Source organism: Aurantimonas sp. DM33-3 (assembly GCF_014334315.1).
Classification (GTDB): Bacteria; Pseudomonadota; Alphaproteobacteria; order Rhizobiales; family Rhizobiaceae; genus Aurantimonas; species Aurantimonas coralicida.
Map to the genome: position 1 here is coordinate 1 of NZ_JACSGS010000020.1, position 56238 is coordinate 56238.

The following is a 56238-nucleotide window of genomic DNA, read 5'->3' on the forward strand; positions in this document are numbered from 1 at the left end:
CCGACAGGTCCTCGTTGATTCTTACGGCCATCGCTCTTTCCCTCCCTTCGCCAGACAGGGAATCACGAACGCCCAGGACAGGAAAATCACAGCTGAGTCAGATCAAGCGCAGGCGGGTATCAGTCGAGAAACACCCGCGAGCGCGCCGCGGCCCCCATCGCATCCACCACCGAGATATCGACGAAGCCTGGCTCCAAGGGCTGCCAGCGCGCCTGCCGCTGCAACGCGTCGCGGGCCACGGGGCGGCCGTCCACATACCAGGTAAAGGGCGGCTGGCCGTTGCGCACCTTCAGGAACAGCTCGCTCCCGGCACCCGAAACGAGGCCCAGTTCGACCTTCGCCGCATTCGGCGGAAACACGATCTCCGGCTTCAGCCCGCTCTGGGCGAGATCCGCGGCCCGGCCGACCCGGCGCATTGGCGGCGGCAGGCCGCCCCCGGCCGAGGCGAGGATGCCCGGCGGCGGACCGGCGAGCCGCGTCACCGGCCCGATCCGCGCAAACACGTCGCGCATCACCGGCACGGCCGAATCCTGGCCGACGAGGCCGGCCACCGGCGCCCCGTCCGGCCGTCCCAGCCACACGCCCACCACGTGCCGCCCGTCATAGCCGATGGTCCAGGCGTCGCGGTAGCCATAGGAGGTGCCGGTCTTGAAGGCGATGTCACCGGGCGAGCCCTTGGTGGTGGTCGAGGCGCCGGCGAGGATCGAGGTTACGTACCACGCCGCCTGCGGCGACAGGATGCGCTTGCCCATCGCCGGCTCGGCGCTCCGCTCCACATGCAGCGGCATGGCGACGCCGCCATTGGCGAGCCCGCCATAGATCCGCACCAGATCCTCCAGCGTCAGCCCCAGCCCGCCGAGCCCGATGGCCAGCCCCGGCAGCGACCGGTCGCCGAGCTCCGGCGCGGCGCCCGCCCGCCGCATGCGATAGACCAGCCGCGACGACCCGACCGCTCCGAGCAGTTCCACCGCCGGCAGGTTGCGCGACAGTTGCAGCGCCCGCCGCGCGGTGATCACGCCCTCGAACTCCCGGTCGAAATTCTGCGGCGTATAGCCGGCGAAGCCGCCGGGTGAATCGTCGACGAGGCTTTCGGGATGGGCGATGCCACGCTCGAAGGCGAGGCCGTAGATCAGCGGCTTCAGGGTCGAGCCCGGCGAGCGCACCGCCCGCGTTAGATCGACGAAGCCCTGCCGCTCGCGGTCGAAGAGGTCGGGCGAGCCGACCTGCGCCAGCACCTCTCCGGTCGCCGCATCCGCCACCAGGAGGGCAAGGCTCACCGGCTTCTTCAGCCCCTGCGCCTTCTGGCGCACATAATCCTCCAGCCGCGCCTGCAGGGCCTTGTCGATGGTCAGGTCGATCCGCGCCGCCTCCGGCTTTGCCTGGTGCAGCCGGACCGAAGCATGGGCGGCGAGCATCGGCAGCGCCCGCCGGCCGGTCGGCATCGCCTCGCGCATGGCGCGCGCCGCCTCGCGGTCGCTGATCAGCCCCAGTGTCGCCATCCGCGCGATCACCCGGTCCCGCGCCGCCCGGGCGCGGTCCGGATAGCGGTCCGGCCGATAGCGCTCGGGAGATTGCGGCAACGCCACCAGCAGCGCGGCTTCCGCCGCCGTCAGCCGCTTCGGCTCCTTGCCGAAGAAGCTCAGCGCGGCCGCCCGCACGCCTTCCAGATTGCCGCCATAGGGTGCGAGCTGCAGATAGAGCGACAGGATCTCGGCCTTGGTCCGGCTGCGCTCCAGCGCAAGCGCGACGAGGATCTGCTCGGCCTTCGCCGCGAGACTGCCCGTCGGCAGGCGGCCCAGGAGCCGCGCCACCTGCATGGTCAGCGTCGAACCGCCCGACACGATCCGCCGCTCGGCCAGCGACTGCCACGCAGCCCGCACGAAGGCGACCGGATCGACGCCGCCATGTTCGGCGAAGCGTTTGTCCTCCCAGGCGACCAGCATCTCCAGATAGCGCGGATCGACGTCGCCCGCCCCGGCGGCCAGCCGCCAGCGCCCGTCACCATTGGCAAAGGCGCGCAGCAGCGCCCCGTCGCGGTCGCGCACCTCCACCCCGGTCGCCGGGGTCTCGATGGCGGCGATGCGCGCCGTCACCGCACGCTCGAAGGCCGAATAGCCGGCGCCCAGCACAGCGATGGCCAGCAGAAGGCCGAGCAGCCCCAGTTGCGCCAGACGGCGCCGCGCCGACATGGGATCAGTTCCCCGTCGCGAAGGCCCGGCGGATCGCGCCCGCCCTCACCGCAGCGGACCGATGACCGAGGCGCTTGTCTCGTCGGTGCGCCCGCGCCGGCTCGGATCGTACATGTTCTGCACCAGCGCCGCCGGATGGACGAACTCGCCCGGCGACACAGCCCGCACGATATAGGCGAAGCGCCTTGTGGCCGTGTCGCCGTCGCCCTGGTCGATGGCCGCCAGGAAGCGCTCGGCCCGGAACTCCGTATGCGCCGCCTCGCCTGTCAGCTGCAGCCAGTCCAGCGCCGCCACGTCGCCGCCGCGCAGGATCGCCGGATTGTCGATCTCGAAGCCCGCCGGCAGCGGGTCGTCGACCATCAGCCGTGCCGGTCCCGAATCGAGCGGCGTGACCTCCAGCACCGTGACCAGCCGCTCGCCCTGCCCGATGGCCGACGGATCGGCCGGATCGCCGTCCAGCGTGTAATAGCGCCGGTCGATGGCATAGCCGTCCGATTGCGCCGCCGGCGCGAACTCCGGCACGCCGCGCAGGGTGATCTCGGCCCGCACCGGCTGTGCCGCGCGGTTGGCGATGTCCAGCCCGCCGCTGATGTCGGCCGCCGTGAAGGCCGCCGCATACGGCCCGTCCACGTCGCGCCCGGCCACCGTCAGCTTGGGCGGGCTGCGGTCGAGCAGCGCATGCGCCGCCAGCAGCGACCAGGAATCCTCCTGCGTGCTGGTAAAGCGCTGGGTCCGCCGCGCATCGTTCACCTGCCGCACCAGCCCGTCGAAGGAGACCCCGTCGATCGCCGTCTCCAGTCCCAGCGTCAGGATCGCCGCATCGTCGCGCAGCGGCGTGCCGTAATCGCCGCGCTGCGAATTGAGCAGCGGCGAGCCGATGGCGTCATCGACCGCGGCGCGGAACACCCGCTCGGCCCGCACCCGGTCGCCATAGAGCGCCAGCGCCGCGCCGATCTGGGCCTTGGCGAGCGGCGTCTTGAAGTTCACCAGCTCGTTGTCGGCGTAATAGCGCAGGTCGCCGATGGCCGCCCGGCCGTTGCGGGCCAGCACATAGCTCGCATAGGCCACCGGCCCGAAGTCGGGTGCGTCCGGCAGATAGGCGAGGCTGTTGCGCAGATTGTCGATGGCAAGATCGAAGCCTTCCTCGGGCACCTTGTAGCCGGCCTCGCGGGCCCGGGTCAGGAAGTCCGTCACATAGGCGTCGAGCCAGAGGTCGCCGTAATCGGGCCGCCACAGGCCGAAACTTCCGCTCGACGACTGGTTGGCCAGCACGCCCGAAATGGCGCCGTCGACCCGCGTCTTCACGTCCTCGACGCGGTCGAGGCCGGCTGCGAGGATGGTCGGCTCCAGATAGACCAGCGGCATCGCCCGGCTGGTGATCTGCTCGGTGCAGCCATAGGGATAGACGTCGAGCGCCCGCACCACGCCGGCCACGTCGAACTCGGCCGCCCCGGTGACGCTCAGCGTCGCGGTGGCCGTGCCCGGCAGGAAGTCGGCGAACAGGCTGCGGTCGAAATCGAACCGCCCGCCATTCGCCGCCAGGGTCACGGCGCTCTTGTCGACGGTCTCCGGCGCGATCGAGCGCACCGGCAGCGTGACCCGCTTCGACAGGATGTCGCCATTCGGCAGCGTCAGCGCCACCTCCAGCGTGCCGTCGCCGACCGCCGCGCCGGTCACCGGCATCAGGAAGGTCTCGCGGCGGCCCGCCACCAGATCGAAGCGCCGCGGCGCGGTGTCGTCGAAGGCGACGATCCCCTCCGCGCCCGACACCGCCAGGCTGGCCGCGCCGGTCGGCCCCTCGACATGGGTCACGTCGATGGCGATACGCGAGCGGTCGCCCGGCGCCAGGAAGCGCGGCTGGTTGACCGCAATCACCACCGGGTCGCGCACGATCATGGAAGCATTGGCCTCGCCCACCCCGGTCTTCGACCAGGCCAGCGCCATCAGTTTCAGCGTGCCGTTGAAGTCGGGAATATCCAGCGGCACTGCCGCGGTCCCGTCCTCGCCGACCGTCACCACGCCGGAGAACAGCGCGACCAGCGCCTCCATCGGCGGCGGGCTGTCATAGCTCGCGCCGGCGTCGCCGCCCGAGCGCACGCTGCCCGGCGCGCCCTGCATCCGGTCGATCAGCTTGGAATAGAGGTCGCGGATGTCGACGCCGAGGCGCCGCTTGCCGAAATAATGCCCGCTCAGCGACGGCGGCTGGAAGCCGGTGATGTTGAGGATGCCCTCGTCCACCGCCGCCAGCGTCAGATAGGCGGTCTCGCCCGCCGCGACGCCGTCGACCGAAATTTCCACCGTCATCCGTTGCCGCGGCTCGGTCTTTTCCGGCGCCGCGATGGCGACCTGCAGCGCCCGTTCGCCCGGATCGACCTCGGCATGGGCCAGCCCGATCGCCCGGCCCGGCATCCGCTTCTGGTCGAGGTCCATCGGCCGGTAGACGATCGCCGCGATATAGGCGCCCGGCCCCCAGTCGCGGGTGACCGGCAGTTCGACCGTGCCGCCATCGGCAGCGATCTCGGCGGTCTGCCGGGTGATCACGCGCTCGTCCATCACCAGCACTTCGGCGGTTCCGGCAAAGCGCGGCTCGATCCGCACGACGGCCGTATCGCCGATTCGATAGCGCGGCTTGTCCAGCGACACCCGGGCCATGTCCGGCGTGTCGAGCGCGGCCGCCGCGACGTACCAGCCCGCCTCGAAGCCGGCGCTCGCCGGCACCGCGGCACCGGACGGATCGCTCAGCACCAGTTCGTATTCGCCCCATTCCACCGGCAGCGACAGGGCCGCTGGGCCGTCGGCCCCGATATCGACCGTGCCGCTGGCGACGCGCTCGGTGCTGCGGATCGGCTCGTAATTCCAGTTGCCGCCCGTCGCGTACCACTGGAAGCGGGTGTTCACCTTGTTGAGGACCCAGTCGATGCCAGCCTGCGCCATGCGCGCACCGTCGGCATCGATGGCGATCAGGTCGAAGCCGGCCTCCGCCCCCTCGCCCACCGTTCCGTCGAAGCGCGGCTTGATGCCGAGACGCGGCTTGGCGCCGGCCAGCGGCAGCTCCAGCCTGCGCTCCACCGGCCGTCCGCCGGTGTCGATCACCCGCACCTGCAGGGCCGCGGTCACCGGCTTGGTCGTCGCCGGCGCGGTGAACGGGTCGAGCCCGATCGTCGCATCGCCCGCCTCGTCGGTCTGCCCGCCGTTGAAGGGCTGGCGCAGCGCCGTCGTCTCGTCGCCGGCCAGCCCGAAGCGGTAGCCCGGATAGGCACCGAGACGGTCGGTCGCCGTCAGCACCGCCTCGCCGCCGACCTCCAGCCCGCCGGCCGGGGCACCGAAGAGGTAGCGCGCCGCCACCGCGATCACCGGCGGCGCGTCGGGGTCGAGTGCCTCGGCCTGCGTCGTCAGCTCGAAATCGATCTTCTCCGGCTCGAAATCCTCGACGATCACCGTGGTCTCGGCCAGGGCCGGCTGCTTGGGATTGGTATGGAGGGCCACCTTCCAGACGCCGCGCATGGCGCCCGCCGGCAGGTCGAGGCCGAAGGCGAAACCGCCGGCACCCGCATCGGCCACCTGTCGCCGCCGATGCTCGACGCCGTCGGGCCGGGTGACGATCTGGGTCATGGTCAGGCCCTCGACCGCCGCGCCGGTGGCGTCGCGCATCGTGCCGGTGAAGAACGCCGTCTCGCCGGTGCGGTAGATGCCGCGCTCGGAGGTCAGGAACACGTCCAGCGGCCCGGCCGGCACCCGACCGTCCACGCCGCGATCGGTCAGGTCGAAAGGTGTCTGGGTCAGATCGAGCAAGACGAAGTCCTCAGCCGCCCGCGCCGCCGTCAGAAGCGCCGGACGGTCGCCGCCGGTGCCGCGCAGCAGGCCCGCCGGCAGCCGCGCATGGCCGGCCGCGTCGGTCGTCGCCGTGCCGAGAACCTGGTTGTTGGCCGCCACGAGGTCGAGCGTGATCCCGGCCATCGGGTCGGCGCTACCCAGTGAGCGCGCAAAGACGTGGAAGCCGTCCTCGGCGGAAAGGCTGGTCAGCCCGATATCGCTGACGACGAACCACTGGGTGGCGAAGCTGTCCTGGTATCGCAGGCCGTTCTTCGCCTTGGCGGTCAGCACATAGACCCCGGGCTCGATCTCCGGCACGATCTCAGACACCGGGATCGCCGTCGTCACTTCGCTGTTGGTCTCGCGCACCACGCCGACCGTGCCGGTCCACACGTCCTCGCCGGTCTCGGTCGCCACCTCGGTGATCTGCCATTCGGACAATTGCTGCAACAGCCGCCCGTCGGCGATCGCCCGCGACAGGGCCCGGTCGCCGATCCGCTGCAGCCGCGCCTCGATCTCGTCGGTGTTGATCGTCGTCACCGGGATCGTTGCCTCGCCGCCGGCCGGCAGCACATAGGCATTGGTGGCAAACCGCACCGAGGGGTCGCGGTCGCGCACATAGACGCTCACCTCCGCCGAGCGCGCCAGGGTCTCGCCATCGACAGAGCGGATGCCGGGACGCGCGACGATGCGGTAGCGCTCGCCGTGCTTGACGCCATCGATGCAGATCTGCGATCCGCTCGCCGTCACCGGCAGGGTCTCGCCGCCCTCAACCTGCACGAAGTCGCCGGCATTCTCCGAACTGGTCAGCTGGCTCGACAGCGCGTCCGAGAAGTTCAGGCAGATACGCGGGCTGGCCGCGTTGTTGTCGACGCTGTTGTCAACGATGCGGAAACCGTGCGCGGCTACGACCGCGTCGAGACCGGCACGAACATCCGCCATCTCCGCCAGATCAAGGCTTTCGCGATAGGCCTTGATCGCCTGCTTCCAGTTCTGGGCCGCCTCGTAGGCGCGGGCCAGGGTCGCCAGCGCCGCGGCGCGTTCGTCGTCATGGCCGGCGGTCAGATAGGCGTTGATCGCACCCGCCTCGCGCAGCCGGTTGTTGGCGGGCTGATCGCCATATTGCTCGGGCGTGTAGGCAAGCGCCGCATCGGCGATGCCCTGCCAGGCGAAATGCGCCAGCGGCGCGCGCTTCAGCGCTTCCCGCCATGCCCGGATTGCCTGCGGATGGGTCAGCGCCGTTCGCGCGAGGCCGGCAATCTCCAGCGCACTCGCATCGCCGAACCGGATGCTGCGGTCCTCATTGGCGATCTCCAGCCGCAACTGCCTGGCATCGTCCAGCATCGCGGCCGGCAGAAACGCCAGATCCGCCATGCGCGCCTCGACGCTGTCGGCGTCGATCCCGGCCTCGGCCACCACCTTGCCGGAAATCGCCCCCGCCACCGTGCGCAATTCGCCCACGGCCTCCTTCAGGAAGCACCAGCGGCTGTTGGTATTGAGGGTGAAGGCCTGGCAGCGGTCGTCGGCGAGACAGGTCGCGGTGCACTGGTCGAGATCGACATCCTTGAGGATGTCGTAGTCGCGGCCGAAATAATCGGCGCCCTCGGTGGTGATCACCCGGCGCCCGTCTTGCGCAAGGGAAGGCACTGCAGCCTGCCCCGAAAACAGCAATGCGACCGCGAAAACGAAGAAGAGCCTGCCGAAACCGCGCATCGAATGCTTCTCCCCGGCGGACTTCCGCCGGGTTCATCCTATGCCGAAGCTTTAACTCGCACCAGTGGATTCCGGAGAGGCGTCCGATGGCGACGCCCCGCCGGAATCAGGCCCGTTTCAGCCCGCCAGCCCCTGCAGAAGGGCCCGCGCCTTGCCGATCTCGTCCATGTTGATCGTATGGCCGGGCTCCGGATAGAGCACCGCGGTCACCGCCGCGCCGCGGGCTTCGTAATGCGCGACGGTCTCACGCACCCGCACGGCCGGAATGAACGGATCGCGCTCGCTGCAGCCGATGAACACCGGCAGGCCGTCGAGCCGGCCCGTCTCCTCACGCCCTTCCACCGACGGCCCGATCAGGCCGCCGCTGAAGCCCAGCACGGCCGCGACGCGGCCCGGATGGCGCGCGGCGAATTCCAGCGACAGGCAGGCGCCCTGCGAGAAGCCGGCAATCACCACCTTGTCCGCCCCGATCCCTGCCGCGTCGAGATCGGCGAGGATCGCCGCGATCCGGTCCAGCGCGGCGCTCAGATCCGGCTCGTTGGCGTCGAGCGGCTCCATGAAGGGGCGCGGATACCAGGCCCCGCCGCGGGCCTGCGGCGCCAGATAGGCGATGTCGCCGAGGCCGATCGCCCCGGCAATGCCCAGGATGTCCGCCGCCGTCGCACCGCGCCCGTGCAGGCAGACGACGATCCGGCGGGCGTTTTCCAGCGGCGCCCCGGCATGGCCGAGATGATGGCGCGCCAGAAGCGCGTTCGAATCCTCGGGGGTCATGTCCTGTCCTTTCCCTGGCGGGCGAGCGGCTTCAGGCCGGCTTCGATCTGCGCGCGCTTGGCTTCCAGGAAGGGCGGCAGCGACAGGCTCTCGCCCAGGCTCTCCATCGGCTCGTCGACGGCAAAGCCCGGCCCGTCCGTGGCGATCTCGAAGAGCACCCCGTTCGGCTCGCGGAAATACAGCGAGCGGAAATAGTACCGCTCCACCTCGCCGCTCGACGGCACGCGGAAGCCGCGCACCCGCTCGGTCCAGGCGTGCAGTTCCTCCACGTCGGCCGCGCGGAACGCCACGTGATGCACGCCGCCCGCACCCTGCCCGGCCGCCGGCAGCGACGGGTCCACCGCCACGTGCAGTTCGGCCGCTGGCCCGCCCTCGCCCATCTCGAACACATGCACGCTCGCACCGTCCGCCTCATAGGTGCGAACTTCGCGCATGTTCATCACCTCGGTCAGCACCGGCGCGGTGCGGGCGAGATCGGGCACCGCCATGGTGATCGGGCCAAGGCCGCGGATCTGATGCGCGGCCGGCACGCTGCTCGCGTCCCAGGGATTGGCCTCTCCGGCGCCCCCGTCGTCGATCAGCCGCAGCCGCTGGCCCTCCGGGTCCTCGAAATCGAGCGAGGCGCGGCCATCCAGTTCCACGATCTCGCCGGTCGCAACACCGGCCTCGGTCAGCCGCGCATGCCAGTAGTCGAGGCTGGCGCGGCCGGCGACCCGCAGGCCGGTCCGCGAGACCGCATGGTTGCCGCGGGTCTCGGGCTGGGCCGGCCAGTCGAAGAAGGTGATGTCTGTGCCCGGCGTCGCCTTTCCGTCGGCGTAGAACAGATGATAGGCGCTGGTGTCGTCCTGGTTGACCGTCTTCTTGACCAGCCGCAGGCCCAGGACTTCCGTGTAGAAGCGGAGATTGCCGGGCGCATCGGCCGTGATGGCGGTCAGATGATGAATGCCTTTGAGGGCAAGGGTCATGGTATCGCTCCGTTGCACGAGGTCGCTTGGGGCAAGATAAGCGGCCTTGGCCTCGCAATTGGAAGGGCGCCGTTCGTGACGAATCGTTTCTCTTTGTTGAACGGCCGTCGTTCGGATGCGAACAGTGCCCCGTCGTCCACCCGGTCCTCCCGCACCGTTTTCCCTGTTCCCGGAGGCTCACCATGCCCATGACCGACCTGGATCCCATCCTCGACGCCATCGCCGCGCGCCGGGGCACCGATTCCCGGCGCCTCATCGTTGCGCTGGCCGGGGCGCCCGGCTCCGGCAAGAGCACCATGGTCGAGCATCTGCGCGACCGGTTGAACGATGCGTCGCCGACGGCCGGGACCGGCACCGCCGCGCCGGGGATCGCCGACATCCTGCCGATGGACGGCTTCCACTATGACGACCTGGTGCTGGACGCGCGCGGCCATCGCCCCCGCAAGGGCGCACCGCACACTTTCGACGTCGACGGGCTGATCGTCACCCTCGACCGGCTGAAGGCCGATGACGGCCGCGCCGTCGCCGTGCCGGTCTTCGACCGCGCCATCGAGATCGCCCGCGCGGGTGCCCGCATCATCGCGCCCTCGGCCCGCATCATCCTCGTCGAGGGCAATTACCTCCTCCTCGACGATCCGGCTTGGGCGCCGCTGCGCCAGCGCTTCGACCTGACGGTGATGCTCGCCGTCCCCGAACCGGTCCTGCGCCGCCGGCTGAAGGATCGCTGGCTCGGCCACGGCCTGACCACCGACGCCCTCGTCACCAAGCTCGACGGCAACGATCTGCCCAACATGCGGCTGGTGCTGGAGCGCAGCGTGCCGGCGGACCTGACGGTGGTGAATGACGGCTGACGCTACGCGGGCGACCGGCGCCCTGCCCGCCGCGGCTCAGCCGCCGGTGAGGCGCAGCGCCACATAGACCCAGCCCGCCAGGGCCGCGGCCGATATCGCAAGATAGAAGGCCCGGCAGATCCGCGGCTCGAACCAGTCCCAGTCGCGCCCGGCGCCATAAGTCGCCGCCCCGTCGACCAGCGCGAACAGGCCGAGCGCCACCAGCGCCGGAGCCCAGGCCTGGGTGATCATCGCGTCGAACACCGCAATGCGCGTCATCACGTGAAGCGCCGTCGCATCGATCCGCTCGATGGCGCCCATATAGGCCACCCACAGGGAGCGGCGGGCGCCCGCCAGCCAGCGGGCCAGCTTGTCCGGATCGGGATGGCGATAATCCTCGATCGCCCCCGTCACGAGAATGAAGGCGATCTCGAAGCCGGCCGCGCCCAACCCACAGATCGCCGCCACCTCCAGTCGCAGCGGCAGCCAGCCGGAAGAAGCGATCGCGGCCAGGACGCCGAGTTCCGCAAGGCCCGAGGCCAGCCCCCAGAGCCCGGCCCCGGCGACGCCTGCCTTCATCAGGCGCCGCGCGAACCGTACCCGCGCCAGGAGCAGCTTCCCCGCGACGGCGAGTGCCCAGGCCGCGCCCCCGATGGCGTAATAGGCCAGATCGCCGGGCCGCACGGCTGCCAGCCAGACGACGGGCCCCAGCGTCAGCACCGCGAGCACGGCCAGCGACAGCCGGTGATGCAGATGCGGCGAGGCGACGATGTCTGGCTGCTGCGGACCGCTCATGGCTCCCCTTGCGTCAGATATCGCGCCATGCGGCTTCCATCTTAGGTTGAATTGCTGTAGATTGCCATCATGAGTTGATTTCACCCAGTACAATCCCTGCCGGTTCAGGCTCGCGTCCCGCGAGCGCGGCCCCGCAGGGACCGTTCCATCGATGCCGAATACGGGAGACCGTCATGCGGGTTGTTCTCTGTGCGCCCCCGATCATGGATCGGTTCGAGGACACGCTGGAATCCATCGCGATGGACGCCCATCGCGAATGTCCGCCCTACGGCATGTATCTCCTGCGCGCCGCCCTCCTTCAGGCCGGCCATCACGTCGATTTCGCCGATCTGATCGCGCTGGGCACCAGTTCGGTCCGGGGCTTTTCGGCCGAGATCGACCGCGCCGATCTTATCGGCATCGGCGCCACCTCCATGTCCTGGCCCACCGCCATCGAGGTGCTGAAGCAGATCCGCCGTCGCCGGCCCGACGTCCCGGTCGTCGTCGGCGGCATCCACCCGACCATGTTCGACCAGTATGTGCTGTCGGCCTTCCCGGTGCAGTTCGTCGTGCGCGGCGAAGGCGAAGCCGCCATCGTCGCCCTGGCCGACGCGCTGGAGGGCCCCCGCGATTTCCACGAGGTTCCGAACCTGTCCTGGAAGACCGATGACGGCGTCGTCGTGCGCAACAGCATCGAGAAGCTGATCCGCAAGGACGAGCTCACCGATTTTCCGGTGCCCGATTACGGCGACCTGCCCGACCGGGTCTATCAGGCCCTGTCGATCGAATCCTCGCGCGGCTGCGTCTTCGACTGCTCGTTCTGCTCGACCTCCTACCGGCGCACCTGGCGCGGCATCCAGCCCGAGGAGTTCGTCGACCGGCTGGAGATGATCCTGCCGCATGTGCCGCGTACCAGCGCCGGCCACATCCACATCATCGACGACGAGTTCTCGATGAACGTCAAGCGCGCCACCCGCATCGCCCAGATCATCAGCCAGCGCGGGCTCGACGCCGGCCTCGTCTACGATTCCCGCGCCAACGATATCTGCGACGAGGCCTATGTCGAGGCGATGGCGCCCCACACGGTGCAGTTCCTGGTCGGCGCCGAATGCGGCTATGACGAGGGTCTGGCGCTGATCGGCAAGGGCACCACCTGCGCCAAGCTGGAAGAGGCCGCCCGTATCCTGCGCAAATTCGGCATTGCCGACCGGGCGGATTTCTCCTTCGTCCTCGGCCTGCCCTGGGAGGGCCCCGCCGAGGTGGAGCGCACCATCGCCTTCGCCACCCATCTCCACGCCACCTACGGGGTGCGCGTCCTCTTGCAATGGTACTGCCAGATCCCCGGCTCGCGCCTGTGGGACGAGGCGGCGCGCAACGGCCTCGTCACCGAGGCCATGTATGACGAGTTCGGCTTCTTCTCGAACTACTATCTGTTCCAGTCGGGCGTGAAGATCCCCACCGCCGACATCTATGCGATCTCGGACAAGGTCGCCGCGGTGCGCACCGTGTCGCAGGCCGTCTACAAGGGCCGCAACATGATCGAATATGCCTTTCCCGAGCCGGTCGCGAAGTATTTTCCGCGGATCCTCGAGACCTTCCAGCAGAATGGGCTGGCGAGCCTGCGCCAAGTCGCCGGCCCCGGATCGCAGGCGGCACGCCGCGAGATCCCGGTCGAGACCCCGAAAGCGGCCCCGCCGGGCGAACGGATCGGCGTTCCCCTGCGACATTTCCACGGCGTCCACGACAAGGGAGCAGTGACATGACCGACCTGCAGAAGGGCGAAGACACCTATGTGAAGGCCCTGCAACAGATCTTCACCGACCCGGAGGTCCGCAAGGCCCTGGAGGCCGAGCCCGAAGCCACGATGGAAAGGCTCGGCTTCGATCTCGACGACGAGGCGCGGGCGACCCTGCGCGCCAACGACCAGCCCGAACTCGCCGTGGCCGCCGTACCGGCGGTCCTGGTGAGGGTCGCCACCAACGGCACCCGGCCGGCCGTCCGCGTCGCGGTCTCCAGCTCGACCTTCGCCGCCACCCGTGGCCGCGCCGCCGAGCTCGATGCCGAGCGCGACCGCAGCCGGTAGGCCGGCCCAGCCATCGCTGCGCCGGCCCCACCCGCCTGCCGCCACGGGCGCCGGCACCTCCCGGACGCGTCGGCGCAGCGACGTAACACGAGCGCGGCCGGAATCGACTGCCGGCCGCAACCGTCCTCAACGCGCGGCGATCACCGGGACGATGGCTGCGCCGATCTCGGCGACCGCGGCATTGCGCGTGCTGAAATCCGCCGGCGAGTCGGAAAGATAGATCGCCACGAACACCGGCGCGCGCCCCGGCGGGGTGATCATCGCCACGAGATTGCGCGTATGGGTCTGTCCGCCGCCGGACTTGTCGACGACCTCCCAGTCCTTGGGCGTACTGGCGCGGATCAGCTTGCCGGTCACGCCGCCAAGGCGCATCCACTCGCGCAGTTGCTCGCGCGACGCCGGGCGCAATCCGTCCCCGACCAGCATGTTCTCCCAACTCGTCGCCATGGCTTTGGGGCTGGTCGTGTCGCGCGGATCGCCAGGGGCGAAGATGTTGAGATCGGGCTCGGTCCGGTCGAGCCGGGTCACGCCGTCGCCGATGCCGCGCAGGAAGGCGGTCACGGCCTGCGGACCGCCGATCCGGTCGAGAAGCAGGTTGGCAGCGGTGTTGTCGCTCATGTCCGCCGTCGCCAGGCAGAGTTCGCCGATCGTCATCGTGCCGCCCTGGCGCGTTTCGGTCACCGGCGCGTAGCTGAGAATGTCCGCGGCCCGGATCTCCACGGGTTCGTCGAGCGCCAGTGCGCCCTGTTCGGCCTGCTCCAGCACCGCCCCGCACAGAACCGACTTGAAGGTGCTGGCCATCAGGAACCGCTCGTCTTCGCGGTGCCCCCACTGCCAGTCACTGCCGCTGTCGCGGATGAAGACGCCGATGCGGGCGTCCAGCCGCTCCTCCAGCCCCCGCACCGTCTCCGCCAGGCGCGCCGTGGCGTCCTCGGCCTGCGCCTGAGGCCCTGCCCACAGCGCGGCCACGACCACGACAGCCGACAAGACCGATCGGCGCGACACCATCCGGCAAAAGCTCTTCATCTCAATCCCCCACGCGATAGCCGGTTGCCTATGCAACCGTTGGAAGGGGGTGATCAACTGCTGGTTCATGTCGAAATGGAGGCGAAACGCGGCGCTCGTGAGCGCCATCCACAGCCCGGCGAATGACCCTAGAACTCGATCCCGAGCTGCGCCTTCACGCCCGAGCGGAACGGGTGCTTGATCATCTCCATCTCGGTGACGAGATCGGCGAAGTCAATCAGCTCGTCCTTGGCGTTGCGGCCGGTGATGACGACATGCTTCATCTCCGGCTTGCCCTTCAGGAATTCGATCACCTCGGCGAGATCGAGATAGTCGTAGCGCAGGACGATGTTCAGCTCGTCGAGCAGCACCAGCTTGTGTTCGTCGTCCATGATCAGCGCCTTGGCCCGCTCCCAGGCGGCCTTGGCCGCGGAGATGTCGCGCTGCCGGTCCTGGGTCTCCCAGGTGAAGCCGTCGCCCATGGCGGTCATCGTCACCTGGTCGGGAAACTTCTCCAGCACCTTGCGCTCGCCGGTCTCCCACTTGCCCTTCACGAACTGCACGACGGCGACCTTCATGCCATTGCCCAACGCCCGGAAGACCAGGCCGAAGCCGGCGGTCGACTTGCCCTTGCCCTTACCCGTATGGACGATGACGAGACCCTTCTCGATCGTCTTGGTGGCGATGATCTTGTCGCGCGCCGCCTTCTTCTTCTTCATCTTCTCGGCGTGCCGGGCGTCGAGCTCGGCGTCCGACATGCCGTCGGTGATCTTGGGTTTGTCGTTCATGTCAGGCCTCCCCTGCGGTCTGTGTCTGGTCGCCGAAGATCTTGGCGTAGAAGATGCGTTCCTCGCCCTCCGGATAGTCCGGCAGCCGGCCGAAGGGGCGATAGCCCATGGCCTCGTAGAAGCCGGGCGACTGGAACGAATAGGTGTCGACCCAGACGCCGCGCAGCGTCTCGTCCCGCGCGATCGCCTCGGCCCGTTCGACCAGCCGCCGGCCCAGCCCCGCGCCGCGATGGCGCTCGGGCACCGCCAGCACCTCGATATGCAGCCAGTTCCAGTAGATCTGGGCGATCAGCCCGCCGTCGATGCCCGCGGCGTCGCTCAGCGCCAGCGTCAGGAAGCGCGGCGACATTGCGAAGTCGGTGCGCGTCGCCAGTTCCGCCAGCGGCGCCACGATGCGGCTGCGCGTCTCGTCGTCGGCCATCTCCACTTGGCGGATGTCCATGCGCGCGCCTCCTGCGGTCCGTCATCCGACACCCAGCTCCGCTCGTGCAGAGTTCGAGCGCGGTATCCATAGGCCCCGGTCGATCGCCTCGGCAAGCTTGTCGCACATCTCGCGATAGGCGTTCGCATTGTTGTCGAGCATGAAGTCCCGCACCGGCTCGTCCACCACGAAGGCCCGGTACACCGCCTCGAAATGATGGTCGCGCACCGCGCCCGTGGTCGCCGAGAAGGCGAAGAGATAGTCCACCGTCGCGGCGATCTCGAAGGCGCCCTTGTAGCCGTGGCGCATGACGCCGGCGATCCATTTCGGATTGACCACCCTGGCCCGCACCACCCGGCCGATCTCCTCGTCCAGCGTGCGCACCACCGGTCGCTCGGGCCGCGAATGGTCGTTGTGATAGACCACCGGCCGGTCGCCCGAGACCTGCTCGACCGCCGCCGTCATGCCGCCCTCGAACTGGTAGTAATCGTCGGAATCCAGAAGGTCGTGCTCGCGATTGTCCTGGTTCTGGACAACCGCCTCGATCCCCGACAGCCGCTGTTCGAAGCCGGCCCGGTCCGCCTCGCCCGCGGCATCCGCCCCGTAGGCATAAGAGCCCCAGACGATATAGCTCTCGGCCAGATCCGCCCGGTCGTCCCAGCCCTTCTCGTCGATCAGCGCCTGCAGCCCCGCCCCGTAGGCGCCGGGCTTGGAGCCGAAGATGCGAAAGCCCGACCGCCGCGAAGCCTCGGCCTCGTCGACGCCGTCGGCCACCAGCGCCTGCCGCTCGGCCCGCATCCGCGCCGCGATCGGATTGTCCGCCGCCTCCTCGTCCAGTGCCCCGACCGCCCGGATCGCCCGGTCGAACAGCGCGATCTGATCGGGAAAGGCGTCGCGGAAGAAGCCCGAGATACGCAGGGTCACGTCGACCCGCGGCCGGCCGAGCTCGGCCAGCGTCACGATGGCGTAGCCGGTGACCCGCCGCGAGGCCCGGTCCCAGACCGGCCGGGCGCCGATCAGCGCCAGCGCCTGGGCAATGTCGTCGCCGCCGGTGCGCATGTTGGAGGTGCCCCAGGCCGTCAGCCCGATCGAGCGCGGCCAGTCCCCCTCGTCCTGCAGATGCCGCGTCACCAGAAGCTCCGCCGAGCGACGGCCGAGATCGTAGGCTGCCTCGGTCGGCACGGCGCGGGTGTCGACGGAAAAGAAATTGCGGCCGGTCGGCAGAACGTCGGGCCGGCCCCGGGTCGGTGCGCCCGACGGTCCCGGCGCGACGAAGCGGCCGGCAAGCCCCGCCAGAAGCCCGGCGATCTCGGCCGGGCCCGACCCCGTCACCGCCGGCGCCAGCCGCGTCTCGACCTCTGTCAGCACCGCCCGCGTCGCCGTCCAGCCCGGCTCGGCCACCGTCTCGCCAGTGACGAGCCGCGCCGCCAGCCATTCGATCCGCTCCACCGTGTCGCCGGCCGTACGCCAGGCATCGGTCGACAGCTGCTGGAGCACGTCGGGCCGCGCCCCGGTCCAGCGTGCCGCCATGTCGCAATCCAGCGGATCGAAGCCCTCCGCCTCCGCGCCGTCGTTCGCCAGCAGATCGGTCGCGATCGCCCGGTGCAGCGACGCATCGCCCGGCGCACTGCCGCGCGGGAGCCGGGCCAGCGCCACGGTCAGATCGGTCAGCAGCCGGCCTTCCGGCGCAACGCCGAAGACATGCAGCCCGTCGCGGATCTGCATCTCCTTCAGGTCGCACAGATAGGCGTCGAGCTTTTCCAGCGCCGTGTCCTCGGCCTCGCCTTCCGCGATGCCGGCATCCTGGTCGAGGCCGATGTCGCGGACGAGATCGAGGATCTGCCCCTTCAGCAGTTCCAGCCGCCGCGGGTCGCTGCCGGCCGCCTCGTAATATTCGTCGACCAGCGCCTCCAGGTCGCGCAGCGGCCCGTAGCTTTCGGCCCGCGTCAGCGGCGGCGTCAGATGATCGATGATCACCGCGCTCGTGCGCCGCTTGGCCTGCGTCCCCTCGCCCGGATCGTTGACGATGAACGGGTAGAGATGCGGCAGCGCGCCGAACACCGCCTCGGGGAAACAGGCCTCGGACAACGCCAGCGCCTTGCCCGGCAGCCATTCCAGATTGCCGTGCTTGCCCATGTGGATCACCGCGTCGGCATCGTATTGCGTCCGCAGGAAGGCGTAGAGCGCCAGGTAATTGTGCGGCGGCACGAGGTCCGGCGAGTGGTGGGTTTCCTTCGGGTTGATATTGTAGCCGCGCGCCGGCTGGATCCCGACCAGCGTCTCGCCGAACCGCGCCAGCGGCAGGGCAAACGCGTCCAGATCGGCCAGGAAGAACGGATCGGCCTCCGGCGCCCCCCAGCGCTCCGCCACCGCCGCCCGCACTGCCTCCGGCAGATCGTCGAAGAACGCGCGATAGGCTTCGAGCGCCAGCGTCTCGCGGATCTCCCGCGCCGCCGTCCCGGCATTGGTCGGACCCGCCATCAGGTGGTCGATCAGCCCGTTGCCCGTCGCCGGCACATCGGCGACGTCATAGCCCGCCGCCGCCATGGCGTTGAGGACGGTGATGGTCCCGGCCGGCGTATCCAGGCCGACGCCGTTGCCGAGCCGCCCGTCCCGATTGGGGTAGTTCGCCAGGAGGATCGCCACCCGCCGCGCTTTCGCAGGCTTTGTCCGCAGCCGGCACCAGCGCGCCGCCAGTTCGGCGACGAAATCCACCCGGTCCGGCAGCGAACGATGCGCCACGATGTCGGTCTGGGTCAGCGCATCCCAGTCGCCCGCCGACTTGAAGGCGATGGCCCGTCCGAGCACGCGCCCGTCCACTTCCGGCAAAGCGACATTCATCGCCAGATCGCGCGCCGAGAGTCCCTGCGACGACGTCTCCCAGGCCTCGCGCGCCCCGCTCGCCAGCACCGCCTGCAGGACGACGGCCCCGCCTTCCTCCAGCACCGTCGGCACCCGCTCGCCGCCGGGCGAGGAGACGGCGAAGCCGGTCAGATTGACGACGACATCCGGGGCCCGCTCGGCGAACAGCGCCCGCAGGGTCTCGATCGATACCGGGTCCTTGAGGCTGGAGACATAGACCGGCAGGACGTCGAGCCCCTGCCGCGCCATCGCCCTCGCCAGCGCCTCGACGGGCTCGGTCTGGCCGCTCTGCATCAGCGCCCGGTAGAAGACGATCGCCGCCAGCGGCCGCACAGGAGCGGCAGCTGGCCGCGACGCCTCGGCCGCGACGCCCGCCAGTTCCAGCCGGCCCGCCTTCAGGAGCGGCTGCGCCTCCGGCGGCCAGTCTCCCTCCGAAAGAATCGCGCCCAGCGCCTGCAGGAAATTCTCGGCATTCGCCGGCCCGCCCTCGACGAGATAGCGCCACAGCCGGTCGCGCTGCCCCTCTCCAAGCGTGTTGTAGCGGTCGAGCCCGGGGTCCGGCTTGTCGTCGCCCGGCACCACCACCAGATGGCCGCCGGTCGCCTGGGCATTGGCCAGCAGCGCGTCCAGCCCGTAGGGCCAATAGGCGGCGCCGCCGAGAATGCGCACCACCACCAGCTTCGCGTGGCACAGCGTCCGGGCGACATAGGCGTCGACCGACATCGGATGCTTCAGCCGCAGGAAATTCGCCAGCCGCAGCGACGGGGCAGCCGCCCCCAGCCGTCCGGCGGCGCCGGCCAGGCCGGCGATCTCCGTGTCGGCGGCCGACAGCACGATGATGTCGGCCGGCGTCTGGCCGAGATCGACCGCCTCGCCGCCATCGTCGATCGTGCCTTTCTGGGCAAGAAGCAGATGCACGACGCTGCGCCCTACTCCGCCGCCGCCTGCGCCGCTCCGTCGGTCAGGGCACGGATCGTCGCCCGGATCGTCCCGCAGGTCGCCGCGTCCAGCCCGTCATGCAGGCCGATGACGACGAGCCGCGTGGCGCGGGTCTCGCCCGGCTTCCAGGGCCGGTCGAAATAGGTCTCGATGCGCTGGCCGACGGCCTGCACGACCAGCCGCATCGGCTTGCCCGGCACGTCGGCAAAGCCCTTCAGCCGCAGGATGTCGTGACCGGCGATGACCGCCGACAGCCCGTCCGCGAAGGCCTTCGGATCGGCGACCTGCCCGGCCTCCACGACGAAGCTCTCGAACTCGTCATGGTCGTGATCGTGCCCCTCGCCTTCATGGTGGAGCTCGTGATGCGACTTACGATCGGCGATCAGGTCCTCCGTCCCGGCCGACAGACCCAGGAGCACGTCGGTCGGCAGCACGCCGCCCTCAGCCGTGACGATCTTCACCGCCTCTGCGCACTGCCCGCCGATCTCGCCGCGCACCCGCTCCAGCGTCGCGGCGTCGACGAGGTCGGCCTTGTTCAGGACGATCAGGTCGGCCGCCCGGATCTGGTCCTCGAACAGCTCTTCCAGCGGATTGTCGTGGTCGAGGCTCTCGTCGGCGGCCCGCGCCGCGGCGACCTTGGCCTCGTCGTCGGCAAAGCGTCCGGCGGCGACCGCGGCGGTGTCGATGACCGTCACCACGCCGTCCACCGTCACCCGCGTCTTGACCTCGGGCCAGTTGAAGGCCGCGACCAGCGGCTGCGGCAGTGCCAGCCCCGAGGTCTCGATGACGATGTGATCCGGCAGCCGGTCGCGGGCGAGCAGCTTGGTCATGGTCGGGATGAAGTCGTCGGCGACGGTGCAGCAGATGCAGCCATTGGTCAGTTCGACCACGTCGTCCTCGGTGCAGGTCTCGATGCCGCAACCGGTCAGGATGTCGCCATCGACGCCCAGGTCGCCGAACTCATTGATGATCAGGGCAATCTTCCGGCCGCCGGCATTCTGCAGCATGTTGCGGATTAGCGTCGTCTTGCCCGCGCCGAGGAAGCCGGTGACGACGGTGGCTGGTATCTTCTGCAAGGCTTCAACCTTTCAGGGTGAGCGGCAGGCCGGCGGCGACGAAGATCGCCTCGTCGCACGCGGCCGCGATCAGTTGATGGAGACGCCCGGCGTGGTCGCGGAAGCGCCGCGCCATGGCATTTTCAGGGACGATCGACAGGCCGACCTCGTTGGAGACGAAGACGATCAGCCCCGACGGCCGGCCTTTCAGGCAGGCCACGAGCCGGTCGGCCTCCGCGTCGACGTCGCGTTCCGCGAGCATCAAATTCGACACCCAGAGCGTCAGGCAGTCGACCAGCAGCGCCCGGTCCGGCGCCGCTTCGCTTTCAATGGTCGCGACGAGATCGAGCGGCGCCTCGACGGTGCGCCACGGCGCCGGCCGACGCGCTTTGTGCGCGTCGATCCGGGCGGTCATTTCGGCGTCGAAGGCCTGCCCCGTCGCGATGTAGACGGGGGCGCGGCCGCTCTCGCCGACGCGGCGCTCGGCGAAGGCGCTCTTGCCCGAGCGCGCGCCGCCGAGAACGAGGACGAGGCGGTCGGTCGCGCCGGCCTCAGCCGGCAAGACCGGCGACCGCCAGCAGCTGCTCGCCGAGGATCATCGCCCCGGCACCGGCGACGACGCCGCCCGACACCCGCAGGCCGAAATTCTCGCGCGCGGCCAGGCCGCTGCCGAGAAGCCGCACGGCGATGAAGCCGGCCGAGACCGCGACGACATACTGGATGGCCGCAAAGCCGATCAGATAGGCGACGACGGCGCCCGATTCCGAACCGACCACCGCTTCGCCATAGGCATAGCCGTGGAACAGGCCTGCGACGGCAAAGAGCGAACCGATCGCCAGCATGCCGTAGGAGCGGCCGGACAAAGCGAGGATGCCGATGCCGGCGACCGACAGGGCGACGACGAACTCGGCGGCCGGCAGGTCGAAGGCCATCAGATGCAGCAGTGTGCCGGCGACGGTGGCGCCGATGAACAGCAGCGGCGCAGCGAAGCGATGCGCGGTCAGCGCGGCGAGCAGGCCGACACCGATGATGAAGGCCAGGTGGTCGAGGCCGATGACCGGATGGGCAAGACCCGACAACAGGCCCTCGCCCATGCCCTGCGGCGCCATGCCACCAGCCGGGTGGTGGGCGAAGGCCGCGGTCGGAATCAGGGACAGCAGCGCCGTGACGGCGAAACGATTGCGGAAAGGCATGAAGACAACTCCCGTGTCCTGTTGGAACGGACGCGGATAGTCCCAAAAAACCGGCGTTTCCCCGAAACTCCGCGGCACAATGGCCGCCGGATCGAAACACAGGTCCTGAAGGAACATCCCGTCCCGTAGACGTCGCACGTGGATGGCAGGTCTCCTGGCTCGCGGGTCGTCGGTCTTCGCCTGGCCTTCCCGGAGACATCTCCAGTGGCTTTTCGCCGGTCTCGCCTGGCCTGACGGCCCGACGCATCCCGGTGGTGAAGACCTCGCCGCTCTACAGTCGCGGGGTCGGCTGCGATATGGACCCCCTGTTTGGGTCGGCCCGTCGCATTCCCTCTTCGCCCCTGCCGCGTGGCAGCGGGGGAACCATCCTTCGACGGACCCGGCGCATGCGTCGAATCCGATCGTTTCGCAGACTAGCGATCGGCCGGCGCGACGCAAGCCAATTCGCCGCACGGCCGGGCGCTGCGTGCCCTGCGCGGCACGAATGCAAAAGGCCCGGCCGCAGTCTCCTGCAGCCGGGCCTCGATGCATGTCAGGCGCTCGGTTCAGCGCGCCGCCGACTGCTCGCAGGCTTCCACATGCTTGGCCAGCGCCTCGTTGGAGAGGATCGCGCTGATCGTGCGGATGTCGCGGTTCTGGAACTTCGGCGTCTTCTGCAGCTCCTTGAGCCGCTCGAGCATGGTCACTCGGCTCATGGTGTTCTCCTTCTTGCCGGTTCCGCGACGGGGATCCCGCCGCGGGTTGGGGCGGGCGCCGTCAGGCGGCCCGCACGCTCGCGGTCACGGGAATCTCGATGTCGACCTCGAGGGTCGAGACCTGTTCGCCGCGATCCATCTTCACGATCACCTTCTCGCGGTCGACATGGACATGCCGTGCGATCACCGCGAGAATCTCCTCGCGCAGGAGGCCGACGAGATCGGAATGGCCGACCGTCGCGCGCTCGTGGGCGAGCAGGACCTGCAGGCGCTCGCGCGCCATCGGCGCCGAGCTCTGCTTGCTGAAGAAACTGAAAAGGCTCATGCCGCTCTCCGTCCGAAGATCTTGCCGAACAGGCCGCGCTTCTCCCCCGGGATCACCATGGGAACGGTCTCGCCGGCCAGGCGGCGCGCGGCGTCGGTGTAGGCCAGCGCCGGTGCGCTGCGGGCGTCGCCCAGCGTGACCGGCGTGCCGAGGTTGGACGCGCGCAGCACGTCCATCGATTCGGGAATGATGCCGAGGAGCGGGATCGACAGGATCTCCAGGACGTCCTCGACCTTCAGCATGTCGCCGCGCTCGGCCCGGTTCGGGTCGTAGCGGGTCAGAAGCAGGTGCTTCTCCATGCGCTCGCCGCGCTCGGCCTTGGCGGTCTTGGCGTCCAGCAGGCCGATGATCCGGTCCGAATCGCGCACCGAGGAGACTTCCGGGTTGGTCACGACGACCGCGACGTCCGCATGGCGCATCGCCAGGGTCGCGCCGCGCTCGATGCCGGCGGGGCTGTCGCAGATGATCCAGTCGAAGGTCTCGCGCAGCTCGTTCATGACGATCTCGACGCCTTCCGACGTGAGATTGTCCTTGTCGCGGGTCTGCGAGGCCGGCAGCAGGAACAAAGTCTCCAGCCGCTTGTCGCGGATCAGCGCCTGCGGCAGCTTGGCGTCGCCCTGCACCACGTTGATCAGGTCGTAGACCACCCGGCGCTCGGCGCCCATGACCAGGTCGAGATTGCGCAGGCCGACGTCGAAATCGACCACGACGGTCTTCTCGCCCCGCTGCGCCAGCGCGGCGCCCAGCGCTGCCGTGGAGGTCGTCTTGCCGACGCCTCCCTTGCCCGAGGTCACCACGATTACTTTTGCCATCTCGTTCTCCTGTATGCTGGTCGGCCGCCGGCTAGACCAGAATTTCCGTCTTGAGCGTGTCGCCGTCGAGCCAGACCTGCACGGCCTGTCCGCGATGCGCCGGGTTCATGTCGTCGGCCATCTTGTAGAGGCCGTCGATCGCCAGAAGCTCGGCCTCGAGCTTGCGGCAGAAGATGCGGGCCGAGGCGTTGCCGACCGAGCCGGCCATCGCCCGGCCCCTGAGGGTGCCGTAGACGTGGATCGAGCCGCCGGCGACGATCTCCGAACCGGACGCGACCGAGCCGAGAATGGTCACGTCGCCTTCCGGGAAGATCACCGACTGGCCCGAGCGCACCGGCTCGTGGATGATGATCGACGGCATCGCCCGGACCGGCTGCGGCTCGGGCCGCGGGGCCGGCGCTTCGGCCTTGGTGGCAGTGCTGGCCGGCGCGCTCGCGGGAGCCGGCGCGGCCGGCGCCTCGAAATCGTCGGCCGGACGTCCACCCTTCATCGCCGGCGGCATGCCGAAGCCGAGGAGCGACGCGCGGGCGCCCTCGATACCCATGATCCGGACGCTGCGCTCGCCGAGTTCGCCGATCAGTTCCTTCAGCTGCGCCTGGTCGATGTCCAGGCCCTCGACGTCGAGAACGATGGGACGGCCGAGGAAGAAGCCGGTCGAACGGGCGGCCAGATCGTCGAGGCGAGCCAGCCAGCTGTCGAACGGCAGCTCGGGGGACAGCACCAGCGCGAGGAAGGAGCGGCCCTTGAGGCGGATCGGACGGGTGTCTGTTAGCGCTTTGGTCATCTGCGTTAATTTTCGGTTGCTGGGCGATCTAATCGGACGTCGGTTAACCGGAGATTAAGCCTCAAAGCCTGCGCCGGGCTGACGCGAAAGCGGCGATTTGCCCTGTCCGGATACGGCCTTGGCGAGGCTATGACGTCCTTGTGGCCTTGCGATGGCAGCCGCTTTCGGCCATGACGCCGGGGCAGGGTCGGCCCTCGAGACCGGGGGAGCTGCGGCCGCAGACACGGGGACTTGCCATGATCACCGGACGGATGTTCGCCACGCTCGCAGGGGCCCTCGGCCTGTTCGCCGGGCTCGCCACGCCGGGCCTCGCCCAGGAGCCGATCACCCTCGGCGAGATGAACAGCTACACCACCCTGCCCGCCTTCACCGGTCCCTACCGCAAGGGCTGGGAACTGGCGCTGGAAGAGATCAACGCCGCCGGCGGCATCGACGGCCGGCCGGTCGCGGTCGTCAGCCGCGACGACAATGGCAAACCCGCCGACGCCATCCGCATCGCCGAGGAATTCGTCGCCTCCGACGACGTGGCGGTGGTGTGGGGCGGCTTCTTCTCCAATGTCGGCCTCGCCCTGACCGACTTCGCCAAGCAGCGCCAGGTGCCGTATCTGGCCACCGAGCCGCTGGCCGACGCCATCGTCTGGTCGCAGGGCAACCGCTACACCTTCCGCCTGCGCCCCTCCACGGCCATGCAGGCCGCGATGCTGGCCGAAGAGGCCGCCAAGCTCGACGCCACCCGCTGGGCGACCATCGCCCCGAACTACGCCTATGGCACCGATGCGGTCACCGCCTTCAAGGCCGAGCTGAAGAAGCGCAAGCCCGACGTCGAGTTCGTCGGCGAGCAATGGCCGCCCCAGGGCAAGCTCGACGCCGGCCCCACCGTGCGCGCCCTCGAAGCCATGAAGCCCGACGCGATCTTCAACGTCACCTTCGGCGCCGACCTCGCCAAGTTCGTGCGCGAGGGCGACATTCGCGGCCTGTTCGACGGCCGCGAGGTCGCCTCGCTGCTGTCCGGCGAGCCGGAATATCTCGAGCCGCTGGGCGCCGAGGCTCCCGAAGGCTGGATCGTCACCGGCTACCCCTGGTACGACATCGACACGCCGGAGCATGACGCCTTCCGCACCGCCTACGAGGCAAAATACGGCGAGCATCCCTACGCCGGGTCGCTCGTCGGCTACAACGGGATGAAGGCCCTCGCCGCCGCCCTCACGAAGGCCAGCGGCGCCACCGACGCCGACTCGCTGATCGCCGCCTTCGAGGGCCTCGAGGTTCCCGACGCCCCGTCCGGCCGCTTCACCTTCCGCGAGGCCGACCACCAGTCCACCATGGGCGCCTGGGTCGGTCGCACGGCGGTGCGCGATGGTCAGGGCGTCATGGTCGACTGGCGCTATGCCGACGGTGCCGACTATCTGCCGTCGCCCGAGGACGCCCGCAAGCTTCGCCCCGCCCAATAGGCTGGCCGCACAGGCGGCGCACTGACGCAGGCGCGTGGTGACTCCTCCGGTCGCCGCGCGCCGGCGCCCATCCCCAACGAGGAGACGGTGTTGACGACGCTCGGCTTCGTATTCGCCCAGCTCCTGGCCGGCCTTGCCGACGCGTCGTCGCTGTTCCTGGTGGCGGCCGGCCTGTCGCTGATCTTCGGCGTCACCCGCATCGTCAATTTCGCCCACGGCTCGCTGTTCATGCTGGGCGCCTATGTCGCCTATTCGGCCGTCACCTGGCTGCCGACCGGCCATCTCGGCTTCTGGGGCGGGATGCTCGCAGCAGCCGTCGCAGTGGCGCTGATCGGCGGGCTGATCGAGATCGTCATCCTGCGCCGGCTCTACGCCTCGGCCGAGCTCTACCAGCTCGTCGCCACCTTCGGCGTTCTCCTCGTCATCCAGGACGTCGCGCTGGCGATCTGGGGGCCGGAAGACCTGCTTGCGCCCCGCGCCCCCGGTCTTGGCGGCGCCCTGCGGATCTTCGGCGAGCCGGTGCCGCAATACGACCTCCTCCTCATCGCCGCCGGCCCGGTCGTCCTCGTCGCCGTCTGGCTGGTCCTCAACCGCACCCGCTGGGGCACCTTGGTGCGCGCCGCGACGGAGGACCGCGAGATGACCGGCGCCCTCGGTGTCGACCAGGCGCGCCTGTTCACCACGGTCTTCATGCTCGGCGCCTTCCTTGCCGGCCTTGCCGGCGCCCTCCAGACCCCGCGCGAAGCCGTCAGCCTCGCCCTCGATCTCGACGTGGTGGTCGAGGCCTTCGTCATCGTCGTCGTCGGCGGGCTCGGCTCCATCGGCGGCGCCTATGCGGCGGCCGTCCTGATCGGCGTCCTCAATGCCTTCACCCTCCTGTGGTTTCCGACCCTCGCCACTGTCCTGCCCTTCCTGGTGATGGCCGCGATCCTGGTGGTGCGGCCCTACGGCCTGTTCGGCCAGGCCGCCCTCGTCGCGCCGGCCCCGGCCGAACGCGGCGCCACCCTGCGGCTGCCCGGCCGCACAGTGACGATCCTCGTCGTCCTCGCCGTTGCGGGTCTCGCGCTGCTGCCGCTGGTCGAATCCGGCTTTGCCCTGATCCTGCTCACCGATTTCTTCGTCGCCGCCCTCTTTGCCGCCAGCCTGCAGTTCATCATGGGCCTCGGCGGCATGATCTCCTTCGGCCACGCCGCCTTCTTCGGCCTCGGCGCCTATGGTGCGGCGCTGGCCGCCACGGCCCTCGGCCTGCCGATGTTCGCCGCCATGGCGCTGGGCGTGGCCACCGGCGGCCTCGGCGCGCTGGTCATCGGCTGGTTCTGCGTGCGCCTCTCCGGCGTCTATCTCGCCATGCTGACCCTTGCCGGCGCCCAGATCCTCTGGGCCGTCGCCCTGCAATGGCAGGATGTCACCGGCGGCGACGACGGCATTCTCGGCGTCTGGCCCGACCGCTTCGCCGCCTCCCGCACGGTCTATTACCTGATCGCCCTTGGCCTGTGCGCCGGCGGCCTCTGGCTGATCCGCCGCATCGCCCATGCGCCCTTCGGCTATCTCCTGCGCGCCACCCGCGACTCGCCCCTGCGCGCCGAGGCCATCGGCCTCGACGTGCGCGGCCGCCAGCTCGCAGCCTTCGTCATCGCCGGCCTCTTCGCAGCCCTCGCGGGCACGGTCTTCGTCTTTGCCAAGGGCAGCGTCTTTCCCACCATCCTGGCGGTCGGCCAGTCCGTCGACGCCCTGCTGATGGTGCTGATCGGCGGCGTGCAGGCCCTGTCGGGTCCGATCGCCGGCGCCGCGATCTTCGTCGGTATCGAGGACTGGGTCGGCCGGCTGCCCTATTGGCGGTCGATCTTCGGCGTCATCATCCTCGCCGTCTGCATTCTGGCGCCCCAGGGCATCGCCGGTGGCCTGCGGTCGCTGGCCGGCCGCGTCCGCCGCCGTACCCCGGGTGCTTCCGGAGCGCCGGCATGAATGCGCTGGAAATCCGCGGCCTGAGCAAGGCCTTCGGCGGCGTCGTCGCGGTCGACGACGTCGGCTTTCACGTCGCGTCGGGCGAGATGCTGGCCCTGATCGGCGCCAATGGCGCCGGCAAATCCACCACCTTCAACATGCTCAACGGCCAGTTGCGCCCCGATCGCGGCTCGGTGCGGCTGTTCGGGTCCGAGATCGCCGGCCTGCCGGCCCGCCGCATCGCCCGGCGCGGCGTCGGCCGCACCTTCCAGATCACCCAGACCTTCACCTCCATGACGGTGCGCGAAAACCTGCAGACCGCTCTCCTCGCCCATCGCAAGCGCCCCTTCGACTTTTTCTCCCGTGCTGTCATCGCCGAGCGTGAGGCGGCCGACCGCCTGCTGGCCATTGTCGGCATGTCCGAGGCCGCCGACCGTCCTTCCGCCGAGCTCGCCTATGGCGACGTCAAGCGGCTGGAACTCGCCGTCGCCCTTGCCGCATCGCCGCGGCTCCTGCTGATGGACGAGCCGACCGCCGGCATGGCGCCGCGCGAGCGCACCGCCCTGATGACGTTGGTGCGCGGCATCGTCGAGGACACCGGCCTGAGCGTCCTCTTCACCGAGCACGACATGGATGTGGTCTTTGCCCATGCCGACCGCATCGTGGTGCTCAACCGGGGCGCCGTCATCGCCGAGGGCACCGCCGACGCGATCCGCGCCGACCCGACCGTCCGCGCCGTCTATCTCGGCGGCGGCACACCGGAATCAGTCACTGAACAAGTCTCGCCAAATGCTTGAACTGCAAGCGATCGACAGTTTCTACGGCGACGCCCACATCCTGCATGGCGTGTCGCTGACCGTGAACGAAGGCGAGATCGTCGCCCTCGTCGGGCGCAACGGTGCCGGCAAGTCCACGACGCTGAAGAGCGCCATGGGCCTCGTGCGCCCGCGCCGCGGCACGGTGCGCTATCGCGGTGCCGACATCACCGGCCTGCCGCCCTACCGCATCGCGCGGCTGGGCCTCGGCTACGTCCCTGAGGACCGCCGCATCTTCAAGGATCTGACGGTCTCGGAAAACCTCGAAGTCGGCCGCCGCGACGCCGCGGACGCGGACACGCCATGGACCCCGGCGCGGCTGTTCGACCTCTTTCCCAATCTCGGCGAACGCCGCGGCCAGAAGGGCGGGCGCCTGTCCGGTGGCGAGCAGCAGATGCTCAGCCTCGCCCGCACCCTGATGGGCAATCCGCGCACCCTGCTGCTCGACGAGCCCTCCGAGGGCATCGCGCCGGTCATCGTCGACGCCATGGCCGCGGCCATCCGCGACCTCAAGCGCGAAGGCCTGTCGGTGCTTCTGTCGGAGCAGAATCTCGGCTTTGCCCGCGCCATCGCCGACCGCGCGGTGATCATCGAGACCGGCACCGTCCGCTTCACCGGCAGCTTTGCCGAGATGGAAGCCGATCCCGACATCGTCTCCAGCCACCTCGCCGTCTAGGCGGCGCGGCCCTTTCGACGGACGCGATCAGCCACCGTCGCCGAAACCCGCGCCCTGGTGCTCGCCGAGCTTCGGCGCCGGCCGCTCCAGCGACAGTTCGGCATCGCCATAGGTGATCGGGCTGCGCACGCCCGCCATGCCGCCCGGCGCGATCTGCATGCCGCGATGGACGATCTGCGGATCGGCGAAGACGTCGGCGACATCGTTGATCGGCCCCGACGGCACGCCCACCGGCTCCAGCGCGGCCAGAAGGTCGTCGCGGCGCCATGCGGCGATCGCCCCGGCCAGGATCGGCGTCAGCGCCTCCCGGTTGGCGACCCGCGCCTCATTGGTGGCGTAGAGCGGATCGGCGGACAGCTGCGGCAGGTCGAGGACGGCGCAGAGCCGCGCGAACTGCCGGTCATTGCCGCAGGCGATGATCAGATGGCCGTCGGCCACCGGAAACACCTGATATGGCACGATGTTGGGATGGGCATTGCCGAGCCGCGACGGCGCGGCGCCGGTGGCGAAGAAGTTCAGCGCCTGGTTGGCCAAGACGCCCGCCATGCAGTCGTAGAGCGCCATGTCGACATATTGGCCGCGCCCGGTCCGCTCCCGGTCGGCCAGCGCCGCCTGGATGGCGATGGTGCCGTAGAGCCCGGTGAAGATGTCGGCGAAGGCGACGCCGATCTTCTGCGGCTCGCCGGCCGGATCGCCGGTCAGGCTCATGATGCCGCCCATGCCCTGGATCATGAAGTCGTAGCCGGCCCGGCCCGCATAGGGGCCGTCCTGGCCGAAGCCGGTGACCGAGCAATAGACGAGGCGCGGATTGATCGCCTTCAGGCTTTCATAGTCGAGGCCGAACTTCGCCAGTCCGCCGACCTTGAAGTTCTCGATCAGCACGTCCGCCTCGGCCGCCAGCGACCGCACCAGTTCCCGCCCCTCCTCGGTGCCGAAATCAGCCACCACTGACCGCTTGCCCCGGTTGCAGGCGTGGAAATAGGCGGCCGTGCGCTCGCCGTCCCGTTCGACGAAGGGCGGCCCCCAGCCGCGGGTGTCGTCGCCCGCCGGGCTCTCGACCTTGATCACGTCGGCGCCGAGATCGGCGAGCGTCTGGCCGATCCACGGGCCGGCCAGAATGCGGGCGAGTTCCAGGACTCTCAGTCCGGCATGGGGTGCGTGCGTCATCCGGTCGGCGTGCCGCCCGGCGCCGGCGCTGTCAAGCTGCGCCAACGCTTATCGACGGCCCTCAGGGTGAGGATAGCTATGTCTTACGCGGCGGCATTCTGAGTTGATACTCAACCTCAACAGACCCGCGCCAGCATGACGGGCGGCCTGCCGGCGCCCCACCGGAGACGTCGGGGCGAGGCCGCCCTCGCGACCTGCCCCTTGCCGTGATCGGCAAATTTGGCCCGCTCGCTGGGCCGCCGGCGCCTGCGCCCCGGCCGCTCCCCCCGCCGCTCTTTGCAGCGGGCCCGCTGCCCTCAGTCCACGAAGGCGCGTTCGACGACGAAGGTGCCGGGCTTGTTGTTGGCGCCCTCCTCGAAGCCACGGGCTTCCAGCAGCGCTTCCGTGTCCTTCAGCATCGCCATGGAGCCGCAGATCATCGCCCGGTCGGTCTCCGGGTCCAGCGGCGCGATGGCGAGGTCCTCGAACAGCTTGCCGTTCTCGATCAGCGTGGTGATCCGGTGGCCGCGCGTCTCGCCGTCGCGGGTCGCGCTGGCGTGGAAGATCAGCTTGTCGCCGATGAACTCGCTCATCAGTTCGTCGGCCTTCGACGTCTCCACCAGTTCGCGGCCATAGGCCAGCTCGGCATTGCCGCGGCAGGTCTGGGTGAGGATCACCTGGTCGAACTTCTCGTAGGTCTCCGGGTCGCGGATCACCGAGGCGAAGGGCGCGATGCCCGTTCCGGTCGAGAACAGGAACAGCCGCTTGCCGGGCTTCAGCGCGTCATGGACGAGCGTGCCCGTCGGCTTCTTGCGCATCAGCACCGTGTCGCCGACCTGGATCTTCTGCAGATGCTCGGTCAAGGGGCCGTTCGGCACCTTGATGGAGAAGAACTCCAGCTCCTCGTCCCAGGCCGGGCTGGCGATGGAATAGGCCCGGTAGACCGGCTTGGCCGCGTTCGGCAGGCCGATCATCACGAACTCGCCCGAGCGGAAGCGGAAGCTCTGCGGCCGGGTGATGCGGAAGGCGAACAGGCTGTCGGTATAGTGCGTGACCTTGGTCACCGTCTCGGCAAAGACGCCGGCGGGAATCGGGAAGGCAGGCTCCGGCGAATGCTCCGGCTGTTGGGCGAGAGAACTCATCAGGCGTCGTTCCTTTCCATGGTCCGCGACCGCACGAGACGGCCTTGTCCGGTGCGCGCGACGGTCAGCGCCGCGTCACGATTGATCGGGTCCCGGCTGTCGGGAGAATGGCAGGCCGGACAGCATCCTTGCCCCGTGCCTACATCGCAGTCGTGCCGGAAGATAGAACCCCGCACCCCGCAATGCAGCGTCGCACGTTCCAAATATCGGCATTGTTCGGGGAAAACATTCGCCGCAGCCGCCATGCGGCGCGTGCGTCCGCCCTCCCCTCAGTTCAGGTTCGCCGCGGCCCGCGCCTCGGCCATCTCTTCCAGGCACGCGACCCGCGCGCTCGAACAGGCAAATCCCGCGATCACGCTGCGCACCACCCGCGCGCCGACCCCGGTCAGGTCGAAGCCGCGATCCGAGCGCAGCCATTCCGAGATCACGCCGCTCACCGCGCAGACATAGGCGGTGGCCGCCTCCTTCGGCTGCCATTCGTGCTTCAGCTCGCCGCGAATCTGCACCGCCGCGAAGATGCCGGTGATCGCCTTGTGCATGGTCGCCTCGGCGTCCGCCCGGCGCAGCATCGCGTCCTGCATCTCGCCGACATATTCGCAGCGGAACAGGAGAATGGTCAGGATCTTGCGCGTCCGTTCGTCGCGCTCCAGATGGCGAAGTGCCTCCAGCGTGTTCTCGTAGAGGTCCTGCAGCGACCGCCGGCCGGCACAGGCCTGCTCGTCGAAGAACTCTTCCTGGGGAAGCTTCGCGCGCTCCTGCATCGCCCGGAACAGTTCCAGCTTGTTGGAGAAGTGCCAGTAGATCGCGCCGCGCGTCAGGCCGGCGCTCGCGGCAATGTGACTGAGGGTCGTTCCTGCGACACCCTGTTCGTAGAACAGCGTTTCCGCCGCGTCGAGGATCGCCTCGCGCGTCTGCATCGCGTCCTGCTTGGTGCGTCTCAAGTTCGGGCCTCCCTTGCTCCGATACATTTATGGATGTATGTATGCCGCAATGCAAGAGAGCGGCGCCATGGCCGGCCGGAAAAAGGTTTTACAATGCGCGGACTTAACCTGATTTTGCGCATGACGGCGTGCGTCGGCGTCTCGCTGGCAGCCGCGGGCGCGGCCTTCGCACAGGCCGGCGGCACCCCGCCCCCGCCCGCCGTCACGGTCCTGACGGTCAAGAGCAAGAACCTGCCGGTGACCTACGAATATGCCGGTCGCGTCGCCTCCTCCCGCGAGGTCGAGGTCCGGGCGCGCGTCGGCGGCATCCTGCTCGAACGCAATTTCGACGAGGGCTCGCGCGTCGAGGCCGGCACTCTGCTGTTCCACATCGACCCGGCGACCTACGAGGCGCAGGTGGCGCTGGCCAAGGCGCAGGTGCTCCAGGCGCAGGCCCAGCTCGGCCAGGCCAAGCGGACCGAGGCCCGTGCCCGGCAGCTGGCCCAGAGCGGCGCGTCGAGCCAGGCGACGCTCGAAGACTCCGTCTCCTCGCGCGAACTCGCCGAAGCCCAGGTCGCAGCCGCCGAGGCGCAGTTGCAGACCGCCACCCTCTCCCTCGACTATGCCACCGTCGAGGCGCCGGTCGCGGGCGTGACCAGCCTGGAACAGGTGCCCGAGGGCAGCCTGCTCAGCACCGGCGACCTGCTCACCCGCATCAGCCGCCTCGATCCGGTCTATGTGAACTTCTCGGCCGCCGACAGGGAAGCCGCCTCCATCCGCGAACTGGTCGAAAGCGGCCAGTTGCAGGGCGCCTCCTCGCCGTCCGACCTCACCGTCACGCTGATGTTCGGCAATGGCGAGACCTACGGCGAAACCGGCACCATCGACTTCACCTCGACCACGATCGATTCACAGACCGGCACGATCCTGTCGCGCGCCGTCCTGCCCAATCCCGAAAGCCGCCTCCTGCCGGGCCAGTTCGTACGCCTGCAGCTCGAGGGCCTGTCCATCGAGAACGCCATCGAACTGCCGACCGAGGCGCTGATGCAGGGCCCGCAGGGCACCTTCGTCTACACGCTGAACGACGAGAACCTGGCCGAGGTCAGCCCGGTCGTCGTCGGCCGCGAGCTCGACGGCTCCATCGTCATTTCCGAGGGCCTCGCCGATGGCGACAAGGTCGTCGTCAAGGGCGTCGTCAAGGTTCGCCCCGGCGCCCCGGTCAACCCACAGCCGGCAGCCGCGAACGCCGATGCCGCCGGTGCCGAGCCCGGTGCACCTGCGCCGGACGCCCCCGCCGCCGAGGCAGCCTCTGACACGGAGGCCCCCGAGCCTGCCGCGGCTGAGCCCGCCGCCGCTGCCGACGAGCCCGCCGCCGACACGGCCAACGAGGCGGCTGGCGAACAGCAGGGTGCGATCGAGCGCGCCGTCGACGCGGCCAACGACAAGGTCGTTGCCGATGCCGGGCACGCGCCCGGTGAAGCCGGCCGCACGGATGCCCCGCCGGTGCCCCTGACCGCCCTGCCCGATGGCGACGACGCCCGCCGCGCCACCAGCGACGGCGACGCTTCGTCGGAGTCCGCCCGATGAATGCGCGGTTCTTCGTCGACCGGCCGATCTTCGCGGCCGTCATCTCGATCCTGATCACCCTCGGTGGCCTGCTGTCGATCAGCGCGCTGCCGATCGAGCAGTATCCGCAGCTGGTGCCGCCGCAGGTCCAGGTGCGCGCCTCCTATCCCGGCGCCAGCGCCGAGACCATCGCCCAGACCGTCTCCGCGCCGATCGAGCAGCAGATCAACGGCGTCGAGGACATGCTCTACATGCAGTCCACGAACTCCTCGACGGGCACGGCGACGATCACCGTCACCTTCGCCAGCGGCACCGATCCCGATCAGGCGACGATCAACGTCAACAACCGCGTCCAGCAGGCCAATGCCTCGCTGCCCGAGCAGGTCCAGCGTCTCGGCGTCACCGTCGCCAAGCAGAACTCGTCGATCCTCGCGGTTCTGACCATGTCGTCGGAGGACCCGCGCTACGACGCCACCTATGTGTCGAACTACGCGTTGCTCAACGTTCTCGACGAGCTGAAGCGCCTGCCCGGTATCGGCGAGGCGCAGCTCTTCGGCGCCCGCAACTATTCCATGCGCATCTGGCTGCGGCCCGACGCTCTGGCCTCCTACGGCCTGACGCCGGGCGACGTGGCCACCGCCGTGCGCGACCAGAACGCCCAGTTCGCCGCCGGCCAGTTCGGCGCGCCGCCCACCAACACCGATCTCGCCTTCACCTATTCGGTGACCACGGCCGGGCGCCTGCCCGACACCGAGGCCTTCGAGAACATCATCCTGCGCTCCGACGAGAACGGCTCCTCGTTGCTCCTGAAGGATGTCGCGCGGGTCGAGCTCGGCGCCCAGGATTACGGCTTCAACGCCACCTATAACGGCACGCCGACGGTGCCCATCGGCATCTACCTGCAGCCGGGCGCCAACGCCCTCGACACGCTGAGCGGCGTGCGCACCCGCATGGAGGAGCTCTCCGGCTCCTTCCCCGATGGCATCAGCTTCGCCATTCCCTACGACACCACCAAGTTCATCGAGGCCTCCATCGAGGAGGTCATCATGACCTTCATCGAGGCCATGGCGCTGGTCTTCGTGGTCGTCTTCATTTTCCTGCAGAGCTTCCGGGCGACGCTGATCCCGATGCTCGCCGTCCCGGTGTCGATCATCGGCACCTTCGGCGTGCTTCTGGCGCTCGGCTTCTCGATCAATCTTCTCACCTTGTTCGGCCTCGTCCTGGCCATCGGCATCGTCGTCGACGACGCCATCGTGGTCCTGGAGAATGTCGAGCGGATCATGACGACGGAGGGGCTCAACGCCAAGGACGCCACCGCCAAGGCGATGACCGAAGTCGCCGGCCCGGTGATCGCCATCGTGCTCGTCCTGTGCGCCGTGTTCATCCCGGTGGCGTTTCTCGGCGGCCTCGCCGGCACCATGTACCGGCAGTTCGCCGTCACCATCGCCGTGTCGGTGGTGATCTCGGGCATCGTCGCCCTCACCCTCACCCCGGCGCTCTGCGGCCTTCTCCTGAAGCAGGGCCATTCCGAGCCCTGGGCGCCGTTCCGCTGGTTCAACACCGGCTTCGACAAGCTGACCAACGCCTATGGCGCCGGCGTGGCCTTCATCATGCGCCGGGCCGTCGTCGCCCTCGTCCTGTTCGCCGGCATCGTCGGCGGCAGCTACTATTTCTTCCAGACGATCCCCGGCTCGCTGGTCCCCGACGAGGATCAGGGCGTCAATTTCGCCATCGCCATCCTGCCGCCGGCCGCCTCGCTGGCCCGCACGACGGAGGTGATGGAGCAGGTCAGCGCGAATGTGCGCGAGCATCCGGCGGTCGCCGACGTGGTCGCCTTCGCCGGCTTCGACCTCCTGGCCGGAACCCAGAAGTCCAGCTCGGGCGTGGCCTTCGTCACCCTCAAGGACTGGTCGGAACGCGAGGACCCGTCGCTCGACGCCCGCAACCTCACCGGCCCGATCATGGGCATGAATGCCGGCATCCAGGACGGCATGGTGCTGGCCTTCAACCCGCCGCCGATCCAGGGCCTGTCCACCACCGGCGGCTTCGACCTGTTCGTGCAGGACCGGCAGAACCGCGGCTCCCAGGAACTGGTCGCGGCGACCAGCGCGCTGGTGGCGGCGGCGGCCGAGCGGCCGGAGCTGGCCGGCGTGCGCACCACCTTCTCGGCCAACGTCCCGCAGTACCAGATCGACGTCGACCGTCAGAAGGCCAAGGCGCAGGACGTGCCGATCTCCTCGATCTTCGAGACCATGCAGTCGACCTTCGGCTCGCTCTATGTGAACGACTTCACCCTGCTCGGCCGCAACTACCGGGTCTCGCTCCAGTCCGAATCCGACTTCCGCGAGAAGCCGCAGGATCTGCGCTTCGTCTACGTCAAGGCGAACAACGGCGCGATGATCCCCCTCGACGCCCTCCTGTCGGTCGAGCGCATCGTCGGCCCGGACCTCATCGAGCGCTTCAACGCCTTCACCGCGGCCAAGGTCTCCGGCGGCCCCGCCCCCGGCTATTCGTCGGGGCAGGCGCTGCAGGCCATGCAGGAGATCGCGGCCGAAAAGCTGCCCGACGGCTATCAGGTCGCCTGGACGGGTTCGGCCTATCAGGAGATCGCCTCGGGCGGCACCGGGCTCGCCGCCATCGGCTTCGGCATCCTGATGGTCTTCCTCATCCTGTCGGCCCAGTACGAACGCTGGTCGCTGCCCATCGCGGTGCTTCTGGCGGTGCCCTTCGCCATGTTCGGCGCGCTCCTCGCGATCTGGCTGCGCGGGCTCGACAACGACGTCTACTTCCAGATCGGCCTGGTCACGCTGGTCGGACTGGCGGCCAAGAACGCAATCCTGATCGTCGAGTTCGCGGTGCTGAAACGCGAGGAGGGTCTGTCGGCCTTCGACGCCGCGCTGCAGGGCGCCAAGCTGCGCTTCCGGCCGATCGTCATGACGTCGCTCGCCTTCATCCTGGGCGTCGTGCCGCTCGCGATCTCCACCGGCGCCGGCTCGGCCAGCCGCCACTCCATCGGCACCGGCGTCATCGGCGGGATGCTCGCGGCAACCTTCGTCGCGATCTTCTTCATCCCGCTGTTCTACAAGCTGCTCGCCCGCAAGCAGCCGGCCCGCGGCAGCCACGCGGCTCGGACCTCCGGCGACGATGGCGCAGCGACGCCGGCACCGGCGCCGGCCGAATAGCCTCCGGCTCGGCCGGTTCGCCTCGTGAACCGGTTCAGCTCATGAAAAAGGCGGCGCGCCTGGCTGGCGCGCCGCCTTTTTGCCGTGTGAGCACAAGGCATTGCCGGATGGTCCGGAATCGATCTCTCAACCGTTTCCGCCCCGCGCGATCACGCCTCGGCCGGCACCTCCAGCTTGTCCAGCGGGCACGGATGATCCTTCTTGTCGCATTTGCGCCGATAGACATGCGCCCAGCGGTCGTAGCGCCCGGCCCTGACGAGCCGCTCGGCAAGGGTGCGGAAGAACGCCTTCTTCTCGGCCTTGCCGTCCAGCCGCTTGAACCGCTTCTTTTCCGGCTTGGTCATGGCGCAGCCGATGCAGCGGCCGCCATCCTTGTATTTGCAGATATCGATGCACGGGGACGGGGCATCGGCCCAACGTTTGGCCACGGGCGCTCCTGTGATAGTCGGATGGCGAAGGGGCGAGTGACGCGGCGGTCTCGATCCGGCCTGCGGCACTTCCCTTCCATTCCCGGTCTGCTATGAATAGATGAAAGTGGTTGTCAAGTTTAGAACGGTTCGAGACGTCGGGTGCGATTCCCTGTCGCGGGTTCCCGGCGCGGTCTTCTTACAGAACGCGGTTGCCTGAATGTCTGCACTGCCCCTGCCCGAGACACTTCCCTCCTCCGGGCGCGCCCCGGCGCGAATCCTCGCCTTTCCCGGCGGCAATTGCCCGACGGTCCGTCCCGCCGCGCCCCAGCTCACCGATGCCGAACGCGACGAGCTGAACCGCCTGCGCTGGTTCGCATTGCGCAGCCGGCTCGCCCCGAAGCCCGATCTCGAACGGGCCTGCTTCCTTCTCGCCGGCGAGGAGAACGTCTCGCTGGAGCGCTTCGCCATCGCCTTCTTCCGCGGCCTGTCCGGCCAGAGCCTGCGCGAGATGGTGTTCTACCGTCCCGGCGCGAAACAGGCCTCGGACGATGAGATCTGGCTATTGCGCCTTCTCGCGGTGTTGCGCGCAGGCGAGAACGCCGCCGCCGGTGCGCTGGTCGCCTGGCGGGTCCGCCCCGAGGGCCGGCGCTGGCTGCGCTTCCTTGCGGCCTCCCTCGCCCGGACGCTCTGACGCGAAAAATCGCATGGGAGCGATTGCCGCGACCTTGCCATGCACGGCCTCGGAGGCTAGATTAGAATTATTCTAAGACACCACTAAGGGACCGGAGACCATGGGACTAGTAGCAGCCAAGATCGAGCCGACGGCGAAGGAAGAGATCGTCAACGGCCTCACCCAGTCGCTGGCCGAGACGGCGATCGCCACGCTGAAGGCCCAGAACTTCCATTGGAACGTGACGGGCATGTCCTTCGGCGCCCTGCACGCGCTGTTCCAGGAGATCTACGAGGATCACTTCGAAGGTCAGGACACGCTGGCCGAGCGCATCAAGGCGTTCGACGCCCATGCCGAGGGCCGCTACTCGGTCTATCTGGAGCGCAGCGCCATCGAAGAGCATGACGGCCGCACCGACGCCCGCACCATGGTCGAGGTCCTGATGCAGGACCAGGAGACCCTCTCCTCGACCCTGTCGGCGCTTGCCGAGGTCGCCGACCAGCATGGCGATTTTGCCACCAACGACCTGGCGACCGCCCGCATCGAGCAGCACGACAAGTTCGCCTGGATGCTGCGCGCCCATCTGAAGACCACCGCCGCCTGAGGCGACCCGCTCGCCGCCCTTTCCGGCGGCGGACACGAGACATGAAAAAGGCCCGCCGGAGATCGTCCGGCGGGCCTTTTCGTATATCTCGACCATGCTGAGGCGGCCCGGTTCAGGTGTCGTCGCCCTCCACCGGAATCGGACAGGGAACGCCCTCCCGCTCGCATTTGCGCCGGTAGGACATGATCCAGAAGGCCGGGTTGCGCGCCGATTCCTGCAGGCGCCCGATCAGCGTCTCGATGAACTCGCGCTTCTGCTCCGCACCGCCCGACGACGGGAAGGCCTGCTTCTCCGCCTTGGTCATCGAGCAGCCGACGCAACGGCCCTGGCGCTTGTATTTGCAGATGTCGACGCAGGGGGACGGTGCGGTGGCCCAGGCGGCGTCCGCGGCGTCGGTAACCTTGGTATCCATGAAGTGGGCTGGCCGCTGTTGACGAGATGGCGGGTGACGGCCGGCATATAGGAGCGCCGCCGCCATCCTGCCAGCGGTCTCACACACGCACGTCACACGCAGGAGGGCGACCGGCGCGCCATGAGTGCGCCGGTCCCGTCAAACGATCGCAGGGATGCGCGTCAGCTCGCCGCGGCGAGCCCGTGCACCGGTTCCATCAGGCCGAGCCGCCGGCGCATGAACGCCTTGTTGCCCAGGAGATCGTCGATCGTGTAATTGCCCAGCGCGCCGAGAAACGCGTTCAGCGCCTCGCGCAGGGCCGAATTGAGCTCGCAGCTCTCGATCAGCGGGCAATCCACGGCGCCGGTCTCGAAGCACTCCGCCAGGGCGAAATTCTCTTCGGTCACTTCCACGACATTGCGCAGATTGATCGCCGCAGCCGGCCGCGCCAGGCGCACGCCGCCATTGCGGCCGCGCACCGTCTCGACCATGCCGGCCTCGACCAGCGGCTGCAGGATCTTGAACAGGAACAGCTCCGACGCCGAATAGGCTGCCGCGATATCCTTGATGCGACTGAGCTGGCCACCATTGGAGGCGCAGTACATCAGGATCCGGATCGCGTAGTTCGTCTGGCGGGTAAGCCGCATCAAATCGTCCTCGACCATCGTCGCTGGTTAACTTCCAGCGAACCCAATCTAGAACGATTCCAGCATCATGAGAAGGGGAAGCGGGAACCGCGCAGCTGCACGGCCCCGTTTCGTCCCGTTTCGGCGCCGCAGGCGCGGCGCCCTGTGCCCTATTCCGCCGCCTGTGCGGGCGTTTCGGCGGCCGCCGTCGGAATGTAGTTGAGGATCGGCGCCAGCCACCGCTCGACCTCGGCGACGGGCATGCCCTTGCGCGCGGCATAATCCTCGACCTGGTCCCGCTCGATCTTCGCAACCCCGAAATAATAGGAGTCCGGGTGTCCGATATAGAGGCCGGACACCGACGAGCCCGGCCACATGGCGTAGCTCTCGGTCAGTTTCACGCCGGTCGTGGCTTCCGCATCAAGCAGTTCGAACAGCGTCGTCTTCTCGGTGTGGTCCGGCTGGGCCGGGTAGCCCGGCGCCGGCCGGATGCCGGCATAATCCTCGCTGATCAAATCTTCCGGCGTGAAGGTCTCGTCCGGCGCATAGCCCCAGAATTCCCGCCGCACCTTCTCGTGCATTCGCTCGGCGAAGGCCTCGGCGAATCGGTCGGCGAGCGCCTTGACCATGATCGACGAGTAGTCGTCATTGGCCTTGGCGAAGCGATTGGCGATCGCCTCCTCCTCGATCCCGGCGGTCACCACGAAGCCGCCCACGTAATCCGCCTTGCCGCTGTCCAGCGGCGCGACGAAGTCGGCCATCGCGACGTTCGGCCGGTCGCCGCGCTTGGTCAGCTGCTGGCGCAGCGTGTAGAGTGTCGCCAGCTCCTCCTTGCGGTCGTCGCCGGTGAACAGGCGGATGTCGTCGCCCACCGAATTGGCCGGCCAGAAGCCGATCACGGCCCGCGGCTGGAACCACTTCTCGGCGATGATCTGCTTGAGCATGGCCTGCGCGTCGTTGAACAGCGACCGCGCCGCCTCGCCCTGCTTCTCGTCCTCCAGGATGCCCGGATAACGGCCCTTCATCTCCCAGGTCTGGAAGAACGGCGTCCAGTCGATGTAGCGCGACAGCTCTTCCAGGTCCCAGTCCGTAAAGACCCGGGTGCCGGTGATCGCCGGCTTGACCGGCTCATAGGCCGCCCAGTCGCTGACCTGCGCGTTGGCGCGGGCCTTAGCCAGCGGCAGCCGCTTCTTGTCGCGCTCGCCCTTGCGATGCGCCTCGGCGACCTTCTGGTAGTCGGCCTTCACGCCCTCGACATAGGCGTCGCGGGTCTCCTTGGAGAGGAGATGCGACACCACGCCGACCGCGCGCGAGGCATCGGTGACGTAGACCGTCTGGCCCCGGTTGTAGCCCGGGTCGATCTTCACCGCCGTATGCACCTTGCTGGTCGTCGCCCCGCCGATCAGCAGCGGAATGTCGAAGCCCTCGCGCTCCATCTCGGCGGCCACATGCACCATCTCGTCGAGCGACGGCGTGATCAGGCCGGACAGGCCGATGACATCGACCTTCTCCTGCCGCGCCGTCTCCAGGATCTTGGGGGCTGGCACCATCACGCCGAGATCGATGACCTCGTAATTGTTGCAGGCCAGGACCACGCCGACGATGTTCTTGCCGATGTCGTGGACGTCGCCCTTCACGGTCGCCATCAGCACCTTGCCGGCGTTCGAGCGCTCGTCGGTGCCGTTCAGCCGCTTCTCCTCCTCCATGTAGGGGAGCAGATGCGCCACGGCCTGCTTCATCACCCGGGCCGACTTGACCACCTGCGGCAGGAACATCTTGCCGGCGCCGAACAGGTCGCCGACGATGTTCATGCCGTCCATCAGCGGCCCCTCGATGACGTGCAGCGGACGGTCGGCCTCGAGCCGCGCCTCTTCGGTGTCCTCGACGATATATTCGGTGATGCCGTTGACCAGCGCATGGGCGATGCGGTCCTGGACGCTCTTCTCGCGCCAGGTCAAATCCTTGGCCTTGGCCTCCTTGCCGCCGGCGCCGCGCCAGCGCTCGGCCAGCTCCAGCAGCCGCTCGGTCGGGTCGCCGCCATCGGCGCGCTTGCGGTCGAGGACGACGTCCTCGCAGGCCTCGCGCAGTTCCGGATCGATCGACTCGTAGACCGCCAGCTGGCCGGCATTGACGATGCCCATGTCCATGCCCGCCTGGATGGCGTGGTACAGGAACACCGCGTGCATCGCCTCGCGCACGGCCTCGTTGCCGCGGAACGAGAAGGACAGGTTCGACACGCCGCCGGAGATGTGGGCGCCCGGCAGGTTCTGGCGGATCTGGCGGGTCGCCTCGATGAAGGCGACGCCGTAGCCGTTATGCTCCTCGATGCCGGTGGCGATCGCAAAGACGTTCGGGTCGAAGACGATGTCCTCCGGCGGGAAGCCGGCCTCTTCGGTCAAGAGCTTGTAGGCGCGCGTGCAGATTGCGACCTTGCGCTCCAGCGTGTCGGCCTGGCCCTGCTCGTCGAAGGCCATGACCACCACGGCGGCGCCGTAGCTGCGCACCAGCCGCGCCTGCTTCAGGAAGCTCTCCTCGCCCTCCTTCATGGAGATCGAGTTGACCAGCGCCTTGCCCTGCACGCATTTCAGACCGGCCTCGATCACCTCGAACTTGGAGGAGTCGATCATCACCGGAACCTTGGCGATGTCGGGCTCGGCCGCGATCAGGTTCAGGTAGTCGATCATCATCTGCTTGGAGTCGATCAACCCCTCGTCCATGTTGACGTCGATGATCTGGGCGCCGTTCTCCACCTGGCTGCGCGCAACGTCGAGGGCGGCCGGCAGGTCGTTCGCCTCGATCATCTTGCGGAAGCGGGCCGAGCCGGTGACGTTGGTCCGCTCGCCGACATTGACGAAGGGAATCTCCTTGGTCAGCGTGAACGGCTCCAGGCCCGACAGGCGCATCAGCGGCGCGATGGTCGGCACCTTGCGCGGCTTGTAGCGCGCCGCCGTCTCGGCCACCGCCTTGATGTGGTCCGGCGTCGAGCCGCAGCAGCCGCCCAGGACGTTGACGAGCCCTTCCTCGCAGAAGATCTCGACCTCCTTGGCCATCTGCTCGGGGCTCTGGTCGTATTCGCCGAACTCGTTCGGCAGGCCGGCATTCGGATAGGCGCAGACGAAGGTGTCCGCCGCCGCCGAGATTTCCGCCAGGTGATCGCGCATCGCCGCGGCGCCAAGGGCGCAGTTCAGGCCGATGGTGAAGGGCCGGCCGTGCCGCACCGAGTGCCAGAACGCCGTCGGCGTCTGGCCCGACAGCGTGCGTCCGGACAGGTCGGTGATCGTGCCGGAGATCATGATCGGCAGCGTCACGCCCTTTTCCGCGAATATCTCCTCGCAGGCGAAGATCGCCGCCTTGGCGTTCAGCGTGTCGAAGATCGTCTCGATCAGGATCAGGTCGGAGCCGCCGTCGATCAGGCCGCGCAGCTGCTCGCCATAGGCGATGCGCAATTCGTCGAAGGTCACGGCCCGGTAGCCCGGATTGTTGACGTCCGGCGAGATCGAGGCGGTGCGGTTCGTCGGTCCGAGCGCGCCGGCGACGAAGCGGCGCTTGCCGTCCTTCTCCTCGGCGCGGATGCAGGCGCGCCGGGCCAGCCGCGCACCGTCGCGGTTCAGCTCGTAGACCTGGTCCTCCATCTGGTAATCGGCCTGGGCGATCGTGGTGGAGGAGAAGGTGTTGGTCTCCAGGATATCCGCGCCGGCCATGGCATAGGCGTAGTGGATGTCCTCGATCGCCTGCGGCTGCGTCAGGTTCAGGAGATCGTTGTTGCCCTGCAGGTGGCATTCGCAGGCGCCGAAGCGATGCCCGCGGAAATCGTCCTCGCCGAGGCCCAGAAGCTGGATTTCGGTGCCCATGGCGCCGTCGAGCACCAGGATACGCTCGGAAACCGCCTTGCGCAGCGCCGCGGACGCCTCTGCCGGCGAACGGCCTTCGGTCATCGCCCCGAAAAGCTTGTCGGACGTCTCTGTCATGGCTTCACCGTTTCCTTGTCGCTCCGCGGCAAATCACATAAACATATCCTTATGTCAATATTTGCCACGGCGTCGGCCTGTCTGCGCCCACCCTTACACCATGCCTGCGACGGATAGAATTCGAGGGGCGCCGCAGATGTTTGCGCCCGCGCCTGACAGGCGGATGACCGCTGCGGTGGAGGTGAGCGTCAGGCACTCTCCGTCACACGGCAAACCGACAGCGTCATCGGATGCGTCGCCCCTGGGCAGGAGAGCGACATCGGCCGCCATCGCAGCCGCCGCGTCACCCCCGCCATCCGCAGAAAACACACCCCACCTCCCCACTCGGCGTCATCCTCGGGCTCCGACCCGAGGACCCATGCCAAGCCATCCCAACCGCCGCCACGCCGCAGACCGCGCCCCTCCTCCCCCGAAGCGGCACTGGCACCGCAGAGGAATGGGTCCTCGGGTCAAGCCCGAGGATGACGGCATTGGTGTTTGCGCCCTCGCCTAACAGGCCGATGACGGCTGTGGCGCTGGTTAGCGTCAACGCTCGCCCCGCCCCATGGCAAGCCGACGGCATCGCCGCATGCGTCCCCCCCCGGCAGGACACTGACATCAACCGCCGCCACCGCAGCATCGCGTCACCCCCGCCGCCCGCAGAAAACGCACCCCACCTCCCCACTCGGCGTCATCCTCGGGCTCCGCCCCGAGGACCCATGCCAAACCGTCCCAACCGCCGCCACGCAACAGAACGCCCCTCCTCCCCCAAAACGACAGCGGCACCGCAGAGGAATGGGTCCTCGGGTCAGGCCCGAGGATGACGGCGTGGGTGGAAAGGCGCCGCACAATCGGCAACGTCAGCCTTGCACAAGCTTCAGGGCGTACCCATCTGTGTGTGGTGCAACGCGTCCCTGACTTGTCAGGTCGATGCGCCCAGGGTCTTCTGCTCTTCGTCCGACCACGGATGTACTGGCGAGTCGAAGAGTGAGGCCCGCACATTGTCTCTCGCAGACAACGCGGAGCCGCCGGGCAATGTCCCTGGCGGCTTTTTCGTGTTCGGTCGCCGGATCGGGCCGCCCTAGACGGACGGCATCCCCCGCGGCCGGGCGCGGGCCCCGTCGCCGAAAAGCAGCGAGTCCAGCGCCAGCCGGCCTCCGCCGAAACACATCAGCGTCAGCGCCATCGCCGCCCAGGGCAGATGAAAATTCGCCCAGCCCTCCGGCACGGTGATCTGGATCACCGCGGTCATCGCCAGGAGCGCGAGCGCGGCAAAGCGCGTACCCAGCCCCAGCACCAGCAGGATCGGCAGCACGATCTCGGCGATCCCCGCCAGATGCGCGCTCAGGATCGGCGCCGGATAGGCGTATTCGGCGCCCAGGATGTGCAGCTTGAACTCCTGCGTGAACAGATAGCGGGCGCCGCCAGAGAGTTGCAGGAAGCCGTCCCACTTGGTCAGGCCGGACCTGTAGAACGGCACGGCCAGCGCAACCCGCAGGGCTAGCAGCGGCAGGTCCGCCGGAACCGCGCCCAGCGCCGCCTCGGCACGGATCAGCAACTCACGCATTCCCTGTCTCCCTGTCGCGAAAGCCGGTCACGGCGCCCAGATCGATGAGCGCGATCAGCGCCTCCCCGAAGGCGAAGGTCCGGTCCGCGTCGACAGCCGCCCCGGCCGCCTCCGCCAGGCTGGCACCATTGATCAGCGCCGCCACGAAGGGCACGTCGCAAGGCGGCAGGATGGTCGAGCGCAATTCCGCATCCGGCCGCGTCACCAGCACCGCCTCAGCCCGCCAGTGTTCGACCGGGCGCACCGGCTGCTGCTGATGGTGCGACCAGATCGTGCCGACGGGATACGCCGAGCGCACCAGCCGCACGGCCGGATGCAGCACCAGCACCGTGGCATCGAGCCGCGACGGGTCGAGCCCGGCAAGGCCCGCCCGGTCCAGCGCGTGTGCTTCCGCCGCGTGATAGGCCTGCGTCAGCGCGACCTCGAGCCGGACGACATCGGCGAGATAGGGCAAGCCCTCCGCCGGCGCGAAACCGGCGGCGAAGCCGGCAAAGCCGTGGCCGTATTCGAGCATCACCGGCGAGGCGGGCTTCTCGGCGGCCACATAGGCGCGCGCCATGATCTGGAAGAAGGCGTCGCCGACCAGTTGCCGGACCACCGGAAACGCCTTTTCCAGCGCACCGACCAGCCCGACATGGACATTGTTGCGATAGACCGCGAAGCGGCGGGCGTCGCGCGTGCCGCGATGGGTCGTCAGCCCCGCCGGCATCTCTGCCTCCGCCGCCGTCAGGGCGGCGATGAAAGCCTGCGCGCCGATCGCCGGCGCGGTTCCCGCCACCGCGCTCATGCCGCCGGCCGGACGCGATGATATACCGGCCGCGCATCGGCCAACGCCCCTTCCACCCGTGCGACCTCGTCCATCAGCGCCGCAAAGGGCGGCACGTCATTGTCCCATTCCACCAGCGTCGGCAGCGGGCCGCTCTTTCGCAAGGTGTGCCGATAGAGCGCGAAGACGTCGGGCAGCACCGGCGCGTTGTGCGCGTCGATCAGCAGCCGCTCGCCGGCATCGTCCACCGTCTCGTCATAGCCGGCGAGATGGATCTCCCCGACCCGCTCCAGCGGAAACCGGTCGATATAGGCAAAGGGGTCAAGGCCGTGATTGACCGCCGACACCATGACGTTGTTGACGTCCAGCAGCAGGCCGCAGCCGGTCCGCTCGGGAATCGCCGTCAGGAAGTCGATCTCGTCGATGCTGGATTCGGCGAACAGGAGATAGGTCGAGGGGTTCTCCAGCAGCATCCGCACGCCGAGCGTCTCCTGCGTCTCGGCGACATGCGCGACCACCCGCTCCAGCGTCGCCGGCGTATAGGGCAGCGGCAGGAGATCGTTGAAGAACGCGCTTTCGTGGGTGGACCAGGCCAGGTGCTCGGAAAAGCTCGCCGGCCGGTAGCGCTCGATCAGCGCTTTCAGCCGCGCCAGATGCGCCCGGTCGAGGGCGCCCTCGCCGCCGATCGACAGGCCGACACCGTGCAGCGACAACGGGTAGCGGGCGGCGATCGCCGTGAGATAGCGGTGCGGCGGACCGCCGTCGCCCATGTAGTTCTCGGCATGGACCTCGAAGAAGCCGACCGCCGGGTCCGTTTCCAGGATCTCTCCGGCATGTTCGAGCTTCAGGCCCAGCCCTGCGGCGGCGGGCAAGGGCGATGTATCCGCCACCGATACGGCGGTCTTGCGATGTGACGACATGGGGGCAGCCTCCCGGAAGCCAGCGTCGGGGGGAAGGCCCGGCTTGAGGGCCGGGCCTTCCGGTCAGGGCCGTGTCAGCTCGGCACGTCGCGGGTCAGCGGCTCGGTCGAGCCCATGCGGTCGCCCGGCACGTCCATGGTTTCGCAGGTCCCGGCCGGCACCGCCTTCCACGCATTGCCCTGGTAGTCGACGCTGGACGTGCCGGCGCAGGTCGTGCCCGGGCCGGCGGCGCAGTCGTTCTGGCCGGCCAGCGCCACGCCGTAGCACTTCACCGTATCCTTGCTGTCCTGCGCCGAAGCCGGCAGCGCCGAGGCGGTCAGGGCGGCGGCGAGCGAGCCCGCCAGTGCGAGATTGAGAGAGCGACGGTCCATGAAATCCTCCTTCGAGACCTTTGATCGCGCGACACCGTTGCCGGTCCCGCCTTCCTGTCTTCGCCCTCGCTGCCCGGTTCGTTACGCCGTTTCGACCATCACCATCATGTGAACCGTGTTGCGCCCTGCCGGCGGAAAAATTCGCCATGCTGCGAAACATCCAAGGCACTGCGCGCGAAGGACCAGACATGAAGCCTGCCTCGCCCGTCCGGCCCGGACGACTGGAATCCCTTTTGATGGCGGCCAACGCCGGCGACGACGGCGCCTATCGTGATTTCCTGCAGGAGGTCGCGGGCCTTCTGCGCGGCTTTGCCCGCGCCAAAGCGCCGGTGCATGCCGGCGGCTTCGATCCGGAGGATCTGGTCCAGGAGATCTTGATGGCGGTGCATCTGAAACGACATACGTGGCGCGAAGGCGAGCCCGTGAAGCCGTGGCTCTTCGCCATTGCCCGCCACAAGGCGATCGACGCCTATCGCCGCGAGGGCCGGCGCATCAATCTCGACATCGCCGACTTCACCGACACGCTGGACGATCCCGCCACCATGCCCAACGCCAAGGCCCACGATATCTCCCGCGCGCTCCTGTCGCTGGCCGGCCGCCAGCGGGAGGTCGTCGCCTCCCTGTCGGTCCATGGCCATTCCATCACCGAGACCGCCAGTCGCCTCGGCGTCACCGAGGGCGCCGTGCGGGTCGCCTTCCATCGGGGCCTTGCCGCGATCGCCGCCAGATTCGGACGGACCTGACGCCATGCAGACCGACACCCTCATCGACACGCTGGTCGCCGACCGCCAGCGCACCGCGCCCGAGACAGGCCCGTCCTGGCTGCTGCTCGCCCTCGTTGCCGCGGTGCTCGCCGGCCTCGTCTTCTTCACAGCCATCGGCGTCCGGCCGGATTTCGCCGGCGCGCTGCAGACCATCCGCTTCGACTTCAAATTCGTCGTCACCGGACTGCTGGCCGTCACCGCCATCGTCACGATGCGGGCGTTCTCGCATCCCGGCGAGCCGCTGCGTCGGCTGTGGTGGCTGGCGCTGCCGGCCGGGGTGATGCTCGCCGCCGTCCTCGCCGAGCTGATCGCGCTGCCGTCGGACACATGGATGGCCTATCTCGTCGGCTCCAACGCACTGATGTGCCTGACCGCCATCCCCTCCATGGGTGCCCCGGCGCTGATCGTCTTCCTGTGGGCCCTGCGCCGGCAGGCGCCGACCCGGCCGGCCCTGGCCGGCGGGCTCGCAGGCCTGGCGGCCGCCGCCGTCGCCGCCATCTTCTATGCGGCGCAATGCACCGACGATTCGCCGCTCTTCGTCGCCGTCTGGTATCCGCTGGCCGCCTCCGCGCTGGTCGCGGCGGGCGCGCTTCTGGGCTGGCGGCTCCTGCGCTGGTAGCCCTTCGGGCGTCGCAGCACCCACGCCTCGCAGCCTCGGGCGGCGCCCCTTTACATCGCCCCATCGCTCACGTTGAACACGGCGCATGGGCGCGGGGTGCAGCCGCGCCGTTCCAGATGAGGCGTCTTCGATGACCGCAATCGCAACCGCCGGATCGTCTTCCGGCACCCGCCTTCCGACCTTCGCCGATGTCGCCGCCGCGCGCGCGCGCATCGCCGGCATCGCCCACCGCACGCCGGTCCTGACCTCGCGCTTTGCCGACGCGCGGACGGGCGCGACGCTCCTCTTCAAATGCGAGAACCTGCAGCGCGCCGGCGCCTTCAAGTTCCGCGGCGCCTGCAACGCCATCGCCGCCCTGCCCGAGGATGCGCGCCGGCGCGGCGTCATGGCCTATTCCTCCGGCAACCACGCCCAGGCGATCGCGCTGGCCAGCCGCATCGAGAACGTGCCGGCGACGATCCTGATGCCGGCCGACGCCCCGGCCATGAAGGTCGCGGCCACCCGCGGCTACGGCGCCGACGTCATTACCTACGACCGCTACAGCGAGGACCGCGAGGCGCTCGCCAACACCGTCGCGACGGATCGCGGCCTGACGCTGATCCCGCCCTACGACCATCACGACATCATCGCCGGACAGGGCACCGCGGCGGCCGAACTCTTCGCCGAGACCGGCCCGCTCGACATCCTCCTGGTCTGCCTCGGCGGTGGCGGCCTCCTTGCCGGATCGGCACTGGCCGCAAGCGAACTGTCGCCCGGCTGCCGCGTCATCGGCGTCGAGCCGGAGGCCGGCGACGACGGGCGCCAGTCCTTGGCCAAGGGCGAGGTCGTGCGCATCGACGTGCCGCGCTCCATCGCCGACGGCGCGCTGACCACCCATCTCGGCGACCTCACCTTCCCGATCATCCGCGACCGGGTGGATTCGATCGTCACCGTGCCCGACGCGGCGCTGGTCGACGCCATGCGCTTCTTCGCCGAGCGCATGAAGATGGTGGTCGAGCCGACCGGCTGCCTGGCCGCCGCCGCCGCCTTCACCAGCGTGGTGCCCTGCGAAGGCCAGCGCGTCGGCATCATCGTCAGCGGCGGCAATGTCGACGTGGCGAGCTACGCCCGCTTCCTCGCCGACTAGGCGCCCCGTCCCGCCGACACCGGAGCCGCGCCTGCCGCCGGCGCCTACCGCGCCCTCAGCCGCCGGCACCGCCCGAAGCGTCCGGCCAGCCTTCGCGGCCGATCAGCGGCACGAAGGCGACCATCTCGAGCACGGTCTCGTCGAATTCCGTGGCCGAGCGCCGGGTGATCCGGCGCAGTTCCTGGCCCTGCCGCGTCCGGCCGACCGGGATCACCAGCCGCCCGCCGATCGCCAGTTGCGCGCGCAGCGCCTCGGGAACCGCCGGCGCGGCCGCGGCCACCAGGATCGCGTCGAAGGGAGCGGCGCTTTCCAGCCCGCGCGTGCCGTCCCCGATGGTCACCGCGACATCGTAGCCGAGCGCCTGCAGCCGCTCGCGCGCCGCCTCGCCCAGCGCCGCATCGCGCTCGATCGAGACGATGGTCGCCCCCATCTCGGCCGCGACGGCGGCGGCATAGCCCGAGCCGGTGCCGACATCGAGCACCCGGTCCCCCGGCGCGATCGCCGCCGCTTCCAGCATCCGCGCGACGATGTAGGGCTGCGAGATCGTCTGCCCGCCGCCGATGGACAGCGGGCCATCCACATAGGCAGACGACGCCAGCGCCTCCGGCACGAAGGCCTCGCGCGGCACCCGTCCCATGGCGTCGAGCACGCGGCGGTCCGAGATGCCGTGGCGCACGAGCTGATCCTCCACCATCCGGCGGCGCAGTTCCTCGCTCATCGGCTTCCTCCCTGGTTTGCGGTCGCCCTCGCGCAGCTCTTCCCTCGCCTTGCCGCTGCTCCGCTGCCGCCGCTTACGACACCGGACTGAGCACGATCTTGCCGCGCACATGGCCGGTCTCGATCCGCTCATGCGCCGCCGGCAGGTCGGCGAACGCCATGGTCGCGATCTCCGGCGGCCGCACGGCGCCCGAGGCGACGAGGTCGAGGATCCGCGTCAGATGCGCCCGGTCGCGCCCGACATGCGGCCGCACGATCCGGATGGTCTCGGGCGTCGCCATGTCGGCCGGCCCCGGCGCGATATGCACCAGCAGGCCGCCGGGCTTCAGCACCTTCAGCGAGCGACGGTGCACCTCGCCGCCGATCGTGTCGAACACCACGTGGCAATCGGCCACCGCCTCCTCGAAGGACGTCGCAGTATAGTCGATGACGCTGTCGGCGCCGAGATCGCGCAGATAATCGTGGTTGCGGGCGCTGGCTGTCACGAACACCTCCGCACCGACATGCCGGGCATATTGCACGGCGAAGCTGCCGACGCCGCCGGCCCCGCCATGGATCAGGATGCGCTGGCCGCGCGCGAGCTGCGCCACGTCCTCCAGCGCCACCAGCGCCGTCAGCCCGGTCAGCGCCAGCGCCGCGGCCTCGACATGCGACAGCGCCTCCGGCTTGCGGGCAACGAGCGCCGCCGAAAGCACGACCTTGCCGGCGCAGGCGCCCTCGTGGCCGCGGTCGAGCACCCCGAACACCGCATCGCCCACCGCGACATCGGTCACGCCTTCGCCGAGTCTCGCGACCGTGCCGGAAAAATCCCGGCCGAGCGTCAGCGGAAAGCCGATGGCATCCGCCCCCGGCGAGCGGCCGGCCCGCAGCTTGGCGTCGGCCGGATTGACGCTCGCCGCCTTAACCGTGACCAGCACCTCGCCCGGCCCCGGCACCGGATCGGGTACCTCGCGCAGCATCAGGCTGTCCGCCGGTCCGAATTCATCGATCTGCCAGGCCTGCATGGCCGCCTCCCCCTCAATTGCGCCGATGTGGCGACGAGCCGAAACTGGCGGGCGCACCACCGTCCCGCAGCGGCACCGCCTCCTCGCGTTCCCGCCGCGTTACCCCTTATGGCCCTCCACCCAAAAGAAAAGAACCGGCGAGACGCTTTCGTCCCGCAACTTTCCCGCCTATCACTTCATCAGGCAACCTGACGGATTGGAGGACCCATGGCGCATCCCGTGACCGCTCGCGAGAACCGGCTGAAGACCCGCGTGGCGGCGGGCGAGAAATCCTTCGGCGTCTGGCTGCAAAGCGCCAATGCGACCACGGCCGAGATCGTCGGGCTCGTCGGCTTCGACTTCGTCATCATCGATCAGGAGCACGGCACCGGCGACATCCAGTCGGCGATCGACATGATGCGGGCGCTGAACGGCACGCCGGCCACCGCCATCATCCGCGTGCCGGCCGCCGACCCCGCCTATCTGAAGCGCATCGTCGATGCCGGCGCCGAGGCCGTGCTCGTCCCCATGGTCAATTCCGCCGCAGAGGCCAAGAGTGTCGTCGACGCCTGCCTCTACACACCCTTCGGCCAGCGCGGCAACGCCGCTGCCGTCGTGCGCGGCTCGCGCTACGGCCTGGTGCCGGACTATGTCGCCACCGCCCATGAGCAGCTGTTGGTCATTCCGCAGATCGAGACCGTCGAGGCCGTCGCCAATGCCGAGGCGATCGCCTCGGTGCCCGGCGTCGACATGGTGTTCATCGGTCCCGCCGATCTCTCTGGCAGCGCCGGCATGCCCGACCAGACCGGTGCGCCCGAGGTCGATCGCCTGATCGCCGAGGCCGAGGCCGCCGTGCGCCGCGCCGGCAAGCCGCTGGCCACCGTCCCGCGCCAGGGTCGCAGCTGGCAGCAGCTCCTCGGCGAGGGCTACGCCGCCGTCGCTTCCGGCAGCGACATCGCCTGGCTGCGCGATGCCGCCCTTGCCCAGGCGAAGGAATGGCACGATTTCGCCGGCTGACCGGCGCTTGGCGGGCTGACCCTGCCGCGCGCAGCCGGGCCGCTTCCCCGGCCCCCGCCTCCACGGCGGCGACAGGTATCAATCCCCGTCGGCCTTGCCGGCCGCGGTCGGGTCCGGTCCCGGAACATGCAGCCCGGCCAGCAGGCTGACGAGCTCGGCCTGCCGGGACAGGCCGGTCTTCATGAACACCGCCTTCAGCTGCGAGCGGACGGTCTCCGGCGAATTGCCGGAGATCCCGGCCAGCGTCTGGATGGTGCCGCCTCGGGCGATGCCGCGCGCGACGCGGGATTCGGCCGGCGTCAGGTCGAACAGCCCTTCGATGATGTCCGCCGACGGCACCTCGCGGCGCGTCACCGGCGTGATCAGCAGAACCGCCGAGGCCGAGAAGAAGATGTCCCGCGCCGCCAGCCGCACCGGCACCAGATGGGCGATCATCGGCGGATGCCCTTCGCGCGCCGCCAGCGGGATCGAGCGCATCGACCGTGCCCGTCCTTCCGACAGGACATCTGCCAGCAGCGCATCGGCGCCCGGGTCGCTGAAGGCGACGCGCTTGCTGCCGTCGCGGATCACGTCGGGGATCAGCGCCTCGAACAGCCGGTTCGCCGCGGCGATGCGGTGCGACAGCGACAGCACCGCCCCCGGCAGGCCGACGAGGCCGAGCATTTCCGTCGCCGCATGCGCCCGCTCCAGCTCCAGCCGCCCGGACAGGACGGCCGCCCGCGCCAGATGCGGCCGCAGCGCGTCGAGCTTGTCCACGGCGGCACGGTCGAACGGGCCGTCGTCATAGCGGCGCTCGAAAGTGTAGAGCAGCTTGTCGCCGGTCGGCACCTTCACGCAGGTCCCCGCGCACCAGCCGAAACCGCGCGGCCACAGAAACTCCGAATAGAGCGGCTGCGCCGCCAGCTGCTCGCGTGTCATGATGTCGAATTCGGTGATGAAGGCCGGGTCCTGGTTTGCCAGGCCGTACGGCGTCCGCACGTCCATGTCCGGCCGGCCCAGGGCGGCGAAGTCGGCAAGCAGGTCGGACATCATCTTCGAACCGACCCAGCGCATGCCGTCCGGATGCAGGTCGAGCAGCGCGCCGCCGCAGCTTCCCACGTCTTCGGCGACGTCGTGGAGAATGGCCGGCCAGAACTCGCCGACGAAGGCAGCCTCGTAAATCCTGTCGACAAGGTCCGTCTCGCCGCGTGGCATGCTCCGCTCCGTCCGATCGCCGTCAAGCCATCAGACGCTACGAATTACATCCTCTGCGTGCAAGCGGGATGCATCGCCTGCATGTCGCGCCTCACGCATGTCCCTCGCGCTCGACCACCCGCAGCACGTAGTCGCCGAGGAAATCCGGCGTGTCCGGATCGTAGCGGACAGTCGCGATATAGGGGTACTCGTCGGTGAAGGTCCCGAGGTCACCGCTCGCCGAGAACAGCAGCGTCGGGATCCGCCGGCGCTTGAGCACCGCGAGCACCATCGGCAGATAGCGGCAGCGGGCATCGACGCCGACCACGGCCACGTCGTAGTGGCGGCGCAGAAGGTAGCCGAGCTTCGCCGGCAGGCTGATGCAATCCGCCAGGATCTCCCGGCCGAGGAGGACGTCCTCGATGAACGCGGCCACCAGCGGGTCGTCGACCAGCACCAGCGCCTCCAGGCCGGACACCCTGCCACCGAAACTGCCGGCCCCGTCCATCATCGCCCGATACCCGCCATCCGGCGCACGCACCGCGCCCCTTCGAGGACGGGAATGCGCCGACGCCTTCCTGCGGAACTGCGGCTCGAAACGGTGGCACCCGCGACAGCCTGTTGCATGATCGTGCCCTTCGGTGCGCGGGCACTGGCCCGCATTGTTCCCATGGTCCCGCCGGTCGCCCGTCTCCGCATCCCCCGTTTGAGGGATACGCCCGGCAAACCGGCCGCATCGGCCGTCACGCCCCAAGAGAACCGGGCGCGGGCGACGATTCGGCCGGATTTCCGGCACCTCATATACTGAAACCTTCCGCAACGTCGCTTGATAGACGCATCAGAAGTTGAAAAATTTTACGCGTGCTGAAAAGAGCCGCACAGGCCGGACAGCCACATGGGGAGCGAAACATGATCGCCACGGCTGCGCCGCCTCGTTTGACCACCGCTCCGTCCCTCCGGACGCCGGGTGCCGTCCTGCCGATCCGCCATTGCATCGATCGCACAGCCCCGACGCCATCCCGCAGCCATGCCTGACGCCGCGCCCGGCGGAGGATACGATTTTCCTGCAGGGGCCCCTCGAAGGCATCGCGCGGATCGAGGCGATGGGGTATCGCAAGCTCGACGCACGCGGCGCCCCGCCGCTTCGCAGTGTCCGCACGGTGGGCGGCGGCGCCCTCAACACGGCCTGGACTCAGATCCGCCAGGCCATGCTGGGCGTGCCCTTTCTGCCGGCACGGGCTTCGGATGCGGCGGCGGGCACGGCCCGTCTCGCCCTCGGCAGGAACGCCCTCCCATGACCGGTCACGCCATGCAGTTCGACAGACTTCGCGACATCGCCGAACGCTACGACGCCTTCTTCCTCGACCAGTTCGGCGTCGTCCACGACGGCACCGCGGCCTATCCCGGCGCGCCCGAGGCCGTCGCGGCGCTGGCCGGCCTCGGCAAGCCGGTGCTGTTCGTCACCAATTCCGGCCGGCCGGCGGCCTTCAACGAGGACCGCCTCGCCCGCCTTGGCATCGCGCGCAGCCTCTATCTGGCCTGCGTCACCTCCGGCGACGTCGCCATCGGTCTCTGCGAGGACGGCACCATCCCGCTGCCGCGGGATCGCGAGATCCGCTGCCTGACCCTGTCGAGCCCCGGCGACACCAATTTGTCCGACCGGCTCGGCTGCCGCGCCGTGGAGGCCGCCGAGGACGCCGATCTGGTCGTCATCGCCGGCAGCCAGGCCGACCGCATCGCCATGGCCGATTACGAGAACCGCATGCGCCCCGCCGCCCGCCGCGGCGTGCCCTGCATCTGCACCAATCCCGACCGCCAGATGCTGACGCCGCAGGGCCTCGTGCCGGCCGCCGGGGCGATCGCCGACCTCTATGCGGCGCTCGGCGGCGAAGTGACCTTTGTCGGCAAGCCCTATGGCGAGATCTATGCCGCGGCCCATGCGCTGATCGCCGACATCCCGCCGTCGCGGATCCTGTGCGTCGGCGACAGCATCGACCACGACATGGCCGGCGCCGCGTCCTTCGGGGCAGCCAAGGCATTGGTGCGCACCGGCATCCTCGCCGGCGCCGACGATGAGACGGTCGCCGCCCGGATCGCGAAGGAAGGCGTCACCGTCGACCACCATCTCGCCAGCCTGCAATGGTGAGCCGGCGATAGCGCCGCGCCTCTCCCAGTTCGGCGATACGCGCGTCTCAGCTGGCGATGGCGTCGCGCGATTGCAGGCCGTAGCTGCCGAACCCCTCCAGCACCTCGGCGATCTCGGCATCGCTCAGATTCACCGGACCGCCCGGCAGCAGCAGGCTGTGATGATATTGCTGGGCCAGCGTCTCCAGCTCGACCATCCGCCACATCGCCTTGGCGAGATCGCTGCCGATGGTGATGGCGCCGTGATTGGCGAGCAGGCACCCCGTCCGCCCGTCCAGCGCCGCCAGCGCTTCGCGGGACAGCGCTTCCGTGCCGTAGCGCGCATAGCCCGAGCATTTCACGTCGGTGCCGCCGAAGACGGCGACCATGTAGTGGCAGGCGGGAATCGCGCGGCGGGTCATTGCCAGCGTCGTGGCGAAGATCGGATGGGCATGAACGACCGCGCCCGCATCCGGCCGCGCGCGCAGGATGTCGCGGTGAAAGCGCCATTCGGTCGACGGCTTCAGCGGCCCCGACCAGTCCGATCCGTCCCCCTCCAGCGGCACGGAGACGATCATCTCCGG

At 69.1% G+C, this 56238-nt stretch carries 49 protein-coding genes and 1 riboswitch (1 of these 50 only partly in view); of the genes, 17 read left to right on the plus strand and 32 right to left on the minus strand.

Annotated elements, in window-relative coordinates; all coding sequences use genetic code 11:
- Nucleotides 1-119: 119 nt before the first annotated feature.
- The 4 genes from pbpC to H9Q09_RS19920 all read right to left on the minus strand — a co-directional run bounded on the left by pbpC (nucleotide 120) and on the right by H9Q09_RS19920 (nucleotide 9451).
- On the minus strand, nucleotides 120-2189 hold the full coding sequence (gene pbpC, locus H9Q09_RS19905; RefSeq protein WP_187392487.1) for a penicillin-binding protein 1C: 2070 nt from the start codon (nucleotides 2187-2189) through the stop codon (nucleotides 120-122).
- Between the two features lie 45 nt (nucleotides 2190-2234).
- A complete protein-coding gene (locus tag H9Q09_RS19910) occupies nucleotides 2235-7619 on the minus strand; it encodes an alpha-2-macroglobulin family protein (protein WP_348646339.1) in 5385 nt (1794 codons plus the stop codon).
- 213 nt (nucleotides 7620-7832) lie between these two features.
- Nucleotides 7833-8486, minus strand: a complete 654-nt coding sequence (locus H9Q09_RS19915) for a dienelactone hydrolase family protein (RefSeq protein ID WP_187392489.1) — start codon at nucleotides 8484-8486, stop codon at nucleotides 7833-7835.
- Entirely contained in the window at nucleotides 8483-9451 is a 969-nt protein-coding gene (locus H9Q09_RS19920; RefSeq protein WP_187392490.1) for a ring-cleaving dioxygenase, read from the minus strand. The genes H9Q09_RS19915 and H9Q09_RS19920 overlap by 4 nt, the downstream gene beginning before the upstream one ends.
- A 182-nt stretch (nucleotides 9452-9633) precedes the next feature.
- Between H9Q09_RS19920 and H9Q09_RS19925 the strand changes: the two genes are divergently transcribed.
- A complete protein-coding gene (locus tag H9Q09_RS19925; RefSeq protein ID WP_348646340.1) occupies nucleotides 9634-10302 on the plus strand; it encodes a nucleoside triphosphate hydrolase in 669 nt (222 codons plus the stop codon).
- A 36-nt stretch (nucleotides 10303-10338) separates the two neighbouring features.
- Here H9Q09_RS19925 and H9Q09_RS19930 read toward each other — a convergent pair whose 3' ends face one another.
- On the minus strand, nucleotides 10339-11076 hold the full coding sequence (locus H9Q09_RS19930) for a YhfC family intramembrane metalloprotease (protein WP_187392492.1): 738 nt from the start codon (nucleotides 11074-11076) through the stop codon (nucleotides 10339-10341).
- Nucleotides 11077-11249: 173 nt separating this feature from the next.
- Between H9Q09_RS19930 and H9Q09_RS19935 the strand changes: the two genes are divergently transcribed.
- Both H9Q09_RS19935 and H9Q09_RS19940 read left to right on the plus strand, forming a co-directional pair.
- A complete protein-coding gene (locus H9Q09_RS19935; RefSeq protein WP_187392493.1) occupies nucleotides 11250-12818 on the plus strand; it encodes a radical SAM protein in 1569 nt (522 codons plus the stop codon).
- Complete coding sequence (locus H9Q09_RS19940; RefSeq protein ID WP_024348765.1) at nucleotides 12815-13138, plus strand: hypothetical protein; 324 nt, start codon at nucleotides 12815-12817, stop codon at nucleotides 13136-13138. The genes H9Q09_RS19935 and H9Q09_RS19940 overlap by 4 nt, the downstream gene beginning before the upstream one ends.
- A gap of 126 nt (nucleotides 13139-13264) precedes the next feature.
- Here the strand turns inward: H9Q09_RS19940 and bla are convergent, their stop codons facing one another.
- The 11 genes from bla to minC form a co-directional block, all read right to left on the minus strand.
- Nucleotides 13265-14272: a class A beta-lactamase gene (gene bla, locus H9Q09_RS19945; protein ID WP_246716251.1), complete on the minus strand. Its 1008-nt coding sequence runs from the start codon at nucleotides 14270-14272 to the stop codon at nucleotides 13265-13267.
- Between the two features lie 20 nt (nucleotides 14273-14292).
- On the minus strand, nucleotides 14293-14931 hold the full coding sequence (gene cobO, locus H9Q09_RS19950; RefSeq protein ID WP_187392494.1) for a cob(I)yrinic acid a,c-diamide adenosyltransferase: 639 nt from the start codon (nucleotides 14929-14931) through the stop codon (nucleotides 14293-14295).
- A 1-nt stretch (nucleotide 14932) separates the two neighbouring features.
- Complete coding sequence (locus H9Q09_RS19955; RefSeq protein WP_187392495.1) at nucleotides 14933-15373, minus strand: GNAT family N-acetyltransferase; 441 nt, start codon at nucleotides 15371-15373, stop codon at nucleotides 14933-14935.
- Nucleotides 15374-15394: 21 nt separating this feature from the next.
- Nucleotides 15395-19132, minus strand: coding sequence for a cobaltochelatase subunit CobN (gene cobN, locus H9Q09_RS19960; RefSeq protein ID WP_187392496.1), 3738 nt, complete (start codon nucleotides 19130-19132; stop codon nucleotides 15395-15397).
- Between the two features lie 11 nt (nucleotides 19133-19143).
- A complete protein-coding gene (gene cobW / locus H9Q09_RS19965; protein ID WP_187392497.1) occupies nucleotides 19144-20229 on the minus strand; it encodes a cobalamin biosynthesis protein CobW in 1086 nt (361 codons plus the stop codon).
- 4 nt (nucleotides 20230-20233) lie between these two features.
- Nucleotides 20234-20770, minus strand: coding sequence for a bifunctional adenosylcobinamide kinase/adenosylcobinamide-phosphate guanylyltransferase (gene cobU, locus H9Q09_RS19970; protein WP_187392498.1), 537 nt, complete (start codon nucleotides 20768-20770; stop codon nucleotides 20234-20236).
- Nucleotides 20760-21401 (minus strand): HupE/UreJ family protein, encoded by a 642-nt coding sequence (locus H9Q09_RS19975; RefSeq protein ID WP_187392499.1) that lies wholly within the window; start codon nucleotides 21399-21401, stop codon nucleotides 20760-20762. The genes cobU and H9Q09_RS19975 overlap by 11 nt, the downstream gene beginning before the upstream one ends.
- Before the next feature lie 126 nt (nucleotides 21402-21527).
- Nucleotides 21528-21784, minus strand: a riboswitch (cobalamin riboswitch).
- 162 nt (nucleotides 21785-21946) lie between these two features.
- A complete protein-coding gene (locus H9Q09_RS19980; RefSeq protein WP_169513611.1) occupies nucleotides 21947-22096 on the minus strand; it encodes a hypothetical protein in 150 nt (49 codons plus the stop codon).
- Between the two features lie 61 nt (nucleotides 22097-22157).
- A complete protein-coding gene (minE, locus tag H9Q09_RS19985) occupies nucleotides 22158-22421 on the minus strand; it encodes a cell division topological specificity factor MinE (protein ID WP_024348772.1) in 264 nt (87 codons plus the stop codon).
- Nucleotides 22418-23233 (minus strand): septum site-determining protein MinD, encoded by an 816-nt coding sequence (gene minD, locus H9Q09_RS19990; protein ID WP_009208858.1) that lies wholly within the window; start codon nucleotides 23231-23233, stop codon nucleotides 22418-22420. The genes minE and minD overlap by 4 nt, the downstream gene beginning before the upstream one ends.
- A gap of 31 nt (nucleotides 23234-23264) precedes the next feature.
- Nucleotides 23265-24017, minus strand: coding sequence for a septum site-determining protein MinC (minC, locus tag H9Q09_RS19995; protein ID WP_187392500.1), 753 nt, complete (start codon nucleotides 24015-24017; stop codon nucleotides 23265-23267).
- 236 nt (nucleotides 24018-24253) lie between these two features.
- Between minC and H9Q09_RS20000 the strand changes: the two genes are divergently transcribed.
- From H9Q09_RS20000 to H9Q09_RS20015, 4 genes are all read left to right on the plus strand, one after another.
- Nucleotides 24254-25468: an ABC transporter substrate-binding protein gene (locus H9Q09_RS20000; protein WP_187392501.1), complete on the plus strand. Its 1215-nt coding sequence runs from the start codon at nucleotides 24254-24256 to the stop codon at nucleotides 25466-25468.
- Nucleotides 25469-25555: 87 nt separating this feature from the next.
- Nucleotides 25556-27433 carry an ABC transporter permease gene (locus H9Q09_RS20005; protein WP_187392502.1) on the plus strand — a complete coding sequence of 626 codons (1878 nt, stop codon included), beginning with the start codon at nucleotides 25556-25558 and terminating at the stop codon, nucleotides 27431-27433.
- Nucleotides 27430-28209, plus strand: coding sequence for an ABC transporter ATP-binding protein (locus H9Q09_RS20010; protein WP_187392503.1), 780 nt, complete (start codon nucleotides 27430-27432; stop codon nucleotides 28207-28209). Before H9Q09_RS20005 ends, H9Q09_RS20010 begins: the two co-directional genes overlap by 4 nt.
- Entirely contained in the window at nucleotides 28202-28903 is a 702-nt protein-coding gene (locus H9Q09_RS20015) for an ABC transporter ATP-binding protein (protein ID WP_187392504.1), read from the plus strand. The genes H9Q09_RS20010 and H9Q09_RS20015 overlap by 8 nt, the downstream gene beginning before the upstream one ends.
- Before the next feature lie 27 nt (nucleotides 28904-28930).
- Here H9Q09_RS20015 and H9Q09_RS20020 read toward each other — a convergent pair whose 3' ends face one another.
- From H9Q09_RS20020 to H9Q09_RS20030, 3 genes are all read right to left on the minus strand, one after another.
- Nucleotides 28931-30070 (minus strand): CaiB/BaiF CoA-transferase family protein, encoded by a 1140-nt coding sequence (locus H9Q09_RS20020; protein ID WP_187392505.1) that lies wholly within the window; start codon nucleotides 30068-30070, stop codon nucleotides 28931-28933.
- 296 nt (nucleotides 30071-30366) lie between these two features.
- Complete coding sequence (locus H9Q09_RS20025) at nucleotides 30367-31191, minus strand: ferredoxin--NADP reductase (RefSeq protein ID WP_024348779.1); 825 nt, start codon at nucleotides 31189-31191, stop codon at nucleotides 30367-30369.
- Between the two features lie 269 nt (nucleotides 31192-31460).
- Nucleotides 31461-32132 (minus strand): TetR family transcriptional regulator, encoded by a 672-nt coding sequence (locus tag H9Q09_RS20030; RefSeq protein WP_024348780.1) that lies wholly within the window; start codon nucleotides 32130-32132, stop codon nucleotides 31461-31463.
- Nucleotides 32133-32252: 120 nt separating this feature from the next.
- Between H9Q09_RS20030 and H9Q09_RS20035 the strand changes: the two genes are divergently transcribed.
- Nucleotides 32253-33698 (plus strand): efflux RND transporter periplasmic adaptor subunit, encoded by a 1446-nt coding sequence (locus H9Q09_RS20035; protein ID WP_246716252.1) that lies wholly within the window; start codon nucleotides 32253-32255, stop codon nucleotides 33696-33698.
- Nucleotides 33695-36859: an efflux RND transporter permease subunit gene (locus H9Q09_RS20040; protein ID WP_187392508.1), complete on the plus strand. Its 3165-nt coding sequence runs from the start codon at nucleotides 33695-33697 to the stop codon at nucleotides 36857-36859. The genes H9Q09_RS20035 and H9Q09_RS20040 overlap by 4 nt, the downstream gene beginning before the upstream one ends.
- Nucleotides 36860-37008: 149 nt before the next feature.
- Here the strand turns inward: H9Q09_RS20040 and H9Q09_RS20045 are convergent, their stop codons facing one another.
- Entirely contained in the window at nucleotides 37009-37287 is a 279-nt protein-coding gene (locus H9Q09_RS20045) for a DUF1289 domain-containing protein (RefSeq protein ID WP_024348782.1), read from the minus strand.
- 199 nt (nucleotides 37288-37486) lie between these two features.
- On the opposite strand from H9Q09_RS20045, the gene H9Q09_RS20050 reads away from it, so the two are divergent.
- Nucleotides 37487-37960: a hypothetical protein gene (locus H9Q09_RS20050; RefSeq protein ID WP_187392509.1), complete on the plus strand. Its 474-nt coding sequence runs from the start codon at nucleotides 37487-37489 to the stop codon at nucleotides 37958-37960.
- A gap of 100 nt (nucleotides 37961-38060) precedes the next feature.
- Nucleotides 38061-38543: a DNA starvation/stationary phase protection protein gene (locus tag H9Q09_RS20055; protein ID WP_024348784.1), complete on the plus strand. Its 483-nt coding sequence runs from the start codon at nucleotides 38061-38063 to the stop codon at nucleotides 38541-38543.
- 112 nt (nucleotides 38544-38655) lie between these two features.
- On the opposite strand, the gene H9Q09_RS20060 is transcribed toward H9Q09_RS20055, so the two are convergent.
- The 7 genes from H9Q09_RS20060 to H9Q09_RS20090 form a co-directional block, all read right to left on the minus strand.
- On the minus strand, nucleotides 38656-38955 hold the full coding sequence (locus H9Q09_RS20060; protein WP_187392510.1) for a DUF1289 domain-containing protein: 300 nt from the start codon (nucleotides 38953-38955) through the stop codon (nucleotides 38656-38658).
- Nucleotides 38956-39116: 161 nt separating this feature from the next.
- Nucleotides 39117-39581 (minus strand): iron-responsive transcriptional regulator RirA, encoded by a 465-nt coding sequence (gene rirA / locus H9Q09_RS20065; protein ID WP_024348786.1) that lies wholly within the window; start codon nucleotides 39579-39581, stop codon nucleotides 39117-39119.
- A 149-nt stretch (nucleotides 39582-39730) separates the two neighbouring features.
- Nucleotides 39731-43528, minus strand: coding sequence for a methionine synthase (metH, locus tag H9Q09_RS20070; RefSeq protein ID WP_187392511.1), 3798 nt, complete (start codon nucleotides 43526-43528; stop codon nucleotides 39731-39733).
- Between the two features lie 1060 nt (nucleotides 43529-44588).
- A complete protein-coding gene (locus H9Q09_RS20075; RefSeq protein WP_187392512.1) occupies nucleotides 44589-45074 on the minus strand; it encodes a DoxX family protein in 486 nt (161 codons plus the stop codon).
- Nucleotides 45067-45861 carry a DNA-binding domain-containing protein gene (locus tag H9Q09_RS20080; RefSeq protein WP_187392513.1) on the minus strand — a complete coding sequence of 265 codons (795 nt, stop codon included), beginning with the start codon at nucleotides 45859-45861 and terminating at the stop codon, nucleotides 45067-45069. Before H9Q09_RS20080 ends, H9Q09_RS20075 begins: the two co-directional genes overlap by 8 nt.
- Nucleotides 45858-46760 (minus strand): DUF692 domain-containing protein, encoded by a 903-nt coding sequence (locus H9Q09_RS20085; protein ID WP_187392514.1) that lies wholly within the window; start codon nucleotides 46758-46760, stop codon nucleotides 45858-45860. The genes H9Q09_RS20080 and H9Q09_RS20085 overlap by 4 nt, the downstream gene beginning before the upstream one ends.
- Before the next feature lie 74 nt (nucleotides 46761-46834).
- The gene (locus H9Q09_RS20090; RefSeq protein ID WP_024348792.1) at nucleotides 46835-47131 is read right to left on the minus strand and encodes a DUF2282 domain-containing protein; all 297 of its coding nucleotides are present in this window, start codon (nucleotides 47129-47131) and stop codon (nucleotides 46835-46837) included.
- 188 nt (nucleotides 47132-47319) lie between these two features.
- Between H9Q09_RS20090 and H9Q09_RS20095 the strand changes: the two genes are divergently transcribed.
- The 3 genes from H9Q09_RS20095 to H9Q09_RS20105 all read left to right on the plus strand — a co-directional run bounded on the left by H9Q09_RS20095 (nucleotide 47320) and on the right by H9Q09_RS20105 (nucleotide 49640).
- A complete protein-coding gene (locus tag H9Q09_RS20095; RefSeq protein WP_187392515.1) occupies nucleotides 47320-47874 on the plus strand; it encodes a sigma-70 family RNA polymerase sigma factor in 555 nt (184 codons plus the stop codon).
- 4 nt (nucleotides 47875-47878) lie between these two features.
- Nucleotides 47879-48514 (plus strand): NrsF family protein, encoded by a 636-nt coding sequence (locus tag H9Q09_RS20100; RefSeq protein ID WP_187392516.1) that lies wholly within the window; start codon nucleotides 47879-47881, stop codon nucleotides 48512-48514.
- 130 nt (nucleotides 48515-48644) lie between these two features.
- Entirely contained in the window at nucleotides 48645-49640 is a 996-nt protein-coding gene (locus H9Q09_RS20105) for a threo-3-hydroxy-L-aspartate ammonia-lyase (RefSeq protein WP_187392517.1), read from the plus strand.
- Nucleotides 49641-49695: 55 nt separating this feature from the next.
- Here H9Q09_RS20105 and H9Q09_RS20110 read toward each other — a convergent pair whose 3' ends face one another.
- Both H9Q09_RS20110 and H9Q09_RS20115 read right to left on the minus strand, forming a co-directional pair.
- A complete protein-coding gene (locus H9Q09_RS20110) occupies nucleotides 49696-50358 on the minus strand; it encodes a protein-L-isoaspartate(D-aspartate) O-methyltransferase (protein WP_187392518.1) in 663 nt (220 codons plus the stop codon).
- 73 nt (nucleotides 50359-50431) lie between these two features.
- Nucleotides 50432-51361 carry an NADP-dependent oxidoreductase gene (locus tag H9Q09_RS20115; protein WP_187392519.1) on the minus strand — a complete coding sequence of 310 codons (930 nt, stop codon included), beginning with the start codon at nucleotides 51359-51361 and terminating at the stop codon, nucleotides 50432-50434.
- 207 nt (nucleotides 51362-51568) lie between these two features.
- Here H9Q09_RS20115 and H9Q09_RS20120 point away from each other — a divergent pair, with 207 nt between their 5' ends.
- Nucleotides 51569-52357 (plus strand): aldolase/citrate lyase family protein, encoded by a 789-nt coding sequence (locus H9Q09_RS20120; RefSeq protein ID WP_187392520.1) that lies wholly within the window; start codon nucleotides 51569-51571, stop codon nucleotides 52355-52357.
- Nucleotides 52358-52435: 78 nt separating this feature from the next.
- Here H9Q09_RS20120 and H9Q09_RS20125 read toward each other — a convergent pair whose 3' ends face one another.
- Nucleotides 52436-53551, minus strand: a complete 1116-nt coding sequence (locus H9Q09_RS20125) for a helix-turn-helix transcriptional regulator (protein WP_187392521.1) — start codon at nucleotides 53549-53551, stop codon at nucleotides 52436-52438.
- A 91-nt stretch (nucleotides 53552-53642) separates the two neighbouring features.
- The gene (locus H9Q09_RS20130; RefSeq protein ID WP_187392522.1) at nucleotides 53643-54041 is read right to left on the minus strand and encodes a hypothetical protein; all 399 of its coding nucleotides are present in this window, start codon (nucleotides 54039-54041) and stop codon (nucleotides 53643-53645) included.
- Between the two features lie 334 nt (nucleotides 54042-54375).
- Between H9Q09_RS20130 and H9Q09_RS22555 the strand changes: the two genes are divergently transcribed.
- Nucleotides 54376-54828 carry an FGGY-family carbohydrate kinase gene (locus H9Q09_RS22555; protein WP_246716253.1) on the plus strand — a complete coding sequence of 151 codons (453 nt, stop codon included), beginning with the start codon at nucleotides 54376-54378 and terminating at the stop codon, nucleotides 54826-54828.
- On the plus strand, nucleotides 54825-55676 hold the full coding sequence (locus H9Q09_RS20140) for a TIGR01459 family HAD-type hydrolase (RefSeq protein ID WP_187392523.1): 852 nt from the start codon (nucleotides 54825-54827) through the stop codon (nucleotides 55674-55676). The genes H9Q09_RS22555 and H9Q09_RS20140 overlap by 4 nt, the downstream gene beginning before the upstream one ends.
- A 46-nt stretch (nucleotides 55677-55722) precedes the next feature.
- Here the strand turns inward: H9Q09_RS20140 and H9Q09_RS20145 are convergent, their stop codons facing one another.
- Nucleotides 55723-56238 carry the 3' portion of a class II aldolase/adducin family protein gene (locus H9Q09_RS20145; RefSeq protein ID WP_187392524.1) on the minus strand. The gene runs 159 nt beyond the window's last position, so the window shows 516 of its 675 coding nt (coding positions 160-675); the start codon falls outside the window, past its right edge — the gene reads right to left on this strand; it ends in the stop codon at nucleotides 55723-55725.

Excerpts from the sequence above, each read along its gene's own strand:
- pbpC (WP_187392487.1), bottom strand. The coding sequence starts at position 2,189 with ATGTCGGCGCGGCGCCGTCTGGCGCAACTGGGGCTGCTCGGCCTTCTG.
- H9Q09_RS19915 (WP_187392489.1), bottom strand. The coding sequence starts at position 8,486 with ATGACCCCCGAGGATTCGAACGCGCTTCTGGCGCGCCATCATCTCGGC.
- H9Q09_RS19920 (WP_187392490.1), bottom strand. The coding sequence starts at position 9,451 with ATGACCCTTGCCCTCAAAGGCATTCATCATCTGACCGCCATCACGGCC.
- H9Q09_RS19925 (WP_348646340.1), top strand. The coding sequence starts at position 9,634 with ATGCCCATGACCGACCTGGATCCCATCCTCGACGCCATCGCCGCGCGC.
- H9Q09_RS19930 (WP_187392492.1), bottom strand. The coding sequence starts at position 11,076 with ATGAGCGGTCCGCAGCAGCCAGACATCGTCGCCTCGCCGCATCTGCAT.
- H9Q09_RS19935 (WP_187392493.1), top strand. The coding sequence starts at position 11,250 with ATGCGGGTTGTTCTCTGTGCGCCCCCGATCATGGATCGGTTCGAGGAC.
- H9Q09_RS19940 (WP_024348765.1), top strand. The coding sequence starts at position 12,815 with ATGACCGACCTGCAGAAGGGCGAAGACACCTATGTGAAGGCCCTGCAA.
- bla (WP_246716251.1), bottom strand. The coding sequence starts at position 14,272 with ATGGCGCTCACGAGCGCCGCGTTTCGCCTCCATTTCGACATGAACCAG.
- cobO (WP_187392494.1), bottom strand. The coding sequence starts at position 14,931 with ATGAACGACAAACCCAAGATCACCGACGGCATGTCGGACGCCGAGCTC.
- H9Q09_RS19955 (WP_187392495.1), bottom strand. The coding sequence starts at position 15,373 with ATGGACATCCGCCAAGTGGAGATGGCCGACGACGAGACGCGCAGCCGC.
- H9Q09_RS19975 (WP_187392499.1), bottom strand. The coding sequence starts at position 21,401 with ATGCCTTTCCGCAATCGTTTCGCCGTCACGGCGCTGCTGTCCCTGATT.
- H9Q09_RS19980 (WP_169513611.1), bottom strand. The coding sequence starts at position 22,096 with ATGAGCCGAGTGACCATGCTCGAGCGGCTCAAGGAGCTGCAGAAGACG.
- minE (WP_024348772.1), bottom strand. The coding sequence starts at position 22,421 with ATGAGCCTTTTCAGTTTCTTCAGCAAGCAGAGCTCGGCGCCGATGGCG.
- minD (WP_009208858.1), bottom strand. The coding sequence starts at position 23,233 with ATGGCAAAAGTAATCGTGGTGACCTCGGGCAAGGGAGGCGTCGGCAAG.
- minC (WP_187392500.1), bottom strand. The coding sequence starts at position 24,017 with ATGACCAAAGCGCTAACAGACACCCGTCCGATCCGCCTCAAGGGCCGC.
- H9Q09_RS20000 (WP_187392501.1), top strand. The coding sequence starts at position 24,254 with ATGATCACCGGACGGATGTTCGCCACGCTCGCAGGGGCCCTCGGCCTG.
- H9Q09_RS20010 (WP_187392503.1), top strand. The coding sequence starts at position 27,430 with ATGAATGCGCTGGAAATCCGCGGCCTGAGCAAGGCCTTCGGCGGCGTC.
- H9Q09_RS20015 (WP_187392504.1), top strand. The coding sequence starts at position 28,202 with ATGCTTGAACTGCAAGCGATCGACAGTTTCTACGGCGACGCCCACATC.
- H9Q09_RS20020 (WP_187392505.1), bottom strand. The coding sequence starts at position 30,070 with ATGACGCACGCACCCCATGCCGGACTGAGAGTCCTGGAACTCGCCCGC.
- H9Q09_RS20025 (WP_024348779.1), bottom strand. The coding sequence starts at position 31,191 with ATGAGTTCTCTCGCCCAACAGCCGGAGCATTCGCCGGAGCCTGCCTTC.
- H9Q09_RS20035 (WP_246716252.1), top strand. The coding sequence starts at position 32,253 with ATGACGGCGTGCGTCGGCGTCTCGCTGGCAGCCGCGGGCGCGGCCTTC.
- H9Q09_RS20040 (WP_187392508.1), top strand. The coding sequence starts at position 33,695 with ATGAATGCGCGGTTCTTCGTCGACCGGCCGATCTTCGCGGCCGTCATC.
- H9Q09_RS20050 (WP_187392509.1), top strand. The coding sequence starts at position 37,487 with ATGTCTGCACTGCCCCTGCCCGAGACACTTCCCTCCTCCGGGCGCGCC.
- H9Q09_RS20055 (WP_024348784.1), top strand. The coding sequence starts at position 38,061 with ATGGGACTAGTAGCAGCCAAGATCGAGCCGACGGCGAAGGAAGAGATC.
- H9Q09_RS20060 (WP_187392510.1), bottom strand. The coding sequence starts at position 38,955 with ATGGATACCAAGGTTACCGACGCCGCGGACGCCGCCTGGGCCACCGCA.
- rirA (WP_024348786.1), bottom strand. The coding sequence starts at position 39,581 with ATGCGGCTTACCCGCCAGACGAACTACGCGATCCGGATCCTGATGTAC.
- metH (WP_187392511.1), bottom strand. The coding sequence starts at position 43,528 with ATGACAGAGACGTCCGACAAGCTTTTCGGGGCGATGACCGAAGGCCGT.
- H9Q09_RS20075 (WP_187392512.1), bottom strand. The coding sequence starts at position 45,074 with ATGCGTGAGTTGCTGATCCGTGCCGAGGCGGCGCTGGGCGCGGTTCCG.
- H9Q09_RS20080 (WP_187392513.1), bottom strand. The coding sequence starts at position 45,861 with ATGAGCGCGGTGGCGGGAACCGCGCCGGCGATCGGCGCGCAGGCTTTC.
- H9Q09_RS20085 (WP_187392514.1), bottom strand. The coding sequence starts at position 46,760 with ATGTCGTCACATCGCAAGACCGCCGTATCGGTGGCGGATACATCGCCC.
- H9Q09_RS20090 (WP_024348792.1), bottom strand. The coding sequence starts at position 47,131 with ATGGACCGTCGCTCTCTCAATCTCGCACTGGCGGGCTCGCTCGCCGCC.
- H9Q09_RS20095 (WP_187392515.1), top strand. The coding sequence starts at position 47,320 with ATGAAGCCTGCCTCGCCCGTCCGGCCCGGACGACTGGAATCCCTTTTG.
- H9Q09_RS20100 (WP_187392516.1), top strand. The coding sequence starts at position 47,879 with ATGCAGACCGACACCCTCATCGACACGCTGGTCGCCGACCGCCAGCGC.
- H9Q09_RS20105 (WP_187392517.1), top strand. The coding sequence starts at position 48,645 with ATGACCGCAATCGCAACCGCCGGATCGTCTTCCGGCACCCGCCTTCCG.
- H9Q09_RS20110 (WP_187392518.1), bottom strand. The coding sequence starts at position 50,358 with ATGAGCGAGGAACTGCGCCGCCGGATGGTGGAGGATCAGCTCGTGCGC.
- H9Q09_RS20115 (WP_187392519.1), bottom strand. The coding sequence starts at position 51,361 with ATGCAGGCCTGGCAGATCGATGAATTCGGACCGGCGGACAGCCTGATG.
- H9Q09_RS20120 (WP_187392520.1), top strand. The coding sequence starts at position 51,569 with ATGGCGCATCCCGTGACCGCTCGCGAGAACCGGCTGAAGACCCGCGTG.
- H9Q09_RS20125 (WP_187392521.1), bottom strand. The coding sequence starts at position 53,551 with ATGCCACGCGGCGAGACGGACCTTGTCGACAGGATTTACGAGGCTGCC.
- H9Q09_RS20130 (WP_187392522.1), bottom strand. The coding sequence starts at position 54,041 with ATGATGGACGGGGCCGGCAGTTTCGGTGGCAGGGTGTCCGGCCTGGAG.
- H9Q09_RS20140 (WP_187392523.1), top strand. The coding sequence starts at position 54,825 with ATGACCGGTCACGCCATGCAGTTCGACAGACTTCGCGACATCGCCGAA.